This window comes from Ningiella ruwaisensis (genome assembly GCF_004798935.1).
GTDB classification, from domain to species: domain Bacteria; phylum Pseudomonadota; class Gammaproteobacteria; order Enterobacterales; family Alteromonadaceae; genus Glaciecola; species Glaciecola ruwaisensis.
This window is the reverse complement of record NZ_RAHT01000003.1, coordinates 576,714-627,677: the sequence shown is the minus strand read 5'-3', so window position 1 is coordinate 627,677 and position 50,964 is coordinate 576,714. Positions and strand designations below refer to the sequence as shown.

Here is a 50,964-nt window from a genome sequence, read left to right as displayed (position 1 = left end):
AACCTGACGACCTAACAAGATGTGCTCACGCGTTTGTGGCATCGGGCCATCTGTTGCCGCAACAACCAAGATAGCGCCGTCCATCTGGGCTGCACCGGTGATCATGTTTTTAACATAGTCAGCGTGTCCAGGACAGTCTACGTGTGCGTAGTGGCGCGCAGGTGTGTCGTACTCAACGTGAGACGTCGCGATAGTGATACCACGCTCACGCTCTTCTGGTGCGTTATCAATTTGGTCGAATGCCTGGGCAGAACCACCGTAAGTCTTTGCTAGTACTGTAGTGATTGCCGCGGTTAACGTCGTTTTACCGTGGTCAACGTGGCCGATTGTACCTACGTTCACGTGCGGTTTCGTACGTTCAAACTTTTCTTTTGCCATTGCTCTTATTTCCTAAGTTTAACGCCCGTTCCAACATTAGACCGGACCGAATCAAAAATTTAAATCAACTGAATTACATGCGCGAATCAATAATGGCTTTTGCTACATTATTTGGCGCTTCAGCATAGTTGTGAAATTCCATTGAATATGACGCACGTCCTTGCGTTTGTGAACGCAAATCGGTGGCATAGCCAAACATTTCAGAAAGCGGAACTTTAGCACGCACTATCTTAATGCCCGCTACGCCCTCTTCCATTCCTTCTATCATTCCCCTGCGACGGTTGAGATCACCTACTACATCTCCCATCCATTCCTCAGGAGTCGTTACTTCTACCTTCATCATAGGCTCAAGCAACACTGGGTTGGCTTCTGCCGCCCCTTTTTTGAATCCCATTGAACCGGCAATTTTAAAGGCCATTTCAGAGGAGTCAACATCATGGTACGAGCCATCAAATAAAGTCACTTTAACATCAAGTACAGGATAACCCGCTACTACACCATTTTGAAGCTGTTCTTGAATACCCTTGTCGACGGCTGGAATATACTCTTTTGGTACAACGCCGCCTACAATTTCATTCACAAATTCGTAACCGCCACCTTCTTCAAGCGGCTCTATTTTCAGCCAGACATGACCAAATTGGCCGCGCCCGCCCGATTGACGAATAAATTTACCTTCAACTTCTACTTTCTTGCGAATGGTTTCTCGATAAGCTACTTGCGGTTTGCCCACATTACACTCAACACTAAACTCTCGCTTCATTCGGTCTACAATAATATCAAGGTGCAATTCACCCATGCCTGAAATAATCGTTTGACCCGATTCTTCATCCGTTTTTACTCTAAAAGACGGATCCTCAGCAGCAAGTTTGTTAAGTGCAATTGCCATTTTTTCTTGATCAGCTTGCGACTTTGGCTCTACCGCAATTGAGATAACCGGGTCGGGGAAGTCCATTTTCTCCAGCGTGATCACATTATTTAAATCACAAAGTGTATCACCGGTTGTCACATCTTTTAAACCAATGGCTGCGGCAATATCGCCAGCGCGAACTTCTTTTAATTCGGCGCGATCATTTGCATGCATCTGCACAATTCGACCAATGCGCTCTTTTTTGCCTTTTACCGGGTTATAGACCGCATCTCCAGTCTTAATAACCCCTGAGTAAACACGGAAGAAAGTCAGTGTGCCCACAAATGGGTCGGTAGCAATTTTAAAGGCCAAGGCAGAAAACGGTTCATCGTCGTCAGAATGTCGCTCTGCTTCCGTTTCTTTGCCGTCATCTAAAATGCCAGTAATGGCCTTTACTTCCGTTGGTGAGGGTAAATACTCTACAACTGCGTCAAGCACTGCCTGAACACCTTTATTTTTAAAGGCAGACCCACAAGTAGCCAACACAATTTCGTTATTAAGGGTACGAATACGCAAGCCTTGTTTAATCTCTGCTTCGCTTAACTCTTCTCCACCCAGGTATTTTTCCATTAAATCGTCGTTCGCCTCAGCTGCCGCTTCTATCATTTCCATGCGGTACTTTTCAGCTTTTGCGACGTAGTCAGCTGGAATGTCTTCATATTTAAAGGTGGTGCCTTTGTCTTCTTCATTCCAGTTTATGTATTTCATTTTGATTAAATCAATTACACCAGTGAAATTTTCTTCACTGCCTATATTGATTTGGATCGGCACACAGTTTGCGCCCAAGCGTTTACGTATTTGCCCTACTACACGCTCAAAATCTGCGCCCGCACGGTCCATTTTGTTGACAAACACCATGCGCGGCACTTGATACTTATCAGCCTGGCGCCATACCGTCTCAGACTGAGGTTCTACACCCGAGGAACCACAAAAAACCACAACTGCACCGTCTAGCACGCGCAGTGAGCGCTCAACTTCAATAGTGAAGTCCACGTGTCCCGGGGTGTCGATAATATTAATTCGATGTTGTTCAAACTGCTGATCCATACCCTGCCAGAAACAGGTAGTTGCAGCAGAGGTAATAGTGATCCCGCGCTCTTGCTCTTGCTCCATCCAATCCATCGTTGCGGCACCATCGTGCACCTCACCTATTTTGTGTGAGATCCCCGTATAAAACAGAACGCGTTCTGTTGTGGTGGTTTTGCCGGCATCGACGTGCGCAACAATACCAATGTTACGATAACGTTGTATGGGCGTTTTGCGAGGCATTCATATCCCTTTTGTAAGCTTGTTAATTGAAAAACAGCCTGTCTTTTACAGACAGACTGTTACATGAATATGACAGCAGAAATATGGGCGTTTTATAGATTTTAAATAGCTCATATTCCAAACAAACCTGTGCTTTTATGCGCAGGTTTGCTGCCATTACCAGCGGTAGTGAGCAAAAGCCTTGTTAGCTTCAGCCATGCGGTGAACGTCTTCACGTTTCTTAACCGCACTACCTTTGTTGTCTTGCGCGTCAATCATCTCTGCAGCAAGTCTGGCCGCCATTGATTTTTCACCACGTTTACGTGCCGCTTCTACCATCCAACGCATACCTAGTGCATTGCGACGAACTGGACGAACTTCTACTGGTACTTGGTAAGTAGAACCACCAACACGACGAGATTTAACCTCGACCGTTGGACGGATGTTATCCAATGCATCTTCAAATACTTCTAGCTGTGCCTTGCCAGTTTTTTCAGCAACAATATCAAGCGCACCATAAACGATTTTTTCAGCGGTTGACTTTTTGCCATCTAACATGACGACGTTCATAAATTTTGCAAGTAATTCTGATCCGAACTTAGGATCGGGTAGGATTTTACGTTGACCTACGACTCTTCTTCTTGGCATCTTAATTCTCCGTGGAATTCAGGGATAACCCAAAACTCAAATTTACAGTTTGGCCTTACTAACGGAGAACCGTTAAGACTTAGGCCTTTTCGCGCCGTACTTAGAACGGGCTTGCTTACGATCGCTTACACCAGCGCAGTCTAATGTACCGCGAACTGTATGATAACGAACACCTGGTAGGTCTTTAACACGACCACCGCGAATAAGAACAACACTGTGCTCTTGTAGGTTATGACCTTCACCACCGATGTACGAAGATACTTCGAATCCGTTGGTTAAGCGAACACGACATACTTTACGTAGTGCAGAGTTCGGCTTCTTTGGAGTGGTTGTGTACACACGTGTACAAACACCACGACGTTGTGGGCAAGCTTGTAGTGCAGCAACGTTCGATTTCTCGACCGGCTTTCTACGAGGCTTACGCACTAACTGGTTAACTGTTGCCATTAACTAGCTCCTGATTAATACATTAAAACCCAAAACTATTCTGATTGAATATTCAGGTACCAATACACACTGCCCAGCGGACCAAGTTACCACTAACACAATCTGTAATTAAATTCTGCTTCAAGCATTGCAGCTACTCAGTTGTAGCCATCCATAACGAGGAAGTTTTTACACTTACGCCTTATCGATTTATCAGCGCCTAACAGATATCCCAAAATTAGGGTCGCGAGATGTTATAGATCAAAAGCACTAATGTCAAGCAAACTGAGTGTTTTAGAGCCAATAAGAGATGCCGTTTAGCGGCGCGAGAAGCTTAAGAGAAAGACTCGGTATCAGTGCTGCACAATATGCTGATCTCCTTGAAGAGTAAAATGAACAAACCATAGCCAGCTTCCTGGAGTATGCGAACTACGCATTTTTGCAAGGCCATATGGACGATGACATGCAACACATTCTGACAAATTATCATGAACAGTTAGCAGAAATGAGCCGCCAAGAGCAGGCAGGTGAATTGCTTATGCTGATTTTTACATCGCCCCAATTTGCCATACAAAGATAGACCGTTTGCATTATGCCGAGCCCTTGAGTTTGAGGATAATCATATGGATTCACGTTGAAATTTTATAAAGCGCGCATTAGCAAGCATGCCCGTCAGGAATGTGCCTTATCGAGATGAAAACGCGCTCGGCGCTCAGCTTAAAATACTAGCGGATATGATTTCAGTTCAAGCCGTTCTTGGTCAATCCAGACAGGTTTATTTTGTCGGTTTAGGGGGCTGGGATACGCACGATAATCAGGCGGATCTTCATCCAGGTTTGTTAGCGACACTTTCTCAAGCGCTTGCAGCGTTTAACAACGATATCAATGCACTTGGTAAAGCGAATGAAGTAACGACGATTACTTTGTGTAATAAAAATATGTTAAAAATCAAATAGTATCGGGTTGTGGATGCACATAACCTTCTCGATACTCTCGAGCCAATAATACGGTTGCTTCTTTGTCATCTATTACAGTGCGTGTGTTGGGGTCGTAACGTAGGGGGCGTCCAAGCTCCATTGCAAGATTTGCTAGAATACAACTGGCGGTTGATATATGGGATTGCTCAATATCGGCGACGGGCTCACGACCTGTTTCAATAGCATGAATAAAATCAAGCATTTGTAAGCGTGTTGCTGGCGCGGCATTATGTTCTATGTCCTCTTCAACTAAATCCATGGGGTATTTGTTTTTTTCGTACACCACCTCAAAACGCATGGGCTTAGTGTCTTTATCGTTTGGAATAAATTCAGCTTTCATAGTGCTTGCTATCAAGCTTCCTTTGCTGCCATGAAGCGCAAAGGCCCAGGGGTATTCAGGATTAGGCGAGGTCCCCCAGCTTCGATGCTGCCAAACGCAGTTTAGCTTGTCATGCTCAAATACAGCGCTTTGTGTATCGCTGGTATTGGCTTTGCTCTGTGTTTGAACATAGATCCCGCCCTGAGACGAAACCTGCTTGGGCCACCCTAAATCCAATAACCAGCGCACGGTATCATACATATGTACGCACATATCGCCCAAAATACCGTTGCTATATTCCATAAATCCCCGCCACCACATCCTATGAGGCAAACCATCGTATTCGCGCATGGGCGCAGGCCCAGTCCATGCCTCATAATCAAAATAATCGGGGATAGGCTTAGGGCCAGGATGGCGATTTGCACGCATATGGTAATAACACCACATATCGACGTGATGTACATCACCAAGTAGACCTTTTTCGAGAACCTGTGCTTTTGCATTTAGGATATGAGGGGTGAATCTGCGCTGTAGACCAACCTGGATGACTTTTCCATATTTTTTCGCTGCCGCAACTAAAGCCTCGCCCTCAATCACATCAACACTTATGGGTTTTTGCAAATAAACATGTGCCCCTGCCTTAAGGGCGTCTATGCACTGCAGAGCGTGCCAGTGATCGGGCGTTCCAATAATTACGATGTCTAAGTTTGTGTTAGCCAGCATCGTTTGGTAATTAGAAAATTTCTCCGGTATGTTTTTACTTTTTTGTCGCTGGCTGACTAACGCTGCGGCTTTGTCCAGATGCTTTTGGTCCACATCACAAAGTGCGACAACTTCTACGTTAGCAACTTGTATTAGCTTAAAGAGGTCGCTATTTCCATACCATCCACAACCGATTAATCCCACTTTCCATAACTTGAAACTGTTATGCTGATTTAGCGTTTTAACTGCGTCGATACTTATGGGACCTGTGTGGGATAAGTTGCTAAGAGTGAAACCTAAACCTCCTGCAAGGCCTGTTATCAGTCGTCGGCGCGTTTTATTCAAATTATCTTCTGACATCTACCCTTACCTATGCAGTGGTTTAACCTCAGGATAAAACATCATGCATTTGTTTGCACTTAAATCGGTAAGCTGAAGAAGGCAACATCCTTTTTCAAAAATAGAGGCAAAAATGGGAGGAAGCCTTGTACTCTATACTTTTTTAAAATTCATTTTACTTAATATATGCTTGAGTGATAGTTTAATCCTTTAATTTATATGATTTCAACTTTAGGAACATTTTTGAAACAATTCCAGGATTACATCAAAGGGATCTCTCCTACCGCTCTACTCATACAAGGCTATTTGTTTTACATGATAGTAGGCTGGGCTCTTTTATCACTTCCCTTATCACAAGTAGATGCTATTGGCGCATTAGATAATCTATTTATTGCTGCTTCTGCTGTATCTACCACTGGATTAGTAACAGTTGATCCGGGCTCAAGTTATACGTTTTTTGGTCAGCTTGTCATTTTAGGGCTTATCCAGTTAGGTGGAATTGGCTACATGACTTTCGGGTCGTTTATCTTACTTTCGTTAAGACATAAGGCGTTTCGTAAATCATTGAAGGTGAGCGAAAAAGCTTTTGCGCTTCCAGAAGATTTTAAGATTGCCCATTTTATTAAAAGGGTTATTGTATTTACCTTTATTTGTGAAGCTATTGGTGCAGCAGTGTTGTTTGCCTTTTTTTATCAAGACGGATTAGACAATGCGCTATGGATAGCTATTTTTCATTCAATATCAGCGTTTTGCACCGCTGGTTTTAGTTTATTTTCGAACTCTTTTGAATCCTATGCTGACCACACTGGAATAAATGTTATCATTTCAGCGCTTTCTATTTTAGGAGCAATAGGCTTTATTGTAATGGTAGATGTTTGGGAAAAGATTAGAGGACAGCGTGATTATCTTCATTTTACTTCAAAAATAATTGTCCGTACGACCTTACTTTTTCTTGTAATTGGCACTTTAGTTTTAACCATTATTGAACCCTCCATTCAAAATTTGGACCCCGCTACGAGAGTTCAGGCGGCATTCTTTCAAGTCATGACTGCGACCACAACAGTTGGATTTAACACTATTCCTATTGGTGAGCTTACCTCTGCTGCAATTTTACTGTTGTATTTTTTCATGCTGTTTGGCGCTTCTCCATCTGGCACAGGGGGTGGTTTAAAATCTACAACCTTTGCTGCACTTGGAGGCCTTGTAAAAAGTACGCTTAAAGGACGAGACAAAATTAGACTATCTAAGCGTATTCTTCCCCTTGATAAACTTCAGCTCGCTACTGCCAGTTTTACCTATTATTTTTTAGTGCTAGCAGTAGCAAGTTTTGTGCTTCTCCTGGTTGAATCTGCACCGCTGGAAATCGTGCTCTTTGAAGTGTTTTCTGCATTAGGGACCGTTGGGCTGAGCATGGGTCTTACTGGTGAACTAAGTGATTTAGGTAAATTGGTCATCATTATTTTAATGTTTATGGGGCGAGTAGGTATTCTTACTTTCGGTATTGCAATGTCGATGCACGATGAGAGTAAAATAGAGGAAGGTGACAACGATTTGGTACTGTAAGGATTAGCAAGACCTCATTTTCTTCATAATCGAGTAGGGTGAGACGTTACCGTCTCATCCCTCTCACAGAACCGTACGTACGGACCTCGTATACGGCTCCTGTACATGATTGTAGAGTGTAAACTCTAATAAACTACCGAGTAAAGCAACTGGGTAAATCATATAACCCAATCTCCTCGAACCAGCTGTTCCTCATCGCCATTGTCGCCATAGGGCAATTTGAATTGCGCCATGAGTTCATTTTGATGAAGGTTAGCTTACCTGTTATCCCAAATTGTCGTAGCCGCCTGTGAAGACGACTCGGCTTTTTGTAGAGTGTCAGTTGAATGGCGCGAAGCCGCCTTCTTATCCAAGCACTCAAGTCTTTTAAGACTCGCTTACAGTTCGCTATCTTAAAGTAGTTTTCAAACCCACGTAACACCGGATTCAACTGTTTAATTATCTCTAACAACGGTTTTCCTGTGTTGCGTCTAGTGAGCTGTTTCACTCGTTGTTTGAAGGCCTTAACCTTCTTAGTTTGGATAAATGTGTACCTTGACCCAATTTCCACGCCTAAGAATTTCACGCCATCGTCACTATGTACGATATGCGTTTTGGTCGTATTGACCGTCAATTTGAGTGTCTTTTCAAGGTAGTGCACGGCGATATTCAGTGCATTCTCTGCACCCGCTTTACTTGTACATAAGATAAGAATGTCATCCGCATAACGCACTATTCGGTGCCCCCTGCGCTCCATTTCCTGGTCAAATGCGTCCAAGTAAATATTCGCCAGCAATGGACTGATGACGCCCCCTTGCGGCGAGCCACTTAAGGTCGCTTCTAATCCATCACCTACCATTACACCGCTTTGCAAGAATTGCCTGATAAGTGCCAATACACTGCCATCTGTGATGCGCTTTCTCACACCTTGAATAATCAAGTCGTGATTAAGCGTGTCGAAGCACTTCGATAAGTCCATGTCCACGACCCAACAACGACCATAGTCACGCATGAACACCGTCGCCTTGTTTATCGCGTCATGGCAACTTCGACGTGGACGATACCCATAGCTGCTCGGGTGAAAGTCTTCCTCGAATATCGGTTGCAACAACATCATCAGGGCTTGTTGGACTATTCGGTCTCGAACACAGGGAATACCCAATAATCTTACCCCGCCATCGTCTTTGGGAATTTCTACCCGTCTAACCGGCTGTGCTTGATAGCGTTTTCCTTGAAGTTCGAGAAGTAAGCGATTGAGATTACCTTCTACATCTTGTGCAAAATCACGCAGGCTCTGCCCATCTATTCCGGCCGCACCTTTGCGCCTTGCCACTTGTTTATAAGCCTCATGCAACAATGACTTGCTTAGCAATCGACCGTAAAGACTGTAGTGTACCCTCATCCCTCACCTTATTCATTGTCTGCTCGACAGTCACTAATCATTAAGAGAGCTAAGACATACTGCTTGAGCGTGCTAGGAACATCTGCGTTCCAATCTACTCCAACGTTTATGTATGACCGCGTGATCGACACTTATCTCCAGTTAACTTGCTCCCAAATTATCAGTGATAAGATGTCCCTGCGGCTACGCAGGCTTGTGATCCTCTTGACGTCAATTGTCTGTTTCACAGACCACTTTCATGTACTTCACCCCTTCGCAGTAAATGAGGCTTTTGACCAACATCTACCCCATCAAACCTCATGCTGATGGTCAATCCAGTTTTATCCTCCACACCATTACTGGCTTTCACAGGCCTGATTTTACTCACTACTACGGGCTCATCTGCCACCTCGCACCGACTCATGCCTTGAGTTTCCTCTTGACCAACAGCCACTTACCTACAGTAAGTTTAGGTGTCAGGCTTCCCCAGTTACTGCACTGGCTCCCTGTAGACAATGCCACCCTCAGTCACACTATTGAGCTGATTGAGTATTGGACGTTGCGCTATTTCGCACGCGTATCCCTCAATAGTGCCGAATCAGGTTCACTTGCGTTGTGTACCGTCTACTTCCTATCGCTTCCTTCAGACCACACCGTTAGCCAGTGACGCCCTTGCGATTCGGATTGTCTTCCCCTCAATCAGGGTGACGCAGGCATCTGTTGTCCTGCTGGGTTTGCCAGCTTCGCTAGGCAAATAAAAAACCCGCCAGCTGGCGGGTTTTTATTCATCTAAAACTAGCGCTAACGCTTATTCAGAATCATCGTCATTGTCAGCATTTAGTGCTTCAGCAAGTTGCGCCTGCGCTTCATCTGCCGATACTGATAACTCTTCATGCAGTTCAGCAAGTTTGCGCTCAGCACGTTTTTGATGATAAGCAAAGCCTGTACCTGCCGGAATCAATCGACCAACGATAACGTTTTCTTTCAAGCCACGTAAATCATCTTCCTTACCTTGCACGGCTGCTTCGGTAAGTACTCGCGTAGTTTCTTGGAACGACGCGGCAGAGATGAACGACTCGGTTGAAAGTGAGGCTTTAGTGATACCTAGCAACTGAATTTCGTAAGTTGCAGGGATCTTACCTTGTTTCTCAAGTTCACGATTAGCGATCTTAACCTGCGATACTTCTACCTGCTCTCCTTCCAGGAATCGAGTATCACCCGCGTTCAAGATGAGGCACTTGCGCAGCATCTGACGGATCACTACTTCGATGTGCTTATCGTTAATTTTTACACCCTGTAAGCGGTAAACTTCCTGTACTTCGTTAACTATGTAGTTTGAAACCGCACTGACTCCGCGTAAACGCAAAATGTCATGTGGCGACTCTGGACCGTCTGAAATTACCTCACCTTTCTCAACGCTTTCACCTTCAAACACGTTGAGCTGACGCCATTTAGGGATCATCTCTTCGTATTGACCGTTCGCATTTAAGTCAACTAAACGCGCTGCATCTGCGTCTTTTGGTGTGATAGTTAAACGCTTCTTGCCTTTGGTTTCTTTACCAAAACCAATGGTACCTGAGATTTCTGCAAGAATAGCAGGCTCTTTTGGCTTACGCGCTTCAAACAAGTCAGCAACACGCGGAAGACCACCGGTGATATCACGGGTCTTCGAGCTTTCCTGTGGAATTCTCGCCAATACGTCACCTTCAACAGCCATCTTGCCATCTGTCGCTTCAATGGTGGTAAAGCTCGGTAAGCGGATTTCCTGTAATGCACCGTTTTCGCCTTCAAGAATTAGTTTAGGCTCTTTTGCATTAGCCTTACTCAAATCTTTAACCACGATACGCGTTAAGCCAGTAAGCTCATCTTGCTGCATTTCAGTGTTGGTATCATCAACATCTGCAAAGGTAATCTTTGATGCGCGCTCAGTAACAATTGGGTGGCTATGCGGATCCCACGTAGCAACGATATCGCCAGCATTGATTGCCGCGCCATTGTCAACTGAAAGCGTTGCACCATAAGGTACTTTATAACGTTCTTTCTCACGGCCTTGGTCATCAATAACCGTAAGCTCTGTAGAACGAGAAACAATTACCAGGTTACCGTCGGCATTTCGAACGTGCTTGGCATTGTGAAGTTTCAAGGTACCGGCAGTTTTCACCTGAACGCTGTTCTCAGCAGAAGCACGCGATGCTGCACCACCAATGTGGAAGGTACGCATGGTAAGCTGGGTACCCGGCTCACCAATTGATTGAGCTGCGATAACACCTACTGATTCACCAGAACCAACCATGTGTCCGCGAGCAAGGTCACGTCCGTAACACTTCGCACATACGCCATAGTCGTTATCACAAGTGATAACTGAACGCACCATAACCACGTCAACTGAGTTAGCTTCAAGCATGTCAACTAACTGCTCATCAAGCAGCACGTTACGCTCAACAAGCACTTCGCCTTTCGTACCCGGCTTAATAATATCTTCAGCCACTACTCGACCTAGTACACGTTCACGCAATGGCTCAACAACGTCACCACCTTCAATTAACGGTGTCATTTTAACGCCTTCGTAAGTACCGCAGTCGTCGTTAGTGATCACTAAATCTTGTGCAACGTCTACCAAGCGACGAGTCAGATAACCTGAGTTAGCCGTCTTAAGTGCGGTGTCTGCCAAACCTTTTCGCGCACCGTGAGTTGAAATAAAGTACTGTAGTACGTTTAGACCTTCACGGAAGTTAGCGGTAATTGGTGTTTCAATGATTGAACCATCTGGTTTAGCCATCAATCCGCGCATACCTGCTAACTGACGAATCTGAGCCGGGCTACCACGAGCGCCTGAGTCAGCCATCATATAAACCGAGTTAAATGATTGTTGCTCTTCTTCTTCACCGTCACGGTTAATCACCGTTTCAGTCTGTAGGTTTTCCATCATCGCTTTAGCGACTTTGTCGTTAGCTGTAGACCAAATATCGATAACTTTATTGTAGCGCTCACCAGCGGTAACAAGACCAGACTGGAACTGCTCCTGGATTTCGATAACTTCAGCTTCTGCATCTTCAACAAGCTGCTTTTTCTTCTCAGGAATAACCATGTCGTCGATACCCACCGATGCACCCGCAATCATTGCGTAGTGGAAACCGGTGTACATGATTTGGTCAGCCGCAATAACGGTGTCTTTCAAACCAAGTGTACGATAGCATTCATTGAGTAGTCTTGAGATTTGCTTTTTACCCATCGCCTGATTGATCAGCTCAAAAGGCAAGCCCTTCGGCAAAATCAATGAGAAGATTGCACGACCGACAGTTGTATCAATAATTGAAGTCTTTTCAACTTTTTCACCCGCTTCATTCACTTCGTATTCTGTGATACGCACTTTTACACGTGCATGAAGCTCGGCAGTATCGGTACGGTAAGCTTTTTCAGCTTCATTCGGGCTGGTAAATACCATGCCCTCACCTTTACCGTTTACTCTTTCACGAGTGAGGTAATACAAACCTAATACAACGTCCTGTGAAGGTACGATGATTGGTTCACCATTCGCCGGTGACAAGATATTGTTTGTTGACATCATCAGTGCACGCGCTTCTAGCTGCGCTTCGATAGTTAACGGTACGTGTACCGCCATTTGGTCACCATCGAAGTCAGCATTGTACGCTGCACACACTAGAGGATGTAACTGAATTGCTTTACCTTCAATCAGGGTAGGTTCAAAGGCTTGAATACCTAATCGGTGAAGCGTTGGTGCACGGTTAAGTAACACTGGATGCTCACGAATAACTTCATCGAGAACGTCCCATACTTCAGGCGCTTCGCGCTCAACTAGCTTCTTGGCTGCCTTGATGGTAGTAGCAAGGCCACGACCTTCTAACTTGCCATAAATAAAAGGTTTAAATAGCTCAAGTGCCATCTTCTTGGGAAGACCACACTGATGCAAACGTAACGTAGGTCCAACCGTAATTACTGAACGGCCTGAGTAGTCTACACGCTTACCTAACAGGTTCTGACGGAAACGACCCTGCTTACCTTTAATCATATCAGCAAGAGATTTCAAAGGACGTTTGTTCGAGCCAGTGATAGCACGACCACGACGACCATTATCTAACAATGCATCTACCGCTTCCTGAAGCATACGCTTTTCGTTGCGCACGATGATGTCAGGTGCAGCAAGATCAAGTAAACGCTTCAAACGGTTATTACGGTTAATTACACGGCGATACAAATCGTTTAGATCGGACGTTGCAAAACGACCGCCATCTAGAGGTACTAAAGGACGTAATTCAGGTGGTAATACCGGAAGTACAGTCAGAATCATCCATTCTGGCTTGTTACCAGACTGCTGAAAAGATTCAAGCAACTTCAGACGCTTGGTAATTTTCTTACGCTTAGTTTCAGATGTCACGCTTGGTAATTCTTCGCGCATGGCAGCAACGTCAGAATCAACGTCTAGCTCTTTGAGTAATTCAAATACAGCTTCTGCGCCCATCTTCGCTTCGAAGTCATCTCCGTGCTCTTCTAGAGAATCAAGATACTCTTCTTCATTAAGAAGCTGACCGGCGACTAAATCAGTCATACCCGGTTCTGTGACAACGTAACTTTCAAAATACAACACGCGCTCGATATCACGCAAGGTCATATCTAGCATCAAACCGATACGAGAAGGTAGCGATTTTAAGAACCAGATATGAGCTACCGGACTTGCAAGCTCAATATGACCCATGCGCTCACGACGCACTTTAGTTAAAGTAACTTCAACGCCACATTTTTCACAGATAACACCACGGTGCTTTAAACGCTTGTACTTGCCGCACAAACACTCGTAGTCTTTTACCGGACCGAAAATACGCGCACAAAAAAGACCGTCACGCTCAGGTTTAAACGTACGGTAGTTAATGGTTTCAGGTTTTTTCACTTCACCAAAAGACCATGAACGGATCATGTCCGGTGAAGCAAGACCGATTTTGATATTATCAAATTCCTCGGTCTTGTTTTGCTGTTTAATAAACTTTAATAAGTCTTTCACTATTCTCTCCCAACGGAGTTTTTTTCACGACCCAGTGCTTATTTGCAAGACACTGGGCCAACCTGTCTATTTGCTCGCTTTCACGTTTTGCGAAAGCTGCTTATTGCTCTTCAAGCTCGATGTTGATACCCAATGAACGGATTTCTTTCAACAATACGTTGAAGGATTCTGGCATGCCAGGTTCCATTCTGTGGTCGCCGTCTACGATGTTCTTATACATCTTAGTTCGGCCGTTCACATCGTCTGACTTCACAGTAAGCATTTCTTGCAAGGTATAAGCAGCACCATATGCTTCTAGTGCCCACACTTCCATCTCACCAAAGCGCTGACCACCAAATTGTGCTTTACCACCAAGCGGTTGCTGAGTTACCAAGCTGTAAGAGCCAGTAGAGCGTGCGTGCATTTTGTCATCCACTAAGTGGTTGAGTTTGAGCATGTACATATAACCAACGGTTACAGGACGCTCAAATGCACGACCGGTACGACCGTCGAACAGGGTGATTTGGCCAGACTCTGGAATGTCTGCCAATTTAAGCATTTGTTTTATTTCTTCTTCGCGAGCACCATCAAACACTGGTGTAGCGACAGGAACTCCTTTACGCAAGTTCTCAGCCAAACGCTTAATTTCATCGTCAGAGAAAGTATCTAAATCCACTTCCTGATGAGACTCGCCCAAGCTGTAAACCTCTTTAAGGAATTCACGCAACTTCGCTACTTCTTGCTGCTCTTTGATCATGCGATCAATTTTCACACCAAGACCATGTGCAGCCATCCCCAGATGTGTCTCCAGGATCTGACCGATGTTCATTCGCGAGGGTACACCTAGCGGGTTAAGTACGATATCAACTGGTGTGCCATCAGCATCATAAGGCATATCTTCAACCGGCTGAATGGTTGAAATAACACCTTTGTTACCATGACGACCAGCCATTTTATCACCCGGCTGAATACTGCGTTTCACTGCAAGGTAAACTTTAACAATCTTAAGAACACCAGGCGCTAGGTCATCACCTTGGGTGATTTTACGACGCTTGGTTTCAAACTTCTTGTCAAAGTCATTTTTGATTTCAGCGTGTTGCTCTGCTGCTTGGTCAAGTTCGGTTTGCGCATCTTCATCTTTCAATGCAATGTCAAACCACTTCTCGCGAGGCATGCTGTCAAGCTTAGCTTGATCAATGCCCGATTTAAGCAGAAGATTTTGTGCGCGAGCAAAAATACCGTCGGCCAGTATCTTAAATTCGTCACCCAAATCTTTCTTCACCTGACGAAGCTGCATTTCTTCAATTTCAAGTGCACGCTTGTCTTTTTCAACACCGTCACGAGTAAATACTTGTACATCAATAACCGTACCAGACACACTATTAGGTACACGTAACGACGTATCTTTAACGTCCGATGCTTTTTCACCGAAGATAGCTCTCAAAAGCTTCTCTTCAGGGGTAAGCTGAGTTTCACCTTTCGGTGTCACTTTACCTACTAGAATATCGCCGCCTTTTACTTCAGCACCAATATAAACAACACCTGACTCATCAAGTTTGCTCAACGCAGACTCACCTACGTTTGGAATATCAGCACTGATTTCCTCTGGACCAAGCTTGGTATCGCGCGCAATACAGCTTAATTCCTGAATGTGAATTGTAGTAAAGCGGTCTTCCTGAGCAACGCGCTCAGAAATAAGGATTGAATCCTCAAAGTTATAACCATTCCAAGGCATGAATGCGATTCGCATATTCTGCCCAAGTGCCAATTCGCCTAAGTCAGTAGACGGACCGTCGGCCAGTACGTCTCCTGCTACAACCGGCTCACCCACGTTGCAAGTAGGACGCTGGTTAATACAAGTGTTTTGGTTTGAACGGGTATACTTCGTCAAATTATAAATGTCGATTCCAGCTTCGCCAGGAACCATTTCATTATCATTCACTTTGACAACGATACGGCTTGCGTCAACGTAATCGACCGTTCCACCACGCTTGGCTACCACTGTTACGCCTGAATCAACAGCAACCGTTTTTTCCATACCGGTACCAACAAGCGGCTTGTCCGCACGAAGGGTTGGTACAGCCTGACGTTGCATGTTCGATCCCATCAATGCACGGTTCGCGTCATCGTGCTCCAAGAACGGGATGATACTGGCTGCGATAGACACGATTTGCTGAGGTGAAACATCCATGAACGTGATGTCTTCACGCTGAACAAGCGTCGTTTCACCACGTAATCGACACGGGATCAGATCTTCAACTAAGCCGTTGTTCTCATCTAGCAACACGTTTGCCTGTGCGATAGCGTATTGGCCTTCTTCGATGGCTGACAAATATTCGATATCGTCAGTGACCACGCCATCAACGATTTTACGATAAGGCGTTTCAAGGAAACCAAAGTCGTTAGTACGAGCAAAACTGGCAAGTGAGTTAATCAAACCAATGTTTGGACCTTCCGGTGTTTCGATAGGACATACTCGACCATAGTGAGTCGGGTGTACGTCTCGAACTTCAAAGCCTGCGCGTTCACGAGTCAAACCACCTGGACCTAAAGCAGAAATACGACGCTTGTGCGTCACTTCCGACAATGGGTTATTTTGATCCATAAACTGTGACAATTGGCTTGAACCGAAGAATTCCTTAACTGCAGCAGAAATTGGCTTCGCGTTAATTAAGTCTTGCGGCATCACATTATCAAGGTCACCTAAACTCAAGCGCTCTTTAACAGCGCGCTCAACGCGCACAAGACCAACACGGAACTGGTTTTCAGCCATTTCACCAACTGAACGAATGCGACGGTTACCTAAATGGTCAATATCGTCTACTTCGTCTTTACCATCACGAATGGTAATAAGCTGCTGCATAACAGCAACGATGTCGTCTTTATCAAGCGTACCTGAACCTGTTGATTCTTCGCGACCTAAACGACGATTGAACTTCATTCGACCAACAGCCGATAAATCATAGCGATCTTCAGAGAAGAACAGGTTATCGAAAAGGTTTTCGGCAGCGTCCTTCGTAGGTGGCTCACCAGGACGCATCATGCGATATATTTCAACCAAAGCTTCTAAACGATTGCTTGAAGGGTCGATACGGATAGTATCTGAAATATAAGAACCGTGATCAAGTTCGTTGATGTAAAGCGTGTGGAACTCTTTAATTCCAGCCGCTTTCAAAGCGTCTAATATTTCAAGCGTGATTTCGTCATTCGCGTTTGCGATGACTTCGCCGGTTTCTTCGTTAATATAGGTTGAAGCGATTACACGGCCTAAGAGATATTCCGCCGGAACTGGCAACTCTTTCACTTTTGCTTTTTCAAGAGCGCGTGTATGACGGGCCGAAATTCTGCGCCCCTCTTCAACGATGACGTTGCCTTTCGCATCGACAATATCAAATTGCGCTGTTTCACCACGGAGGCGATCAGCGACAACATCCATCATAAAGTTTTCATCCGCAACGCGAACAGAGACTTTATCGAAGAATAAATCAAGGATTTCTTCCGTACCCATTTCCAGGGCTCGAAGAATAATAGTGGCAGGTAACTTTCTGCGACGGTCTATACGCACAAACAAGTTGTCTTTTGGATCAAACTCAAAGTCTAACCATGAACCACGGTATGGGATAACTCGTGCGTTGTATAATACTTTACCCGAGCTATGCGTTTTGCCTTTATCGTGATCAAAGAACACACCAGGTGAACGGTGGAGCTGAGATACAATAACTCGCTCAGTACCATTGATAACAAAGGTCCCATTTTCCGTCATTAACGGAATTTCACCCATGTACACTTCTTGTTCTTTTATATCTTTTACTGTACCGGGGGCAGCTTCTTTATCAAATAATACGAGTCTTAATTTCACGCGTAGAGGTGCGGAATAAGTCACACCACGGATCTGACATTCTTTAACATCAAATACGGGCTCACCTAAACGGTAAGACACATATTGGAGCTCTGAATTACCAGAATAACTCTTGATGGGAAAAACTGAACGGAAAGCCGACTCAAGGCCGTACTGACCTTCGGGATCCAATTCTATGAATTTCTTAAATGAATCTAATTGTATTGATAGAAGGTATGGAATTTCCAATACCTGTGGGCGTTTGCCAAAATCCTTACGGATACGTTTTTTTTCACTATAAGAGTAAACCATGGGTTCCTCAGCCGACTGATTTTAGACCCAACCTGCTACACCACTTCAATTGTGTAACAAACTTCCAGTACCCTTTTAGGGAACATTGCTTAAGATTAAACCAAAACAGCCGATAATGCTGTAGGGAAATCATAAACTTATGCAATTTTCCAGCGCTTTTATTGTGATTATAATGAAAGGGTAAAAATTATAATTTATATAGCGCAAAAAGGCAGATGGTTAAAAACCATCTGCCCAAGCCTTAATACAGGCCGATTAAGCAATTAATATTAATTACTTAACTTCAACTTCAGCGCCAGCTTCTTCAAGCTGCTTCTTCAGTTCTTCTGCTTCTTCTTTAGAAACGCCTTCTTTGATTGCCTTAGGTGCAGACTCTACCACTTCTTTCGCTTCTTTCAAGCCAAGACCGGTTGCACCACGTACAGCTTTGATTACAGCAACTTTGTTTCCACCGAATGAAGTAAGTACTACGTCAAACTCAGTTTTCTCTTCTGCTGCTGCTTCGCCGCCTGCTGCAGGACCAGCTGCAACTGCAACTGCTGCTTGTGCAGATACGCCGAACTTCTCTTCAGCTGCTTCAATCAACTCTACCAGTTCCATAACTGGCATTTCAGCGATTGCGTTCAATATGTCTTCTTTTGTTAGAGCCATTTCTCTAAACTCCTGGGTATAATGTTAAAAAATTAAAATTCCAAAAACGCCAATTACTTGGTGTCTTTGATCGCCGCCAATACACGAGCAAATTTAGCTGGTACTTCGTTAACAGTTTGAACGAACTTACCAACTGGTGCTTTGAAGGTAGCAAGTAGTCGAGCCAATGCTTCATCACGGGTAGGTAATGATGCTACTGCGTCCAATTTATCTGGACCTAGTAAACCACTACCAATAGATAACGCAGTTACCTTTAACTTATCATTTCCCTTGGCAAAGTCTTTGAAAAGACGTGCCGCACCGCCTGGTGCATCAATAGAGAAACCATAAATTAATGGACCGGTTAAAGCCGAGTCGATGTCAGCAAACTTACTGTCGGCCAATGCACGCTTTGCAAGTGTGTTACGAATAACACGTAGATACACACCTTGCTCACGAGCTTTAACGCGAAGGTCAGTAAGCTCAGCTACTTCCATACCACGGTATTCAGCGACGGCAACGGATAGAGCGTTAGATGCAACATCGGAAACCTCTGCCACAATCTCTTTTTTAGCTGCTAAGCCTAATGCCACTGCTTTCACCTCTTAAAATCTGATAATTTGCTAGCCACACCATGTGGGTTGCGCCTCATCAGGGTTTACAGATTGATATCAACGTACTCAAATAAGCTTGTCGATACCGCTCTACGGTGTACATTCCCAGAGAGTCTGAGTCATACCACCGTCTGCGCAGGCAATTAATTAAGTCGGTCATTGAATGCGGGAGTTCTCTTACCTCTCCTGCTGACTAACACCTGCGGTCTTGGACGGGAGCCGCTGCGAATACTTTCGTATTTTGCATGGCTCCAACCCATAACCTTAAAGAGTAATAAGCTTAAGCTTGTGAACCAAGAGAACCTTGATCAAGCGTCACGCCCGCACCCATAGTGGTGCTTAAGCTTACTTTTTTGATATATGTGCCCTTAGCTGAAGAAGGCTTGGCTTTTCTAAGCGCTTCTAATAAAGCTTCCAGGTTTTCTTTAATTTGCTGTTCTTCAAACGCTATTTTACCAATACTTGCGTGAATAATACCGTTTTTGTCGTTACGGTATCTGACCTGACCTGCTTTAGCATTCTTAACCGCTGTTGCAACGTCTGGAGTAACCGTACCGGTTTTAGGGTTTGGCATCAAACCACGAGGACCCAAGATTTGACCAAGTTGACCAACAACACGCATTGCGTCCGGGCTGGCAACCACTACGTCAAAGTTCATTTCGCCTTTTTTAACCTGCTCTGCAAGGTCGTCCATACCAACAATGTCAGCACCGGCTTCTTTTGCAGCTTCTGCGTTTGCACCTTGAGTAAATACAGCAACACGCACATCTTTACCCGTTCCGTTAGGTAATACAGTTGCACCACGAACGTTCTGGTCAGATTTACGTGCGTCAATTCCAAGATTAACCGCAACGTCAATGCTTTCAGGGAATTTAACTTTTGAAAATTCTTTTAATAATGCCACCGCTTCGCTAATTGAATACTCTTTAGTTGAGTCTACTTTTTCTGCGATTGCGCGCATGCGCTTGCTTAATTTAGCCATTCTATTAGCCCTCTACCTTTAAGCCCATGCTACGAGCAGAACCCGCGATGGTATTTACTGCCGCATCTAAGCTGGCCGCAGTTAAATCTGGTTCTTTTGTTTTCGCGATTTCTTCTAACTGAGCGCGAGTCACCGTGCCTACCTTCTCGGTATTAGGACGGCCAGAACCACTTTTTATTCCTGCTGCTTTCTTAAGCAAATAAGAAGCTGGAGGCGTTTTTGTTTCAAAGGTAAATGAGCGATCTTCGTACACTGTAATTACAACAGGTACAGGAGCGCCTTTCTCTAAAGATTCTGTTTTGGCATTGAACGCTTTACAGAATTCCATGATGTTAACACCGTGTTGACCTAACGCTGGACCAACTGGTGGAGACGGGTTTGCGGCACCCGCACCGACTTGTAGCTTGATTAAGCCAGAGACTTTCTTTGCCATGATATTTATGCTCTCTAATTTGTGGGTTAAACGCCTAATAGATATAGAGAATATCTACTTCGCCGGCTCCCCATCCATAAAAAAGGGCGCAAAGTATAGGTTTTTTAATAGATAGAAGCAAGGATTAATTGCTCATAAACTAACATTTTTGCGTTATTTTTGTTGATTTCAAAAACGAGCGAATAAGATGTCTGCTTTTAAAAATATACAAAGGTATGAAAACTTAAAACTTTCTGTACGCAAATCATACAGATAGTGAGCGTGAAAAGCACTATAATATTCATATAGAAATATTTGCAAGTTCCTGTAGCTGGTCAAATTAGCAAAGGTTTACTTATCTCGTGCTGTTTATTAGCCAAAGCGCTTTTTTACTGGCAATAATATTTTGTGCCACGATCATCGGTAATGCGCTCCTTTGCCTTGTATACAGCACAATTCCTTTAAAATGTCTTTACTTTATTTTATGGCACAAAATATGCTTACATATGCTTAAAAAATACCTAGTATGTATAGATATGCTTAAACAGTCTTGTATAAAAGCCATATAAGATAAAGCGCTATAAATTCGCATATCACAGCCAATTAATTGACGGTTTAGTGCTTCAGTTAAGTCTGTTGAGAATAGTTTGGTTGAATGCGCGAAAGCCTTAATTACACATTTAGACTCGATATTTGTTGAATAAATAGATAAAAGTCAGAACAAGAGAAATTTGAATCACCGATGATCTACCCTTTCGATAAAGTTTTTAGAACAGTTAAACGCATTGCATTGCACTTGCGTCGTTCTGCTTTATCTATTTTTTCCATACCGTTGCTGACAACCGTGCCCCTATTGCTGTCATTCAATGTGAATGCCTATGTTTCTGAAGATGGCACAAGTGACAATTTAGTTGTTGTTGTTAGCACGAATAACAGTACATCGTCACTTTCCAAAAAGGACGTCATCGACATCTATATGGGAAGATTTAATACCTTTCCAAATGGCGATAAGGCCGAACCCATCGACCTGAGCGAGGGGAGTGCCGAAAAGCGAGTTTTTTACGAACAGCTCGTTGGCAAATCTGAGCGCAAAGTAAAGGCTTACTGGTCTCGACTCTTATTTTCTGGTCGTGCCAGCCCCCCATTGCAAGCTAATTCACCAAACGAAGTTAAAGCGCTATTAAATGAATCTGCAAACGCGATTGCATATATTCCGCAGTCAGATGTTACACCGGAGATGAAAATTGTTTATCAGCTTAATAAATAGCACTCGTTTGAGTCTCTTTATATTAATCGTATGCTCTGCAACTGTTGTAAGCGCCAGCGATGACCTGGAATTTAAGTTCAGCGGCTTTGCCAATATCGGTGTGACCTATGCAGAAGGTGAAACCTATGGATTTAGAACCCAGTTGCTAAACGCTGGCCGCGACGGATTTTCACTAGCTCCCGACACATTGTTAGGTTTGCAACTTAACACATCCCTGAGCACCAATTTTGATGCCGTTGTTCAATTTGTCATTCAAGATAGATCTAACAACAATTTTTCAAATTATTTAGAACTTGCCTTTTTGCGCTATCAGTTGAGTCGAAATGTAGATATCAGGGCGGGACGCTTTAGTACAAATAGCTATTTATACACCGATTTTCGCTATGTGAGTCAAGCCACGTATTGGGTCAGGCCCCCATTGGAAATGTACTCAACCGTTGGTTCTTTGGGTAATATGGATGGCGCTCAGTTGAGTTACACCTATCCTCTAGACTTTGGCGCTGCCAAGATAAGTGCTGCATACGGTTTAAGCGAACTGAATAACGACTCAGATGATGGTCCATTCAGAGCAAAATATGAGGACTTGTACGTATTAAACCTTGAACTTCAATCGAACGATTGGCGCATTCAGGGTGCGTATATCAACGCACGATTGAACGATATTCGATTTGCTGGTAGCGACGAAGTGCGGCTAGCGCCATTCACCGCACCTGAAATAGTCCGGCCTGTTTTTGTTCAAGTTGCACGAGCCATCATTCCTGAAGGTGAGCGCGTAAGCTATTATTCGATTAGTGGCAAGTACTATCTTGATGAGCTGGAATTTACTGCCGAATACGGTGATTATGACAGCGACTGGGCGCTCTCCAGTGCGTCTCAATTTGGATATATATCAGCGGCATATAATTTAGGTATGTTCACTCCTTTCGTTACGCTCGCTGCACACAACAGAGATTCAGATCCTGAAATTGTTAATACGCAGAGTTTGATAGCGTCTTTGCCTCGAGATTTGGGCGCGTTTGTAGCTTTATCGATTGAACCTGCCAATGAAGCATCAAAAGATGCATCTATTGATCAGCGTTCACTTAGCGTTGGTTTTCGTTGGGATTTCAATGCTGATTGGGCTTTTAAAGCCCAGATAGACCATTTTAAAATAGGCGAAAACGGCAGTGGACTTTTTTCAATCGAGAAAGGACTCGGCGCACCTGATGAGAAAACGTCATTTAATGTAGCAAGTTTTGGCATAACGACTACCTTTTAGTTTGAGGTAATTTTTATATGTCATTATCCTTTAGAATATCCATCGTAATTGGACTGATTGCCATAGCACTCTCTGCTCTGGTGGCAAGCATCAATTACCATTTTCAAATTAAGCAGGCGCAGCATCAGGGCGAGCAACTTGTTATGCAAATGGCGCAAAACGATGCGGGTACTGCATCAATTGCAGCGTATTTATCTGATGTCGAATTAGCAAAGGAGATTGCTCAAGGTCTGGCAGCAAACGATTTAGTCGCAAGGGCGACAGTGTATTCTCAAACAGAGCAGATAAGCTTGGCGGGCAGGTCCAGGTTTACCAGCAATGCAATTGATGTGGTGCTATTCAATCCATTTGATGAGACCGAGAAGATTGGTATGCTCCGCGTCGAGCCAGATCTTGACTTTATCGAACAACAAGCGTCAGTTAGCGCCTACCAAACAGCATTTACGCTAATTGGATTGAGTCTTTTAATAGCGATTATTGTAGGTTTGTTCGTAAGCCTGAAGTTGACTCGCCCTTTACGTCTGCTCAGTAACTCATTTAACAGCATTGATACGCAACATCCAGACAAAATGCAGGCTCTTGACCTTCGATATTATAAACGAGATGAGATTGGTAAACTGATTCGCACCACAAACAAACTCATCGAAGCTTTACAAGATCAGTTTTTATCAGAAAAACAGCTAAGAGAAACCACCGAAGAATTACAAAAACGCTTTCGGCTTCTATTTGAAAAAGCAACGGCGGGAATAGCGCTACTGACTCACTCCGGCGAGATAAATATTGCGAATCCAGCCTTTTACGAAGTGTTTGAAAACGACGGTTCAGCTACGAATTTCATTGATTTTTTTGATTCTAAAGCGGATGTGCTATCGCTACTCAACACCCTTGATACTGACGAACATTTAACTCAGTTAGAAGAAGACTTTTCATTGCACATCAATGGAAGTAAACGTTATGTGCACTGTCTTTTTTCCAAAATACTGGATAGCAGAGAAACCGATAGACAAGATTCTGATCACCTTATTGAAGTGATAATTTATGATATTACCGAACGAAGAAAACAAGAACTGAAAGCACGATATGAAGCAGACCATGATTCACTTACAGGATTAATGAATCGGCGCTCTGGTCAAGCATCCTTGACTCAGCTGTGCGCACAGTCAATTGACAAGCACTGCTGTTTCGCACTGATGATGATAGATCTTGATAAGTTCAAGCCAGTGAATGACACCTACGGACACGATGCAGGTGATGTCGTACTTCGTGTTATAAGTGCGAGATTACAAACCCGGCTGCAGTCTGAAGACGCTGTTTTTGTGCGCTGGGGTGGCGATGAATTTTTACTCGGCATCAAAGTCATTAACAATGAGGCCTTGGACTTAATTGCAAAACACGTGCTTGAAGATATACAAAACGATATCAGGATAGACGACAATACAAAAGTAGTAATCGGGGCGAGTATCGGCATCATTACTTATTCGCCTCAACAGCATCAATCAGATGAAAGTTTGTCGATTGATAATTTAATAAATCAGGCCGACGAGTTGATGTACACAATAAAGCAACAAGGCAGAAATCGATTTGTTATCGAAGGATCGAAAAGTTCATGAATGAAAGAATCGAAGCTCAACATAGCGCATCTTTTTAGAAACGTGAGCAGTGTCAAACATAAAAAAGTGTGCAAATTGCACACTTTTTTATCGCTTGTACAGTAATGAGTTAATGATTAACTCTTTGGCAAAATCACTTGGTCGATAACGTGAATTACGCCGTTACTTGCGCCAATATCTGTCGCGGTAACAGTCGCATCGTCTACTTTTACTGTTTCACCATCTACAGTTACGGTTATAGCCTGACCTTGCAATGAATTAGCCGAATCGACCATCACTACATCAGATGCGGTGACTTTCCCGGGTACGACATGATAGGTCAACACTTCAATCAACTTTTCTTTGTTTTCAGGCTTGAGCAAATCTTCCACAGTGCCTGGCGGTAGCTTTGCAAACGCTTCGTCAGTAGGAGCGAATACCGTTAAGGGCCCCTCTGCTTTGAGTGCATCAACCAAACCTGCGGCCTTCAAAGCAGCAACCAAGGTTGTAAAATTCTCATTCGACGCAGCAACATCAACAATGTCCATTTTTTCTTGCGTCTTATCCTTCATCTCATCCATTTTGTCCTTATGGTGATCTGCTAATGCTGAAAAACTTAATGCAGCCGCCATAAAGATACCACTGGCTTTTAACAATAATGCTTTCATGATGTTTCATCCCTCGATGTTATTATTTGACAAGTGTCGCTGATGAATACACAGCCGACAGGCTTTTCGGATTGAAGATTAAAATAGTTTAATTTTTGACCATGTTAGCGCAAAGCGAGAAAGAATCTTGTGCGGCTTCTACTAAAATTTTGTCGTCTCGATTATTATCTCGGAACAAGAAGTATTACCGTGATAAAACAAGCAGGTAAGGCATATGATGAAACGATTTAAGTATTTGGTCCTTTTTTTTATGACCGTTCATTTGGGGATGGCCACTATTATTTCGAATCCGGTGATTAGCGCAGTGAATCAGACAAGCGATACAGAAGAAAAAGAACAGAGCGCAAATTCAAATAGCGCAGAAAGCGCTAGTAGCTTAAATAGCATAAACAGCGAAACTCCCTTGTCGATAAGACCTTCAGTCCATACTGCAGAGTGGGCCGTAGACTGGTGGTTAGACCGTCACAAACAAAAATTGCAAGAAGTGAAAGACAGAGAGCAAGATATCGACTTGGTCTTTTTAGGTGACTCAATCACACATAATTGGGAATCGAAAGGTAAGGCTTTTTGGCAGGATTTTTACAAGCATCGCAAGGCGCTTAATCTGGGTTTTGGGGGAGACAGAACAGAACACCTACTGTGGCGATTGCAAAATGGTGCGGTCGATGGCATCTCGCCAAAGCTAGTTGTACTGATGATAGGAACAAATAACACCGGGCATCGACAGGATGCAGCGGCCGAAACCGCCCTTGGTGTTAAGACTATTCTACACGAACTAAAGACGCGTCTGCCAGACAGTAAAATCCTGTTGCTCGCAATTTTTCCGCGGGCTGAATCGCCAGAAGATGAGCTTAGAAAACTCAATGAAGCGGTGAACGCACAAATTCGCTCGTTCGCAGATAATCGTCAGGTGTTTTGGCTTAATATTAATCATCTTTTTGTGGATGAGAGCGGCATGTTATCAAAAGATGTTATGAATGATTTTCTTCATCCTGAATCGCCACAATATAAAATTTGGGCAGAGGCCTTAGAGCCTTATATAGTAAGATTTGTTGATAAGAGCTGATGAATCGCACTGCTTAAAATGAAAGCATAAAAAAACCCTCGCAAAGCAGACGCTATGCGAGGGTCTTTGAATCGAGGACTTAGCCTTTTTCTACTTGACCAAACTCTAGCTCGACTGGCGTTGAGCGACCAAAAATAAGCACCGACACTTTTAGGCGGCTCTTTTCGTAATCGACTTCTTCGACTACGCCATTGAAATCCGCAAATGGTCCATCGGTAACGCGCACCACTTCGCCCGGTTCGAAAAGCGTCTTTGGTTTTGGCTTATCAACGGATTCTTCCAGACGATTCAATATCGCATCTGCTTCACGTTTGCTGATAGGCATTGGACGGTCAGAGGTACCTCCAATAAACCCAAGGACTCGAGGAATACTTTTCACCAAGTGCCAAGAATCTTCGTTCATTTCCATTTCAACAAGAACATAACCCGGAAAGAATTTGCGCTCAGACTTTCGCTTTTGACCGGCGCGCATCTCTACCACTTCTTCCGTAGGAACAAGGATTTCGCCAAAGTACTCTTCCATACCGTGCATTTTGATATATTCTTCAAGCGTTTTTTTAACGCGTGATTCGTACTGAGAAAATGCCTGTACTACATACCACTTTTTTTCCGCCATGCTACGCTCCGATACCTGTAACTAATCCAATCGCCCAAACAAGCACCATGTCGATTAAATAAAGCATCAAACCGACAATTGCGGTAGCAGCTAAAATAATCAAGGTCATACGCACCACTTCCTGACGCGTCGGCCATACCACTTTGCGCACTTCGGTGCGTGCGTCTTTTGCAAACGTTAAAAACGTTTGCCCTTTTGTTGTAGTTGCTGCAATACCTAAAGCAACGACCACTATACCTACTGCTGCTAATGCGCGATAAAGCACTGAAATTTCTTCGTAGGTTTCATATCCGTAAACTAAACCACCTAACAATGCGAAAACTATTAGCCATTTTAAGATGTCTAATGGGTTAGATGAATTTTCTGCCTTTTCACTCATGAGTGTTACCTTAGCAAAACGCCCTTCATGCGGCGTTGAATCATTTGTTTGTAAAAGTGGCAGGGGCGGAGGGACTCGAACCCCCAACCGTCGGTTTTGGAGACCGCTGTTCTACCAATTCGAACTACACCCCTAAACTTTTACCGTAAACTGTATCAGTAACTATTGGCTGTAAATTAAACGTCAGCATCAAGTAGTTACACTACCCTTGTGAAGTTGAGATTTCGTTGGGAAATTGCAGCGTCATAAGGGAGGGACGCGTATTATACTTACCCCATCAAATGATACAAGCAAAAAGCGCAGTTTAATTCGATATCCGGCTCTCAATTTTCAATTACATACAACAGTGCTTAAATTTTTTTCCGCTATCGCAAAAGCATGCTTCGTTTCGCCCTGTTTTGAGTTTACCGGTCGTGCCCAGCAAATCTCCATTATCATATCGCCATTTCCCATTTTCCTGCACAAAATAAGAAAGCTCATGCAAACAATATATAGCGCGTCCATCTTGGTAAAAAGCCTTGAACTCAACGCTGGTTTCATGTGAATTGACCACGTTTAAATGTAACCATTTAGTACTCGCTGCCTGATGCTTTATGAAATCTACGCTGATATTCTGTTCGTTGCGTGCCCTTAATGAATAAGTGTTAACAATGTATTCAAAATTGTTGACGCAATAGGCAGTATAGCGGGAGCGCATCAATTGCTCACAGTTCAGTGCCGGCTTTTCATCGTTTAGGATGGGTAAACAACAATCCTCATATCGTTTCATACTTTTGCAGGGGCAATGTTGTTCGAGAAATATCATATTAATCCTTTTTAAATTGCGTGAATAAAGCTATTGGGCGTAGGGTTCACCTTTTTTATTTGTGAAGAACCAATGACCGTCTTCATTGAGGCTAGCGCATAAATCATCGTTTGGATAATCCACTCGATCATTTGATGTTCGATCACCTACCTCAATAAAAACGAGCAATTCATTGCCAGAATTTATAATTTGATGACCTGTACCTGAGTTCGCTTTAAAACCTATAACGTCACCTGCTGATATATTGAATAGTTTTTTACCCATCCTTACCTGACCAGTTCCACTCAGCACATATACGAATTCATCCTGTTTAGTATGTTTGTGAAAAAGTGCGGAAACAGCTCCACTCTGAAGCTCAGTAAGATTTACCCCAAAATTTGTCAGCCCAAAATGGTCACCAAGTTTACGCTTTTCTCTCCCTTGCATTTGCGAAGCATACGGCTCGGGATAATTTGATTTCTTAATCTGGGGAGCAATATCTTTGGCGCAAATAGGCGGTATTGTGTGTGTTCGCTTCATCAGAATTTCCCTAGTATGATTGTTGAAAATGATCACTGAGAGTGATTGTTAATTACGATGAATTTTACTAACTAGCTATAATCGACAATTAGCTTACAAAGAATAAGAGATTATATGAAAGCCCATGAAAATAAAGTGCTTGATGATTTTATCGAATATCCGCAACACGAAATGCTCAGTCGCTCAGAAACGTTTTTTGAAAATATTAAACGCCGTCACAGTATTCGCAGCTTCAGCAATCGGGCTGTTCCACAAGCGATTATTGAAAACTGCATAAAAGCGGCAGGCAGGGCACCAAGTGGTGCTAACCATCAGCCCTGGCATTTTGTCGCGATTTCATCGCCATATGTAAAAAGGCAGGTAAGAGAGCAAGCCGAAGCACACGAACAACGATTTTATGAAGGCTCTGCGGGTCAGCAATGGTTAGATGCACTGAAACCATTAGGCACCGATGCGCAAAAACCATATTTGGAAACCGCGCCTTGGTTAATTGCTATTTTCTCTCAGAAAAAAGGCGGCGTTGAAGCCGGACAAAAGCAGCAGAATTACTATATTCATGAATCAGTTGGTATTGCCACTGGCATACTCATTACAGCGTTACACAATGCAGGACTTGCAACACTGACTCATACGCCCAAACCCATGAATTTTTTATCAAAAATATGCCAGCGCCCTGATGATGAACGCCCTTACATGCTTATAATCGCAGGCTACCCCGATAAGGATGCAACTATTCCTTTGCATGCTTCAAAAAAGAAAAGTCTGGGTGAAATAGCGAGTTTCTTATAACACTCGTTTTAGTTCGCGACGACTCTCGTGACTCATTATTGTAATCAAGGCGCAAATATGGGCTAAAAGCCGCTTTGGTATAGAGGTATAAGGCCTTCGACAACTAATCCGGTTTCTGTATTTTTCGTCATCACAATGGCTGGAAAATACGCAATATAATTTCCTTGCAGGCCTTTATCAGACACCCAAACAAGGTGACGGCTTTTCGGTAATTGCCCTTTGTATTGCACCTCAATATTCACCAATTCATCTGTATAAGTGAGCAAAGCTTTTTCCAGCCACATATTAAAACCCGCCATGGAAAATGTCTCATCACCGTCAACCATAGGAGCAAGCGATAATGGCATACTGCGCACAGGCAGTTGATGGAAAATGGCTCTTACTACCGCGTTTTGATTTTCAGCCGGCTGCAAACTGCTATCAAGCGAACAACTTAAGTACTGAGACGATAACAACTGATTGGCATAGGTTTCAGCAATTTTAAACACGATACGCGCCTGATTATACGCTCTGCAGCTTTCAACATACTGGCCATTTTCTAATTGCAAGCGAGGCATAGCCGTTTTTTTTTCAGGAGCCGTCTGGCACGAAAAAACAAATAACGCTGAAAACAGGATTACCCAGCGCTTACGCATGCTTGCTTGCATAATCAGCCTCTTTGTTTCGCCTGGATGAGTAGCGGTCCCCAAAGTTGCGCAATTCTTTAATTGCAGCATGCCAATCTTGGGTCGTCACGCAGCGCCAAAAGCTTGGGCAACGTTTCGACGCGTTACCATACTGAAACTCCACGGAAGTAATAACGGTTTGCCATGCAGGCGGAATGTTTTCAAAGGGCAGATCACTGGCTTGATTATATCGTGCCTGTAATTGCTCGATAAACTGTCGTTTTATGCTCTGATTGATGACATTAGCCTGCGCTTGCGTAATTTCTAAGGGATGTTCGTCCAAAAATGCTTTAGCTTCCATCCCTTGAAGCCCCAAATAAGGTGTAAGCTTATCAATTAAATCCGGATTTAGCGGCAACGCGCGTAAATCAGATGCGTTTCTTGCACCTAAGTCAAATCCAACGGATATAGTCACGCCGCTTTTGCTATGTTCTGGGTCGGGAACATAGCCAGTGGTAAGACATCCTCCCTCCAATTGACTAATAAAATCAAAATCAATTTTGGGAAGCCGACTGGATGATTGATCACTTTGTGTTTGTGTCATAGTAACTCCGGGTAGTGTTTTTTATATACAGAACGTCTTACAGACAAGACGTTTCAATAAACAAGACGTTCTTACTGCAACACGTCTGGCTTGCCTAAATTTCAGCATTCTCGAAACACTTCCGAGAATATAACAAAAATAAATTTTTTATCGGATATTTATAATGTTAGCAGATTGTTAATACAATAGGGTTGACATTTAATTTCCGAACTACTAATACTAATAAGACGCTATGGAACAAGTTTAGTGCGAAAGCTGAATTTTCCTATTCAATGCTTTGATGACTTGTTGTTGATGTATCCCGCCTTAGGTCTCGCGTTCCGGAATTAGCCATAAATTTTAAATTTTTAGTGACATGCGTCGCAGGCGTTATTACGCCTTAAAAATGGTGACAGGGAGTTAGTGTGAGATGATCCACTCGGTGTTTGATTATCTTCGTGTAGAGTTGCGCGACCAGCTTGGTGTATCTGATACACAAGTCAGCATTGGGCATTTACACACCTTGCAAAGTTCTGATATCAATCCCGGCTTACGCCTGGCCCTTGTGAATATCGCGCACGAAACCAGCATGCGAAACCAGTCCCATGTTACTCGTACTCTAGCAGGGCAAAATTTCTATAAGCAGCCGCCTGTTTATCTCAATCTTTACATTTTAATGGCTTTTGATTTTGGCACGTATCAAACCGACTTGATTCGCTTATCCCAAGCCATGGCGTTTTTTCAAGACAAGCCATTTTTTGAGTCAGAAAACGCCAGAGCCAGTAATCCCTTTCCTGATGAACTGTCTCGCATCATTTTGGATTTACATACCGTCGATTTTGAAAAGCTCAATCACATCTGGGGCATGTTGGGCGGCACCTACTTTCCAAGCGCCATATACAAAGCCAGACTTGTCAAAGTCGATGCTGATAATCAAGTGGACGCAACGCAAATTGATGAGATTTTGGTCACATCAAAATTTAAAACAAGCAATGATTCTGCAGAGTCAGATCAAGAATAAGAGTAAGACTCAATGCCAACGCAATGTATGTTGACAAACATTAATCAATAACTGATGTGGAATGCACGCATCTAAGGAAACATTATGGCCTTGTATAAAACACCGGGCGTTTATATCGAAGAAATCGCGACTTTTCCACCGGCCGTCGCTGCCGTCGAAACGGCTATCCCGGCGTTTATTGGCTATACCGAAAAAGCCATAAACGAAAAAGGAGAATCGCTGAGTAAAATACCGACTAAAATTACCTCGCTACTGGAGTATGAAGCTCTTTTTGGCCGCTGCCCCAAGCAGACGATAAGCGTTGACGTGAAGCAAACACTCATTAGCGATTCGAACACCATCACGCAAACCTCAGTCAGTTTTGCAGGCACACCTCCCGCTATTCCTGATTACTTACTGTATTACAGTATGCAAATATTTTTTGCTAATGGCGGCGGCGCTTGTTACATCATGTCCATCGGTGACACGACGAGCACGTCTTATAATAAAGATGATTTTATTAACGCCTTTAGTGTGTTGGAAGAATTTGATGAGCCAACTCTCTACGTTTTCCCGGATGCCTGTTCACATCGAGCCAGCAATACCGCCGATGATTCATCAGTGGGCGATATTATTGATGCTGCGCTTAACAGTTGCGCAAAAATGCAAGACCGTTTTACCATCGCGGATGTGCGTGACGCCTTACCGGGAGCAACCGACACAAATGCTGAGGTTACCACAAATTTTCGCGGTGAAATTCTTTCCGACAAAGACATCGTTAAATATGGCGCCGCATATTTTCCTTATCTTCGCACCAGTTTAAGCTTTTTAAGTGATGATGATTCTATTGAGGTGGCCTCTCATACTGTCACCAGTATTGCCAGTGACGGAAGCAACAGTGATGCTGCTGGCAGTATTAGCGCAGATACAAGCATCAGCGATGGCTCGGTAAGAGATAGTCAAACTGAGGTTTATAACGCAATTAAAGCGTTTATTCGCACCAACGCCAAAGTTACCTTGCCGCCCAGTGCTGCTATTGCTGGTGTATATGCGAGAGTGGATGCGTCTAGAGGTGTGTTTAAATCTCCTGCCAATGTCAGTCTCGCCATGGTCGACAAGCCAGCCATCACTATCACCAATTCAATCAACGATGGACTCAATGTAGATGCCGGGACCGGAAAATCGGTCAACGCCATCCGCGCGTTTGCCGGGAAAGGCACCTTGGTATGGGGCGCTCGGACGCTTGCGGGTAACGATAATGAATGGCGCTATGTTTCAGTGCGGCGATTTTTCAACTTTGTTGAGGAATCGGTCAAAAAAGCAACCGCCGGTTTTGTGTTTGAACCAAATGATGCAAACACCTGGACTCGCGCTAAAAGCATGGTCGCTAACTTTTTAACCCTTCAGTGGCGTGCAGGTGCCTTGGCCGGAGCAAAACCCGAAGATGCCTTTTTTGTTCGCGTGGGCTTAAATCAGACTATGTCGGCAGACGACATTCTAAACGGTTACATGATCATCGAAATAGGCATGGCGGTTGTCCGTCCAGCAGAATTCATTGTGCTTAAGTTCTCTCATAAAATGCAAGAAAGTTAAGCCCTAAACAGTATAAACATAGAAGGAAAAACCTATGTCAGCAGCTTATCCTTTACCCAAATTTCACTTTCAGGTGGAGTGGGGCGGCACCTCTATCGCCTTTACTGAAATAACCGGCCTGGATTGCGAAACAGAAGTGATTGAATATCGCCATGGCGCTAGCCCTGAGTTTAGCGTAGGCAAAATGCCCGGAATGCAGAAATTTGCAAACATTACCTTAAAACGCGGCGTTTTCCCGAGCGATAACGAATTTTACGAATGGTACAACAGCGTAAGCATGAACAAAATCGAGCGCCGTGACTTAATCATTAGCTTGCTAAATGAACAGCATGAGCCGGTGATGGTGTGGCGAGTCAAAAATGCCTGGCCCAGCAAAATTCAGTCTACAGAATTAAAGGCAGATGCAAACGAAGTCGCCATTGAATCGATGGAGTTAGTGCATGAAGGTCTTGTCGTTGTCAATGAATAAGCGTTTACGCCAAGTTGACGGAAAACCCCATAGAAGAACAGCAAAAGGGGCAGACAAAGTAATGACGAAACTCGCGGAGACAGGAAAATGAGTCTGTATCCACCGGTAGGATTTTACTTCAATGTCGCGTTTGATTTTGCCCAGGGCGATATGATCGATACTCAGTTTTCAGAGGTGTCAGGAATTAGTTCAAGCCTTGATACTGAAAGCGTAGCAGAAGGTGGAGAAAATCGATTTGTCCATACCTTACCCAGTCGTCCGAACTATGCCAATTTAATACTTAAACGCGGTTTAAGCATTGGCTCTACGCTTCAAGACTGGTGCCTAAACGCTATTGAGAATCTGGATATTTCACCTGCCATGGTGTGGGTCAGTTTACTTAATGAAGCGGGTGAACCCTTAATGACCTGGTCATTTCATGGTGCCTATCCGGTCAAATGGGAAGTAGCGGACTTGAACGCTCAACAAAGCCAGGTGCTTATTGAAACTTTAGAACTAAGCTATCAATACTTTAAGCGAGAATCTTGATGCCTATTGTTATTCATGAATTGGTTGTTACGGCGCACGTCAGAGACCAAAAAAGCGACAAAAGAAAAAGTACTCACCGAGATAACTCATTTGCATTAAGTGCTAATGATAGAGCGCAGCTTATTCGCGAGATAAGCGAAGCGGTAATCAAACAAATCGAGCGGAAGCAGGAAAGATAGCATGGCTTCAGGTCTACTTGATAAATTAAAAATCCTCCCCTTTGCAAGTGCCGATACTATTCAGGGAGGACTGCCTGTTGATGTGCCCTTTGTGTGTCAGTTTAATCCGGAGAGTTTTACGGTTGATAATGAAATTATTCATAACACCGATCAAGTCGCACATGGATCAAACGGTGCAGAAGCAAGGGAGCATAGCATTGCCCCTCGCGAATTTAGCTTTGATTTTTTACTGGATGGTACCGGAGCGAACGGCGCAAAAATTGATGTAAGCGTCTACATCGAATGGTTTAAACGCACAACGGGATTTTTTGGTGAGACACACCGAAGCCGATTTCTATTGATCCAATGGGGGCTGTTTGCGGCTACCTGTGTGCTAAAAAAATACAGCATCAACTACAAGCTATTTAAGGCCAGTGGCTTACCGCTTCGAGCGACCATTAGCGCGACATTTATTGAACATAAAACCCTGGAATTGCAAGAGCTCATCAACAACCTGCAATCCCCTGATGTAACAGAGATGCATCGCGTTGCTCCAAATGAACGTCTCGATACTATTGTACATAAAAAATATGGCGACTATCGATACATTCATGCTGTGGCTAAAGCCAACAAGCTTGATACTATTCGCAAACTTTCTGCGGCCGATACCCTGCGCTTGCCGCCATTAAAAGGAGCGCAATAATGCCAGTCATTCCCCTTCGCTCTGCTGACTTATCCTCATTTCGTATTTTATCTGAAGGAAGCGAAGTATCGCTTGCTTCTCAAATCGAATTTATTGACGTCAGGCATGAAAGCAATCGAATAAGTACTGCAGAGTTTTCGTTGATCGACGGTGATGCAGCCTCGCAAAACTTTGCACTGGCCAGCAGCGAAGAACTGCAAATAGGACGAAAAATAAGCATAGAACTTGGCTATCAAACCAATACTGACCTCGTATTCGAGGGGATTGTTGTCTCAATCAGTGTTAAAGCCCTTCAGGGCGGTAGCTCTCGCACTACGGTGCTTTGTAAACATCCTGCTTTTCAAATGACGCAGGTCATTCAGCATCGATATTTTCAGGATATTTCACTTGATGATTTGTTAAATCAATTATTCGCCCCCTACGACATAGCGCTCAGCATTGAAATATCGTCGGGGATTGGCACTCAACTGTTTGAACAGATTATTCAAATGCATCAAAGCGATTGGGATTTTATGTTGGCATTGCTGTATCAGTACGGCCTTTTCATCGCTTATCGGGACCAGGTTTTGGTCATAAGTGATTTAGAAAGTGCCGCTTCGCCTACAAATCCAGCGGCTTCACTTAACCCATTGGAAGCAAACGGTATTAGTTTTGGACGGGACATTATTGACTGTGATGTGCAAATCTCTGCGCAACACCAGTTTGAGAATGTTGACGTAGCGGCCTGGGATGCCAGCAGTCAAAATCTGGTCAATAGCGAAAGCAGTGCGCAATCAATAAACATTTTGGGCACCAGCCAAGGCGATTTAGCGCAAGCTGCCGGAGAAGCGTCCCAACGTTATGTGCGCGAATCGCAAAGTGATGGTGCCTTGCTTAGTGAAGTCGCCAAAGGCATATCGACCCGACATGCCATGCAAGCTTATCAGGGCACATTGACGATTCAAGGTCGGCAAGGCCTGATCATTGGGGAGCAAATTTCTCTTCAGGGGCTAGGAAAAACCTTTGAAGGTAAGGCGTTTGTAAGCGGTATCATGCACCGTCTTGTCGGCGGTAACTGGACGAGTATTGTGCAAATCGGTTTGCCCAAATTTCCTATTGGCATATCCGGCATCTTTCACAATGGCATGAGTGGCGCACTAATTGATAAAGCCGGCGCAACAGGTCTGCATATTGCCAAAGTTGTTGCGCTACAAGACGATCCGAATGCCAACGAACGCATAAAGGTGCACCTTGTGCATATGCATCTGAACCAGGACGGCATATGGGCGCGTTTGCTTCAGCAGGATGCCGGTGCAGCTCGCGGTGCTGTATTTCGTCCTTCGATTGGTGACGAGGTCATTGTCAGTTTTATTCACTCTCACATTCCGGAACCGGTGGTACTCGGCGCACTGCATAGCAGTGCAAATGCAAGCCCCATTGAAGCCAGTGATGATAATTTCAAGCGCGGATGGACGACCGCATCGGGTATAGAGCTCATCTTTGATGATGATAGTCAGTCAGTGCTGATAAAAACCCCTGAAGGCAAACGAGTTGAATTAAATGACGATAACGCTGAGGTCATCATCGAAGATGAAACAGGTAATATGTACGTAATGGATAGCAGCGGTATATCCTTAAGCAGCGATGGCGATATCAGCATCAGCGCATCAAAAGACGTCAATATCAATGGACTGAACATTAACCTTGAATCACAAACAAACGCATCTTTTAAGGCCGGTGCAAACATGACCGTCGAAGGCAGTGCAATTACGGCGGTAAAAGGCAGTCTGGTTCAAATAAATTAATAAGGAGAAATACTATGGCAAGCCCTGCAGCGCGGATCACTGATATGCATGTTTGCCCAATGGTCAATCCAAATGGTGTTCCTCATGTGGGTGGGCCTGTCACTGCTGGCGCGTCAACTGTGCTTATAGCTGGAATACCCGCAGCCCGACTGGGTGATAGTTTGGTATGTGTTGGCCCGCCCGACTCTATTGTCTCAGGCTCAGCTACGGTACTGATTGAAGGCGTGCCTGCTGCTCGAATGAATGATTCGACTGCGCATGGCGGTACGATTGTTGCCGGCGCTCCCACGGTATTAATTGGAGGCTAGGATGGCATCTGAATACGACATTATCGGCAGAGGTTGGGCGTTTCCACCCAGCTTTGATGCTGAAAATGGCTCAGTCAATATGAGTCAAGATATCCAGGATATCGAACAGAGCCTGATCATTTTATTCAACACATCTTTGGGCGAGCGTGTCATGCAGGCTAAATACGGATGTAGCTTAGCCAATATGGTGCAGGAGCCGCTTAACACACAGGCACTTGGGCTTATTGATACCATAGTGCGAACCGGCATTTTATATCATGAGCCAAGAATTGATGCGCAAAGCATTCAATTTGATATTAGCACTCGCCCGGGTACCTTGTTTATTGACATTGAATATACCGTTCGCGGCAGTAATTCACGCTTTAACTTCGTTTATCCATTTTATGTAAATGAAGCAAGCGCATCAGCAAGTGAACAAACTAGCAGCGCGAAGCCTGAGGCGGGTGAATTGTGACGCATCCTTGTCAAAAACCCAGCTTGATAAAACGAAACGGTACCAATCGCCTAAACCGTTCTATTGCTGCGCTTTCACCGTCTTCGTTTCAGGTAGATGAGCGTAATATTGCCGATTTTATTTTATTTGCCAAGCACTACAGTAAACACATTCGCTTTTACAATACTCCCGCAGATACTTCCGACAAAGAAGCAAGTAAAACGCAATCGTGGCAAGTCTTTTTTGAAAAAGACATTTCGGTCGCACTCGCCAGTATTGCCAATATTGATTGCCGTGAGGCGATGCGAGAGCAGAATTTACTGATTGACTTGATTCAAACGCCTTCTAAACAACTTCTTAATAAAAGACCTGATTTGCTTGTTCATGCTTATGCAGCCTATTTTCACTTGGCTTTTCGGACTTTGCATACCTTGCTGACTGAAATTGCGCACATTCCTGAGTATTCCCACGCATTAGAAACGGCGATAAAGGAGCCTGCAGCAAGTAATGCTATTAAAGGCGCGAGGCCTGCAATCACCAGAAACAACATGCTTAAAGTTCTGAGCACGCATCTTTTACCATCGCTGGAATATATCATCGCATTTATAAAAGGCGCGCAGTTAGCGCTTCCCGATTTTAATGAAGGGCTTATTGAATTAGAGGAAAATGACGCGAGCACAATCGCCAACTTAAGCTCTATCGATGTAAGTCGTTTGCTTTTGCGTTTTGCAGATGGAACCTCTCTTTATGCATTAATTGAACAAACGCTTAACTACCTGAATGCCTTTCTTCTGAAAAATAGCCTTTCCTTTTCAAGCCCAATTTCGAGCCCAATTTCAAGCCAAGGCATTGAGATGGAAGCGATAAGCGCTGAACTTCGTGTATATGGATTAGGCATTGATGCAGAATCTGACAGTGATGCAATAAACGAAATTGACGCTTCGCAGACGCACGCTCGCTTGGAGTATGCAACACGCTACAACTTGTTAAGCGATGGCGTATCAAACCTTTTTAGCAGCATCGAAACGATATCTTCCTTAGGTTTTGAGCAATTGGAGTCGGTACTTTCACTTGAAGGTGCTTCGAATCTTCATCAGCCTCATTACGCGCTATGGCTGGCATTTTTACGTCTTTACCAATATCCGCAAGCTGAGCTCAATCAATTTACGGAGCGTCACCTGCAGTTTTATTTTTCCACTATTTTGCGCATGCAGGCTAAACCCGCGATGGCAGATACTGCACTGATCCATCTTGAATTAAAACCCGGGATAGAAAGTTTATATTTGGAAGCTGGCACCTTATTTGATGGGCAAAAAGACGAATATGGTGAGCAGCGGCTTTACCAGACAAAAGAAGCTTGTGTATTGAATCAGGCAAAAATTGTTAAGATTAAAGCGCTTAATCTTCGCGCAGTCGACAGCAGGCAATCAGCTATGGCAAGCCAGTTTTTGGAAAGCGCCGAAACGCCTTGGCCTCTCTTTGGTTATAGCGCTGATTTTAAAGCATTTTCTGATAACAATAGCAATGAGAATGTCAACGCAACTCCTGTAGTTGCTGGCTTTGCGCTTGCCGACGAAAGCTTTTTGTTAAGTGACGGCGCACGCAGGATCAACCTTCGTTTGAACCTCATCGGCACTGCACCGAGTGTCAGTGCCAACATGTTTAGTGTTGCTGTTACAACTGAGGAGGCTTGGCTAAACATTCCAAGCGCAAAGGTTAACACCTATAAGCGCACAAATCGGGTAGATATCGCTATTGATATAGACGCAGACGCCCCGCCCCTGTTGCCATTAAGCGCAAAAGCAAGTCAGGCGCTAGGTTTTAGCCCTTACATTGAGCCAGGATTGACAACTGCCAAAGAAGCAAGCCGGGCTGTTCGAACAGATTCTATGAGTAATAAAGCATTACCGCTTGTGAAAATCACACTCAAAGCCGGACTCGAAAATGCTAAAGATTGGGAAAAAGTAAAAGTTGCCAGCGTTGAGACCTATAGTGAAGTAGAAGGTAGCCGTGCCTTTAACCTTAGTAATCAACTAGGCGCGCTAGACAAAAGTAAAGCATTTATGCCCTTTGGCGCTCGTCCTACAAAAGGCGATGCATTGATTATGGGTGGTGCGGCCATTTTTGCAAGCCCATTGTCCCAGCTACAATTTGATATTACTTGGCAAACACCTCTTGTTGAGGACGATGTTTTCTACAACGATAATTCTCAGACAGCGAGCCAGGTCAAGGTCAGTAAGTTAGTTCAGGGGCGCTGGCAAAGTCACGCTCAAAGCAGACTTGCGTTTTTTAACACTTCGGCGCCGTCAAGCGCGGTTTCACTTTCAAATGTGGGTGGAGGCGTCGAATTTCAAACGGTCGAATCACTCAATGACGCTTTCAGTGCCACTGCAAAAAATGGCTTTATTAAACTGACACTCGATAGTGATTTTGGTCACGCTGCCTATCCTCAAGAAAACGCGCTAGCCATTATGGGTAAGGCCGAAGGCTTTTCTTATTCACCAAAATCCAACATCAATTACAATACTGATGGCTTGCCTAAAGCGCCCTTTTTGCCAGTTATTGATGACATGCTAATTAACTATACAAGCATTCGAAAAACACCGGCTCGGCGCTACCACCTCCATCCGTTCGGACTGGCTTACACCTCTTCAAATAGCTTGTTCGCTCAATATTCATCTGAGGGAGAATGTTATTTTGGTGTTGAAAATCTCAAGCCCGGACAGCTGGTATCCTTGCTATTTGATGCAGTTGATGGAAGTGGTAATCCCTTATCTGATTTGGCCAAGCTAAATTGGTCTTACCTTTTAGATGATGAGTGGAAAGCACTCACTCTCGAGCAAGTTCAAGATACTACTTTATCTTTATCAGGTAGCGGCCTTATTCGATTTACGTTACCCATGCATGAAAGTGCTAACAATCGATATCACACATTTATGCGCAATGACTTTGATTCAGACCTGACTTGGATAAAAGTCGAAGCGCTTGAAAATAGCGCAGCTGTCGCACAAATACATAGTGTGTATCTGCAAGGCCTTGAACTTGAACGCAGTCGCTCTCTGTATGATTCTGATGTGCTTGATGCCAGCTTGCTTAAGTCTTCGACCGATATGAACAAAAGCAGCTTTGGTAAGACCATTGCTGAAAATACGATTTCTAAATTATTTAATTTACAAAGTACGCTCAGCGCTGCTCAAGCTGCCGATGCTGCGCGAGCCATCAAAAAAATTTCTCAAACAAAAGCGAGCTTTAAAGGCAGAGCGGCTGAAACCGCTGATGACTTTTATCAACGAAGCAGTGAAAGGCTACGGCACAAAGATCGTGCTGTTTGCGTATGGGACTATGAGCATCTTTTATTAGGCGAATTTGATGATGTCTTTAGTGTTAAGTGTTTAGCACATACTCACCTTTGCAGTAATGACTGTAATGAAGGCATAAACCAGGATAAGGACCACAGCAGCGCAAGCCCTGAGCATAAAAGTGCGGTTAATGCTCAACATCCCGGAAAAGTTTTGGTTGTGCCCTTACCTGATTTAAGAAAGCAGTCAAATGTCGATGCATTTCGCCCCTACAATAGCCTTCAGCGTATTGCTCAGATGCAGAGCTTCATAAACGCTCGTAAACCCATTTTCGCAGACGTAAAAATTATCAACCCTAAAATAGAGGTCTTGAAACTTTCATTTGATGTCGCATTAGCTGATTTTGTGACCGACAGTAGCTACTATTTGCACTTACTTAATACTGCTATCAATCATTTTTTAATGCCCTGGGCTACTGACTTAAGCGCATCAGAGACTTTAGGAAATGCTAGCTCTAAAAATGGCGCGCACTCTTTAGTTGCACCAAAATTCACTGAAAAATGGCACAAAGCGAGTATCGTTGATTTTATTGATGAGCTACCTTACGTGCACTATGTGAAAAATGTAATGATGTTCCATCAAAGCGACATCCAAGCACTGTCAACAAGTAATAGCGCTGTTCTTGGCGCTAAAAGCTGGCTCAGTCAGGACTTTGAGACATTGATTGCCAGTAGCCCTTATTCTTTAATAGTGGGTGATTACCAACACGATATCCGCCTAATTGAGGAGGCTTTGACATGAGCAAAGTCGCCAAGAAAGAAATAAACAGAAAAGAAATGACCGCAACAAAAGTGCCCGATAGCATGCAAAACGCGTCAAATTCTCAGACTATTAATCGGGCAACAGATTTGAGTAAGGCGCAGGATTTCAGCTTTTTGCGCAAAGAAGGCATTGCTCACATCCAGCGACTGGCAGGCCACATTTGGACAGACCACAATCTGCATGACCCGGGCATAACAACGCTTGAAGCCCTGTGCTTTGCAATCAACGATTTAAGCTACCGTAACAGCTTTGACACACAGAGTATTTTAAGCAATAAAAAAGGCTACCTCTCAGACGCATCCTCATCCAGTTTGTTCCCTGCGCACGAGGCACTCACATGTGCGCCATGTACAGCCTTGGATTATCGACAGCTTCTTGTAAGAATTGAAGGCGTAAAAAACGCCTGGGTGATGCCTCATGAGGATAAATCATCAGACACCAAAATTTACATCGACCGACTGGCGCAGCAGTTAACGTTTGACGAAAGCAATGCCAAGGGCCAAATAAACGAAGCCTTGCAGTTAAATGGGCTATTGGATGTCAGGTTAGAACTTGAGGCAATTCCTGGCATGGGCTCGTTGAACGAAAACGCCCTGCCTGTGCAGCTAAGTGGCGCCAAGTTTAATAGTCAAAGCGCCCTGATTGCGCTTGTTTTTTCCGGCGGCTTCAGCGACAGACAATCATTAGAGCATGAAACCCATATCCAGTCTCTGCAAAGGCAGTGGGCCGAGAAAGCAAGTGTTTTAGCAGATGCTCAAAAAGCAGATAAGCTAGATGATGTTGTCGAGTTACAATTGCGGCGTATCGATACGCAAAGCACGTCTATCCTATGTAAAATTGATGGGGAAACAATGCCCGAGTTGGTGATTCGATTTGATGTAGATGAGGCACCTCGGGTAACCCCGCAGCATTATAAACAAGTGTTATTGCAACCACCCTGGTTTTTACTGATAGATTACGCTCAAAAACAAGCTCATATACAAACGGTATTAGAGCGCGTTCGCTGCGCCATGCATCATCACCGTGGCCTGTGTGAGGATATTGCCAGCATTGCGCCTATTCAAGCCGAATATCTTGGGATTTGCAGCGATATTGATGTCTCGCCAGATGCAGATTTAGAAAAGCTACAGGCGCAAATATGCTTTGAAATCGAGCAGTATCTTAATCCACCTGTACAGTTTCAGTCGCTTAGCGCCTTGCTCGAAAAGGGGCATCGCACGGAGGAAATATTTAATATTCCTTATATTGATAAGTCGCTCACCTGCGACGTTAACGAAAAATCTAACACAGAAGAGACGGAGGCAAATAACAACAGGGCACACAAGCTGTTTAGTAAATCCGGCTTTGTGCTCAATGAAGACTTAAGTCAGAGCGATTTAAGCGCTGCTGTTTATGGCTCAGACCTAATCAATATCATCATGGATATTCCGGGCGTGGAGAATGTACGCGCTTTATCCATGAGAAAATATTCAGCGCAAGGTCTGAAGCAAGATATCAAAACAAGTGAAACGACAGCATCTCAAGCTCGTCCTGAAAGCGAAAAGTGGGTAATGCCTGTAGCCCCACAGCATCAGCTCTTGCTCTCACTGGATAAAAGTAAGTTTTTATTATTTAAACAAGACATCCCTTTCCAGGTAAGACAGCTTGAGTTTAAGGCAAGTCTCGCGCATTTGCGCAATATTGCGCGCCAGCAAGCCTATATCCCTTCGCCAGATTCTTTGCAAACGCCAATCGAAACGCCAGTTGATGTGCTAAGTCACTATCCTTTATCGAATGATTTTCCGCAGGTGTATCAGATTGGAGAGGCCGGAATAAGCGAGCAAGCTGGCATAAAAAGAGTCAATCAGGCGCGACAGTTTAAAGGCTATTTAATGGTCTTTGAGCAAGTGCTTGCTGACTATCTTGCCCAGCTTCATCATTTGGCGGACTTATTTTCGCTTGATGGCAATGAAAAGATAAGTAATGAGGAAACAAGCGGCGAAGGGATAAGTAGCGAAGGGACAAGTAGCGAAGAGAATGCCTCAAGTGACGCCTGTAACACATATTATTCGCAATACTTAAAGGATTTACCCGGCACGCTGGGGCGGTTTTCAGACGAGTTCTATATCGACCCGAATAAAATGGCGCAAGATAGCTATCGCCAATCAATGTATGAATCCCAGAATCAGGCTTTAGCCCGCAAGAATCGGCTACTGGATCATCTGCTTGCGCGATTTAGCGAGCAATTTTCTGACTATGTGATGCTGATGGTAAATGAGCAGGGCGATACGCTGCGCACCCAGTCTGAAATACTTAAGGATAAAAAAGCCTTTTTACGACAACAGCCTGTTTTGTCTCGGCAAAGAAATATGGGCTATTGCTACTTGGCCAGTGCTAGCGATTCAGCAAGTCAAAACACTCTGACAAAAAGCAAACAAGCAGCATTGCATAAAGGTTTGTGGGATAGCGAAAATGTATCTGGATTGCAAAAGCGACTGTCTCGCCTTGCCGGCATATCGGATATGAGACGGCGAGATCTTCACTGTAAAGACTTTGCAAAAACCTTAATGGATACCCGGCAAACAGGCGATGAATTCAGGCTGGAAATAAAAGACGAAAATAACCGATTGCTATTTAAATCCTGGGAGCTTTATATTTCAAGAGAGGCGGCAATGGAAGATGCCCAGCGTCTGTACCCTCAAGTTGGCCGCGCCAGCGCCTTTAAAATTGCAGGCTTTTCTCGTTCAAATGATGATGCTCTCTTGCTTGAGAGCGACGAAGAAAACAGTGCGCTAGAAAGTGCTGAAACTGAGGCCAGTGATGAAAGTGCAAATCAGGATGGTGAAAAGAAATTTACCTGGTTTATTCAAACAGAAGATATCAAGCTCAGACAGGACAAAGTATTTAATGATAGACAAAGCGCTCAGAAAGATATCGACAAAGTTCGAGCTCGGATACGAGAGGTCAAACAGGCGCGACTAGATTATGAGATCTTGTTTGATACTCGTGAATATGGGCGCGATCATCGCATCGAAATAAAAGACAGCCAACAGAACGTATTATTTAAATCTAAACGCATATACGAGACCCGTGAACAAGCTCGCAATGATGCCAATACCCTTTTTTCAGCACTGCACTTACCAAGCGCCTACGAAATTGTGCGCGACAGTGGAACGGGTGCAGTGTCGCTTTTCATTCAAGCAGGCGAACTTCGCCTAAAACATGATGCGCTTTTTGACAGTATCGCTCAAGCACAGCGAGCAATAGACAGCATAATCAGGCGTTATTATGAAGTGCTTGAAAGCGAGGTATGTAATCAGGAAGGGTTTCACTTAATTGAACATATTTTACTTCGCCCCTTTAGTGAACCGGCAGCATTGCTAAATGCATGCATTGATCAACATATGGCTTGCAGTGACGATGACCCATACAGCTTTAGAGCCTCTATCGTACTTCCCTACTGGCCAAAACGCTTTTTGAATATCGCATTTCGTGAATTTTTTGAGCAACTGGCGCGAAAAGAAGCGCCCGCGCATATTCAGTTGAAAATCTGTTGGATTGATGATCACCAGATGCGCGAATTCGATAAGGCTTACAAAGACTTTGTTATCGCCTTGTCGAAATTTAGAAGTGGGCAGATTGCACCAAACACGTTTAATCAATCCCAGCGCGCCTTAATTGACATTTTGAGTGAGCTTAAAACGGTATTTCCAGATGCTGTATTACACGATTGTGATGATGATGACGATGCCGACCCTGTGCGGCTGGGACATACCAATTTGTCGTTGTAAAAACGAATGATGGTCCGCTGAACAAACCCGCTGATTAAAGATGCACAGCGAATTCAACTTGAGAGAAAGGATGAGCAGATGCAACAGACATACCCTGTATTTGAGAGTGGCCAAGTTCTCACAAATGCACACCTTAATCAGCTAAGCACTTGGCTCAACGAGCAGCAGCGATACACGCGCTCACGCCTCTTTGGTGTGGGAATTGTATGTGGCTTTCAGGCGCACAATACCAGCGAAATCAGTTCTCGTCCTAGCATCACTGTCACAAAAGGGGCTGCCCTTACAAGCGCTGGTCATTTGATGCAGCAAGAGCGGGACCTCACCTATACGCAATATCGTGATTACCGCTTGCCGGTTTCAGATGCGCCAGTGGGTATTGAGGGCAGTGACAACAGCTCGGATGAACAAACTCATGAGTCAATTGGCATGAACATTTTGCAAGATATTTCCATGAGAGAGCTGTTAACGGATGCGTTTGTGCCCTCTCCTGGTGAGTCAGCTCCCACTGCCTTAAGCCGTGAAAATGTTGAGCAAATGCAAGTATTATTGCTGCTTGAGTCTAAACAGCTTGCACTGAAAAATTGTGACATTAACGACTGTGCAGATAAAGGCGCAAGGCAAGAGTATGTGCTTCGCACACTCCTGATCAGCACCGAAGACGCCACGCGGCTTTGGCAATCTGAAACGCAATCAAATGGCGATGGCCAATCAAACGACAAAATCTTATTTCCTAGTGATTTAAATTGGCAGGCGCTTAAAGTACAGCTGACCCCGCTCAATATGCCTAAACTAATGATTTCAGCGGCCGGCGAAGATAGTCTGCTGGCCATATCCAATCAGGCAACTAATTTGGTCAACACAGTTTGGCCATCGCTGAAAAAGGTATTAAGCGCGAGTTTTACTGTATTTGAGCATGTATTAAAAGTCCGTTTTCCTGCCAATGTGGTGAACGAAGACCCCTGGCAGTCCATTGATTTAAGCATAAAGGGCCCTGCGCAAAACGAGGTAGCGCTTATGCAGCGCATACATGCTTACGATATACTTTGCGATATAAGCGCAAGCTACAATGAATTTTTAGAAGTCGCCATTGAATACGACGCGCTTTGCTGCCCTACCGAATTACGATTCGCTTATCATGTCATGCTGGGGATTAGCCAAACACCCGACGCAATTAGCAATACTGAAGACCTGAACTTTAATATAGGCGCCAAACTGCCTAGCATTAGTATGCGGCATCGATTTTACCCCTCACCGCCTCTGCATCATCAAGATGCCTTATCAATCAAAATGCAGGACTTATACTATCGATGCTATTTATTGTGTAAGCGCATTGCCTTACCAGATACCGCAAACAAACCCATTGGCATAACACCCAGCATTGAGCAGGGTCACTTATCGCAAAAAGCCATCCCCTACTATTACGCCATGCAAATGGGCGATGACTTGCACCGCAATTGGTCACCTGAAAAAACCCGCAAACAGCAACTTAACCGCGTTTACGCGCATGCCTTTAATGGCTCAGCCAAGGATATTCACCCCTTGCAGTTACATAGCAGCATACATGATTTTTATCGAGTGGAGGGCGTACACGGCAAAGGACTGGCGCAAAGTATTAAAACCCTGAATGCGCTTAAATTGCGGCTAGGGCTAGATTTTGCAATTGAGCCTGTGCTTTTGCCTTTGGACAACAGTGACGATGTAGAAGCGCGCAATCAATTGCTCGCGCTATTGCTCAAAGATAATAATTTGCAGCGTTTATTTCGCTGTAAAACCTCTGATCTGGATCGACTGTTCATGCTGGTAATGGCGGTTATCTTTCAGCTGCTCGTTGCGCTTATTTACCTCTTATCTAGAGCGGGTGGCTCACAAACAGCAGCGGGCTCAGCCTCCGTTGAAGTCAGCACCGGCGATGACTCTGCCAATATTGGTGCCAATAGCGGTGCCAATATCGGTGCCAATATCGAAAATAATGCCGGAGCAAATACTTCAGCTGTTTTCGTCAATCCGCTGGTGAACGATGCCATCGTCTCAGGTGATACGCTCAATGCGATAATTAACAGCAGCAATCTCGGTTTGTTTACTAATAATCTTAATAACACGCAAGTAAATACCGCTGCTACCGACGTTTACCTTAAGCAAGTAAGAAGCGGTAATCTTAAGGCATGGGATATCATTGCAGAGTTTGATGAGCAAGACGACCCAAATGGTGTAATTGGCAAAGCCTACATCGACATTGTCAGCCAACCTAGTTCAGATATACGCAGTCAGCTCGCCGACTTGTTGAAAAAGAACAATGCAGAAGTAGATGTGGAAAGCAGCTATCAAAGTGTCCGCATGATAAACCACGCTGAAAAATTAATGGCCCAAAGCGCACAAAAGCGTATCAGCGAATTTGATTTTGACCGTTTTAAACTGGATTTAGAGGAGTTAGTTAACGCGCACCAAGCTTTAGGCAAGCAATATGAACAAAAAGAGACTAATGCTGAAACGCAGCAGTTTCTTGCGAGTGTAAACGCCAATATGAACATGCTTACAAGCCTTGGCAACAGTGCCATCGTTAGCACCATGCAAACTGCCTTGAAGGAGCGACTTGAAGAGATATTTGAGCAATACGTGTTTAGTCAGTATCGCCTGCAGAAACCCGGGTTGATGCATATGTGTGGTGTGCCGAAAGGGGGCACACTGGTGCTTGCCTATACACCACGCAGTTTATTGAAAGCCTACAAACCACCGGCCAATAAAGATATAGGAACTATGCTAAATGCGGTCGCCGATTTTAGTAATGTCAGCGTACTTGCAAATGCAGATGTATTACTTGCCACTCCTAATCGATTTGATTTGGTAGATTTTTCAGGCTTTGCCAACACCGAGAGTATCGAACGCGTAATGGTAAACGCTCGCGAAATTGCATCGAGTGATAAAGGTAAAAGCACAAACAAACGCAAAGCCACCAGCCCCTCTCTTGTAAGTAATCTGGGCGAATTAAAAGTCGACGAGTCTGTGTTTATAAGCGATGCCAGCCGAATCAACACTGATAAAGCACTCACCACGTTTATTACCGATGATAAAAGTAAAAGTGCCAACGCCTTTGCGTTCAACCCTAATCTAAATTTCGACTTTGGCTTGTTTGAAAGTGCCAATACAAGCACCGAAAAACCCGACCCACTCGATGAAATGATTGTGGTAGCAGATTTTTGTCTGTGGCATCGCTGCTGTGATATCGACTGTAGCGAACTTGAACCCATACAGGAAGAAGAGCAGAGCCCGCCAGTATTTGAACGTCCCGCTCCCACACAAATTACAGTGAAAGGTCAAATCGTTGGCAAGAGCACTAAGTCCCCTATCAGTTTAATTCGTTTAATCAAAAACAAACCGCTTGTTAATGCCAAACTGGAGGTAAGAGATAAGAAAAATAAAGCAGTAAAAGTTAAGATGATTAGAGGCGCATTTACCTTCTCTGTTACGCCGGGTGAATACGAGATAAAAGCCAGCGCCCCAGGATATGCCAGCAAAACAGATAAGCAGTCCATAACCAAGGCGCTCAATCGAGATGTGACGATTACGCTCAATCCTAGTGCTAAAGGCAAAGGCTGATGCAAAATCAAGTACAGGTAAAGCGACTCAAGTTTGAAGTGGAACTAGACACCGAGCAAAACTCTGATAAAGCACAAAGGCTGCTAGAAACGCAGCGCTTTATTCAACAGCGCCAGTTGTGCAATACCTTTAATATTCAGGTACTGCCAGCACTGGAGCAGGCACTTCAAAAGTGGCAACAAGCCGATACGTTCAGCCAAGACGAGGTACTATTTATCGATAAGCTCACTTTAGATATTAGCGACGTTGAGTTACTGCTTGTAAGTGAAATGCATTCGCCAAAGCAATCATCGGGGCAATCATCTAACTTGAATACAGCAAATGCAAAGCTTACTCAGAACCTGAACACCCTTAGCGATTTACTGTACGAGCAGTTGCGGTTTTCGATGCATGCTCTAAAAAGCGCTAATCAAAAGAGTAAGCGTCAACAAGGCGCGCAAAGTCTTGCAGATGAAGGGCTTTATTATTTTATTCATGGGCATATGCCCTGGTACAGTCAATACACTAATTCGACAAACATGCTGGCTGCACTCAAACAAAATCGCCGCTGTATCGAATGCTTGTTAAAGGGACTTAAACAGTCGTTTTATGAAGCCAAGATGTGGAAGCGTCTGTCGCTGTCGCCTCATAACGATTTACTGCTCGCTTTATTAAATTGTGTAGATCATGCCAAGCACAATTCTTTTATAGCAGACTTTAAAGCGCCACTTGGCGATTTACCGTCGCCGCGAGCCAGCTTGTCCATCGTTAATAATAAAAGCGCGCAGCTAAGCGCACAGTTGTGGATTACACTAGGACTCGAGCTTGGTTGTATTAGCTCATCTTCAAAACGACTAACACTCAATTCAAACAAGCAGAGCATCCTCAAATCCATCGCGCATGATTTGTTCAATCAGCTTTCTCGCGATGCCCAAGTCAGGCGTACCAGTCAAAAACTGGCCAATGCACTTTGGAATATTATTGATATGAACGATTATGAAATAGGGCAATCAGAGTCAGCTACTTCATCAAAAGATTCAAAAACCAATCTCCAAAATGACGGAACGAAAGGTGTTAAAAGCCTCAATAGTAAGCGCGAAGCTGAACGCTTCGACAACACGATTGTTGCGAAAGGCGCCGGCGTTGTCCTTTTGCATCTCTTTCTCCCTTCTTTGTTTGATGAGCTGAAACTGCTAAGGGATTGTTCATCACAGAACGCGTTGACTAGCAAAGCGTTTATTGACGAATCTGCGCAGATGAAGGGAATAAATACCCTCCATTATTTGTGCTTCGGTGGTTCGGATTCTGGTTTGGGTTCTGGTTCGGGTTTTGACGGAACAAATGAGGAGGCATTTACTTTCTTTAAATGGCTGTGCGGCTGGGATATGGATGCGCCTTTGCAAGTATACGCGCTATCTGAATCTGACAAAGCCCAATGTGACTCACTATTATGTGCTGCAATTGCTCATTTTAGCGTGATTAAAAACACCAGTATTGAAGGTTTTCAAGAGGCATTTTTAGCGCGCTCAGGTTATTTATGCCTGCCGGATGCTTTGCATACAAAAGTAACACCTTCTGAAGTGGTACTAAGGGTAGAAGAAGCCGCTATCGATTTACTATTAAGCCAACTGCCCTGGTCTTTAAGCGTAATCAAACTGCCTTGGCTTGAAAATGCGTTTTTTGTCGATTGGGCTAAACACTAAAATGTTTATTGTTTCAAGGACTGTTT

General features: G+C 44.1%; 40 protein-coding genes and 1 tRNA gene. 20 read left to right on the top strand and 21 right to left on the bottom strand.

Going from position 1 to position 50,964, the window contains the following annotated elements; all coding sequences use genetic code 11:
• From D6V41_RS09075 to rpsL, 4 genes are all read right to left on the bottom strand, one after another.
• Positions 1–378, bottom strand: a 378-nt coding sequence (locus tag D6V41_RS09075) for a GTP-binding protein (RefSeq protein ID WP_241664488.1), incomplete at its 3' end; no start/stop codon positions are given.
• Positions 379–451: 73 nt separating this feature from the next.
• The gene (gene fusA / locus D6V41_RS09070) at positions 452–2,554 is read right to left on the bottom strand and encodes an elongation factor G (RefSeq protein WP_136251139.1); all 2,103 of its coding nucleotides are present in this window, start codon (positions 2,552–2,554) and stop codon (positions 452–454) included.
• Between the two features lie 156 nt (positions 2,555–2,710).
• Positions 2,711–3,181, bottom strand: a complete 471-nt coding sequence (gene rpsG, locus D6V41_RS09065; protein ID WP_136251138.1) for a 30S ribosomal protein S7 — start codon at positions 3,179–3,181, stop codon at positions 2,711–2,713.
• Positions 3,182–3,253: 72 nt separating this feature from the next.
• Positions 3,254–3,628: a 30S ribosomal protein S12 gene (gene rpsL / locus D6V41_RS09060; protein ID WP_136251137.1), complete on the bottom strand. Its 375-nt coding sequence runs from the start codon at positions 3,626–3,628 to the stop codon at positions 3,254–3,256.
• Positions 3,629–4,272: 644 nt separating this feature from the next.
• Here rpsL and D6V41_RS09055 point away from each other — a divergent pair.
• Positions 4,273–4,563, top strand: a complete 291-nt coding sequence (locus D6V41_RS09055; RefSeq protein WP_136251136.1) for a DUF1501 domain-containing protein — start codon at positions 4,273–4,275, stop codon at positions 4,561–4,563.
• Here the strand turns inward: D6V41_RS09055 and D6V41_RS09050 are convergent.
• Positions 4,556–5,965, bottom strand: coding sequence for a Gfo/Idh/MocA family protein (locus tag D6V41_RS09050; protein WP_136251135.1), 1,410 nt, complete (start codon positions 5,963–5,965; stop codon positions 4,556–4,558). The two genes, D6V41_RS09055 and D6V41_RS09050, sit on opposite strands and share 8 nt — an antisense overlap.
• Positions 5,966–6,187: 222 nt before the next feature.
• Between D6V41_RS09050 and D6V41_RS09045 the strand changes: the two genes are divergently transcribed.
• Entirely contained in the window at positions 6,188–7,507 is a 1,320-nt protein-coding gene (locus D6V41_RS09045; protein WP_241664487.1) for a TrkH family potassium uptake protein, read from the top strand.
• 133 nt (positions 7,508–7,640) lie between these two features.
• Here D6V41_RS09045 and ltrA read toward each other — a convergent pair whose 3' ends face one another.
• The 8 genes from ltrA to rplK form a co-directional block, all read right to left on the bottom strand.
• Entirely contained in the window at positions 7,641–8,888 is a 1,248-nt protein-coding gene (ltrA, locus tag D6V41_RS09040; RefSeq protein WP_136251133.1) for a group II intron reverse transcriptase/maturase, read from the bottom strand.
• A 223-nt stretch (positions 8,889–9,111) separates the two neighbouring features.
• Positions 9,112–9,291 carry a hypothetical protein gene (locus D6V41_RS09035; RefSeq protein WP_136251132.1) on the bottom strand — a complete coding sequence of 60 codons (180 nt, stop codon included), beginning with the start codon at positions 9,289–9,291 and terminating at the stop codon, positions 9,112–9,114.
• Between the two features lie 384 nt (positions 9,292–9,675).
• Entirely contained in the window at positions 9,676–13,884 is a 4,209-nt protein-coding gene (gene rpoC, locus D6V41_RS09025; protein ID WP_136251130.1) for a DNA-directed RNA polymerase subunit beta', read from the bottom strand.
• 100 nt (positions 13,885–13,984) lie between these two features.
• Positions 13,985–18,013: a DNA-directed RNA polymerase subunit beta gene (rpoB, locus tag D6V41_RS09020; RefSeq protein ID WP_136251129.1), complete on the bottom strand. Its 4,029-nt coding sequence runs from the start codon at positions 18,011–18,013 to the stop codon at positions 13,985–13,987.
• A 273-nt stretch (positions 18,014–18,286) separates the two neighbouring features.
• A complete protein-coding gene (gene rplL, locus D6V41_RS09015; protein ID WP_136251128.1) occupies positions 18,287–18,664 on the bottom strand; it encodes a 50S ribosomal protein L7/L12 in 378 nt (125 codons plus the stop codon).
• A 53-nt stretch (positions 18,665–18,717) separates the two neighbouring features.
• On the bottom strand, positions 18,718–19,236 hold the full coding sequence (gene rplJ / locus D6V41_RS09010) for a 50S ribosomal protein L10 (protein ID WP_136251127.1): 519 nt from the start codon (positions 19,234–19,236) through the stop codon (positions 18,718–18,720).
• Between the two features lie 301 nt (positions 19,237–19,537).
• On the bottom strand, positions 19,538–20,239 hold the full coding sequence (rplA, locus tag D6V41_RS09005) for a 50S ribosomal protein L1 (protein WP_136251126.1): 702 nt from the start codon (positions 20,237–20,239) through the stop codon (positions 19,538–19,540).
• 4 nt (positions 20,240–20,243) lie between these two features.
• The gene (gene rplK / locus D6V41_RS09000; RefSeq protein WP_136251125.1) at positions 20,244–20,672 is read right to left on the bottom strand and encodes a 50S ribosomal protein L11; all 429 of its coding nucleotides are present in this window, start codon (positions 20,670–20,672) and stop codon (positions 20,244–20,246) included.
• A 721-nt stretch (positions 20,673–21,393) separates the two neighbouring features.
• On the opposite strand from rplK, the gene D6V41_RS08995 reads away from it, so the two are divergent.
• The 3 genes from D6V41_RS08995 to D6V41_RS08985 are packed head-to-tail and all read left to right on the top strand — an operon-like array spanning position 21,394 to position 24,786.
• Positions 21,394–21,918 (top strand): hypothetical protein, encoded by a 525-nt coding sequence (locus D6V41_RS08995; RefSeq protein WP_241664486.1) that lies wholly within the window; start codon positions 21,394–21,396, stop codon positions 21,916–21,918.
• Entirely contained in the window at positions 21,896–23,176 is a 1,281-nt protein-coding gene (locus tag D6V41_RS08990) for a porin (RefSeq protein ID WP_136251124.1), read from the top strand. Before D6V41_RS08995 ends, D6V41_RS08990 begins: the two co-directional genes overlap by 23 nt.
• Positions 23,177–23,193: 17 nt before the next feature.
• Positions 23,194–24,786, top strand: a complete 1,593-nt coding sequence (locus tag D6V41_RS08985; RefSeq protein WP_136251123.1) for a sensor domain-containing diguanylate cyclase — start codon at positions 23,194–23,196, stop codon at positions 24,784–24,786.
• Positions 24,787–24,902: 116 nt separating this feature from the next.
• On the opposite strand, the gene D6V41_RS08980 is transcribed toward D6V41_RS08985, so the two are convergent.
• Complete coding sequence (locus D6V41_RS08980) at positions 24,903–25,433, bottom strand: fasciclin domain-containing protein (RefSeq protein WP_136251122.1); 531 nt, start codon at positions 25,431–25,433, stop codon at positions 24,903–24,905.
• A 214-nt stretch (positions 25,434–25,647) separates the two neighbouring features.
• Here D6V41_RS08980 and D6V41_RS08975 point away from each other — a divergent pair, with 214 nt between their 5' ends.
• On the top strand, positions 25,648–26,499 hold the full coding sequence (locus D6V41_RS08975; RefSeq protein ID WP_241664485.1) for a platelet-activating factor acetylhydrolase IB subunit: 852 nt from the start codon (positions 25,648–25,650) through the stop codon (positions 26,497–26,499).
• A gap of 79 nt (positions 26,500–26,578) precedes the next feature.
• Here the strand turns inward: D6V41_RS08975 and nusG are convergent, their stop codons facing one another.
• From nusG to D6V41_RS08950, 5 genes are all read right to left on the bottom strand, one after another.
• The gene (gene nusG, locus D6V41_RS08970) at positions 26,579–27,115 is read right to left on the bottom strand and encodes a transcription termination/antitermination protein NusG (RefSeq protein ID WP_136251121.1); all 537 of its coding nucleotides are present in this window, start codon (positions 27,113–27,115) and stop codon (positions 26,579–26,581) included.
• A 1-nt stretch (position 27,116) separates the two neighbouring features.
• A complete protein-coding gene (gene secE / locus D6V41_RS08965; RefSeq protein WP_136251120.1) occupies positions 27,117–27,494 on the bottom strand; it encodes a preprotein translocase subunit SecE in 378 nt (125 codons plus the stop codon).
• Positions 27,495–27,551: 57 nt separating this feature from the next.
• Positions 27,552–27,628: transfer RNA gene (locus tag D6V41_RS08960), tRNA-Trp, on the bottom strand.
• A gap of 200 nt (positions 27,629–27,828) precedes the next feature.
• Positions 27,829–28,299 carry a YchJ family protein gene (locus tag D6V41_RS08955; RefSeq protein WP_136251119.1) on the bottom strand — a complete coding sequence of 157 codons (471 nt, stop codon included), beginning with the start codon at positions 28,297–28,299 and terminating at the stop codon, positions 27,829–27,831.
• Positions 28,300–28,329: 30 nt separating this feature from the next.
• Positions 28,330–28,818: a cupin domain-containing protein gene (locus D6V41_RS08950; RefSeq protein WP_136251118.1), complete on the bottom strand. Its 489-nt coding sequence runs from the start codon at positions 28,816–28,818 to the stop codon at positions 28,330–28,332.
• 114 nt (positions 28,819–28,932) lie between these two features.
• Between D6V41_RS08950 and D6V41_RS08945 the strand changes: the two genes are divergently transcribed.
• Positions 28,933–29,607, top strand: a complete 675-nt coding sequence (locus D6V41_RS08945; protein ID WP_136251117.1) for a nitroreductase family protein — start codon at positions 28,933–28,935, stop codon at positions 29,605–29,607.
• A 62-nt stretch (positions 29,608–29,669) separates the two neighbouring features.
• Here D6V41_RS08945 and D6V41_RS08940 read toward each other — a convergent pair whose 3' ends face one another.
• Both D6V41_RS08940 and D6V41_RS08935 read right to left on the bottom strand, forming a co-directional pair.
• Positions 29,670–30,254, bottom strand: a complete 585-nt coding sequence (locus D6V41_RS08940) for a hypothetical protein (RefSeq protein WP_136251116.1) — start codon at positions 30,252–30,254, stop codon at positions 29,670–29,672.
• Positions 30,235–30,816: a pesticin C-terminus-like muramidase gene (locus D6V41_RS08935; RefSeq protein ID WP_136251115.1), complete on the bottom strand. Its 582-nt coding sequence runs from the start codon at positions 30,814–30,816 to the stop codon at positions 30,235–30,237. The genes D6V41_RS08940 and D6V41_RS08935 overlap by 20 nt, the downstream gene beginning before the upstream one ends.
• 409 nt (positions 30,817–31,225) lie before the next feature.
• Between D6V41_RS08935 and D6V41_RS08930 the strand changes: the two genes are divergently transcribed.
• The 13 genes from D6V41_RS08930 to D6V41_RS08875 all read left to right on the top strand — a co-directional run bounded on the left by D6V41_RS08930 (position 31,226) and on the right by D6V41_RS08875 (position 50,938).
• Positions 31,226–31,816: a Pvc16 family protein gene (locus D6V41_RS08930; protein WP_136251114.1), complete on the top strand. Its 591-nt coding sequence runs from the start codon at positions 31,226–31,228 to the stop codon at positions 31,814–31,816.
• Between the two features lie 84 nt (positions 31,817–31,900).
• Positions 31,901–33,388 carry a phage tail sheath family protein gene (locus D6V41_RS08925; protein ID WP_136251113.1) on the top strand — a complete coding sequence of 496 codons (1,488 nt, stop codon included), beginning with the start codon at positions 31,901–31,903 and terminating at the stop codon, positions 33,386–33,388.
• Positions 33,389–33,422: 34 nt separating this feature from the next.
• Positions 33,423–33,857, top strand: a complete 435-nt coding sequence (locus D6V41_RS08920; RefSeq protein WP_136251112.1) for a phage tail protein — start codon at positions 33,423–33,425, stop codon at positions 33,855–33,857.
• 87 nt (positions 33,858–33,944) lie between these two features.
• The gene (locus D6V41_RS08915; protein WP_136251111.1) at positions 33,945–34,385 is read left to right on the top strand and encodes a phage tail protein; all 441 of its coding nucleotides are present in this window, start codon (positions 33,945–33,947) and stop codon (positions 34,383–34,385) included.
• A complete protein-coding gene (locus D6V41_RS18515) occupies positions 34,385–34,564 on the top strand; it encodes a DUF5908 family protein (protein ID WP_421907762.1) in 180 nt (59 codons plus the stop codon). Before D6V41_RS08915 ends, D6V41_RS18515 begins: the two co-directional genes overlap by 1 nt.
• 1 nt (position 34,565) lies before the next feature.
• Complete coding sequence (locus D6V41_RS08910) at positions 34,566–35,246, top strand: CIS tube protein (RefSeq protein ID WP_136251110.1); 681 nt, start codon at positions 34,566–34,568, stop codon at positions 35,244–35,246.
• Positions 35,246–37,030, top strand: a complete 1,785-nt coding sequence (gene vgrG / locus D6V41_RS08905; protein ID WP_136251109.1) for a type VI secretion system tip protein VgrG — start codon at positions 35,246–35,248, stop codon at positions 37,028–37,030. Before D6V41_RS08910 ends, vgrG begins: the two co-directional genes overlap by 1 nt.
• Before the next feature lie 14 nt (positions 37,031–37,044).
• Positions 37,045–37,338 carry a PAAR domain-containing protein gene (locus D6V41_RS08900; protein WP_136251108.1) on the top strand — a complete coding sequence of 98 codons (294 nt, stop codon included), beginning with the start codon at positions 37,045–37,047 and terminating at the stop codon, positions 37,336–37,338.
• A 1-nt stretch (position 37,339) separates the two neighbouring features.
• Positions 37,340–37,792: a GPW/gp25 family protein gene (locus D6V41_RS08895; RefSeq protein ID WP_136251107.1), complete on the top strand. Its 453-nt coding sequence runs from the start codon at positions 37,340–37,342 to the stop codon at positions 37,790–37,792.
• Complete coding sequence (locus D6V41_RS08890) at positions 37,789–41,871, top strand: hypothetical protein (protein ID WP_136251106.1); 4,083 nt, start codon at positions 37,789–37,791, stop codon at positions 41,869–41,871. The genes D6V41_RS08895 and D6V41_RS08890 overlap by 4 nt, the downstream gene beginning before the upstream one ends.
• On the top strand, positions 41,868–45,662 hold the full coding sequence (locus D6V41_RS08885) for a hypothetical protein (protein ID WP_136251105.1): 3,795 nt from the start codon (positions 41,868–41,870) through the stop codon (positions 45,660–45,662). The genes D6V41_RS08890 and D6V41_RS08885 overlap by 4 nt, the downstream gene beginning before the upstream one ends.
• 78 nt (positions 45,663–45,740) lie before the next feature.
• On the top strand, positions 45,741–49,256 hold the full coding sequence (locus D6V41_RS08880; protein ID WP_136251104.1) for a carboxypeptidase-like regulatory domain-containing protein: 3,516 nt from the start codon (positions 45,741–45,743) through the stop codon (positions 49,254–49,256).
• On the top strand, positions 49,256–50,938 hold the full coding sequence (locus D6V41_RS08875; RefSeq protein WP_136251103.1) for a contractile injection system tape measure protein: 1,683 nt from the start codon (positions 49,256–49,258) through the stop codon (positions 50,936–50,938). Before D6V41_RS08880 ends, D6V41_RS08875 begins: the two co-directional genes overlap by 1 nt.
• Positions 50,939–50,964: the final 26 nt, after the last annotated feature.

Coding starts and splice junctions, on each gene's coding strand:
- fusA (WP_136251139.1), bottom strand. CDS start 2,554: ATGCCTCGCAAAACGCCCATACAACGTTATCGTAACATTGGTATTGTT.
- rpsG (WP_136251138.1), bottom strand. CDS start 3,181: ATGCCAAGAAGAAGAGTCGTAGGTCAACGTAAAATCCTACCCGATCCT.
- rpsL (WP_136251137.1), bottom strand. CDS start 3,628: ATGGCAACAGTTAACCAGTTAGTGCGTAAGCCTCGTAGAAAGCCGGTC.
- D6V41_RS09055 (WP_136251136.1), top strand. CDS start 4,273: ATGCCCGTCAGGAATGTGCCTTATCGAGATGAAAACGCGCTCGGCGCT.
- D6V41_RS09050 (WP_136251135.1), bottom strand. CDS start 5,965: ATGTCAGAAGATAATTTGAATAAAACGCGCCGACGACTGATAACAGGC.
- ltrA (WP_136251133.1), bottom strand. CDS start 8,888: ATGAGGGTACACTACAGTCTTTACGGTCGATTGCTAAGCAAGTCATTG.
- D6V41_RS09035 (WP_136251132.1), bottom strand. CDS start 9,291: ATGAGTCGGTGCGAGGTGGCAGATGAGCCCGTAGTAGTGAGTAAAATC.
- rpoB (WP_136251129.1), bottom strand. CDS start 18,013: ATGGTTTACTCTTATAGTGAAAAAAAACGTATCCGTAAGGATTTTGGC.
- rplL (WP_136251128.1), bottom strand. CDS start 18,664: ATGGCTCTAACAAAAGAAGACATATTGAACGCAATCGCTGAAATGCCA.
- rplA (WP_136251126.1), bottom strand. CDS start 20,239: ATGGCTAAATTAAGCAAGCGCATGCGCGCAATCGCAGAAAAAGTAGAC.
- rplK (WP_136251125.1), bottom strand. CDS start 20,672: ATGGCAAAGAAAGTCTCTGGCTTAATCAAGCTACAAGTCGGTGCGGGT.
- D6V41_RS08995 (WP_241664486.1), top strand. CDS start 21,394: ATGATCTACCCTTTCGATAAAGTTTTTAGAACAGTTAAACGCATTGCA.
- D6V41_RS08985 (WP_136251123.1), top strand. CDS start 23,194: ATGTCATTATCCTTTAGAATATCCATCGTAATTGGACTGATTGCCATA.
- D6V41_RS08980 (WP_136251122.1), bottom strand. CDS start 25,433: ATGAAAGCATTATTGTTAAAAGCCAGTGGTATCTTTATGGCGGCTGCA.
- D6V41_RS08975 (WP_241664485.1), top strand. CDS start 25,648: ATGATGAAACGATTTAAGTATTTGGTCCTTTTTTTTATGACCGTTCAT.
- nusG (WP_136251121.1), bottom strand. CDS start 27,115: ATGGCGGAAAAAAAGTGGTATGTAGTACAGGCATTTTCTCAGTACGAA.
- secE (WP_136251120.1), bottom strand. CDS start 27,494: ATGAGTGAAAAGGCAGAAAATTCATCTAACCCATTAGACATCTTAAAA.
- D6V41_RS08955 (WP_136251119.1), bottom strand. CDS start 28,299: ATGATATTTCTCGAACAACATTGCCCCTGCAAAAGTATGAAACGATAT.
- D6V41_RS08950 (WP_136251118.1), bottom strand. CDS start 28,818: ATGAAGCGAACACACACAATACCGCCTATTTGCGCCAAAGATATTGCT.
- D6V41_RS08945 (WP_136251117.1), top strand. CDS start 28,933: ATGAAAGCCCATGAAAATAAAGTGCTTGATGATTTTATCGAATATCCG.
- D6V41_RS08940 (WP_136251116.1), bottom strand. CDS start 30,254: ATGCAAGCAAGCATGCGTAAGCGCTGGGTAATCCTGTTTTCAGCGTTA.
- D6V41_RS08935 (WP_136251115.1), bottom strand. CDS start 30,816: ATGACACAAACACAAAGTGATCAATCATCCAGTCGGCTTCCCAAAATT.
- D6V41_RS08930 (WP_136251114.1), top strand. CDS start 31,226: ATGATCCACTCGGTGTTTGATTATCTTCGTGTAGAGTTGCGCGACCAG.
- D6V41_RS08925 (WP_136251113.1), top strand. CDS start 31,901: ATGGCCTTGTATAAAACACCGGGCGTTTATATCGAAGAAATCGCGACT.
- D6V41_RS08920 (WP_136251112.1), top strand. CDS start 33,423: ATGTCAGCAGCTTATCCTTTACCCAAATTTCACTTTCAGGTGGAGTGG.
- D6V41_RS08915 (WP_136251111.1), top strand. CDS start 33,945: ATGAGTCTGTATCCACCGGTAGGATTTTACTTCAATGTCGCGTTTGAT.
- D6V41_RS18515 (WP_421907762.1), top strand. CDS start 34,385: ATGCCTATTGTTATTCATGAATTGGTTGTTACGGCGCACGTCAGAGAC.
- D6V41_RS08910 (WP_136251110.1), top strand. CDS start 34,566: ATGGCTTCAGGTCTACTTGATAAATTAAAAATCCTCCCCTTTGCAAGT.
- vgrG (WP_136251109.1), top strand. CDS start 35,246: ATGCCAGTCATTCCCCTTCGCTCTGCTGACTTATCCTCATTTCGTATT.
- D6V41_RS08900 (WP_136251108.1), top strand. CDS start 37,045: ATGGCAAGCCCTGCAGCGCGGATCACTGATATGCATGTTTGCCCAATG.
- D6V41_RS08895 (WP_136251107.1), top strand. CDS start 37,340: ATGGCATCTGAATACGACATTATCGGCAGAGGTTGGGCGTTTCCACCC.
- D6V41_RS08885 (WP_136251105.1), top strand. CDS start 41,868: ATGAGCAAAGTCGCCAAGAAAGAAATAAACAGAAAAGAAATGACCGCA.
- D6V41_RS08880 (WP_136251104.1), top strand. CDS start 45,741: ATGCAACAGACATACCCTGTATTTGAGAGTGGCCAAGTTCTCACAAAT.
- D6V41_RS08875 (WP_136251103.1), top strand. CDS start 49,256: ATGCAAAATCAAGTACAGGTAAAGCGACTCAAGTTTGAAGTGGAACTA.